The organism is Cyanobacterium sp., from assembly GCF_054166785.1.
This window is the reverse complement of the sequence record NZ_JBSZCP010000018.1, coordinates 57,672-115,342: the sequence shown is the minus strand read 5'-3', so window position 1 is coordinate 115,342 and position 57,671 is coordinate 57,672. Positions and strand designations below refer to the sequence as shown.

Here is a 57,671-nt window from a genome sequence, read left to right as displayed (position 1 = left end):
AAATTCGAGGTTGTATTTCTGAGCCTGTGGGAGTTATCGTTGAGGCTATCAAGAAAACTTTGGAAAGGACTCCCCCCGAGTTGGCTGGAGATATTATTGATAGAGGAATTATGCTAGCTGGTGGTGGTGCTTTGTTGCGCGGTATTGATAGTTTGATTACCAATGAAACGGGCATTATTACCCATATTGCTCCGAATCCTTTACAGTGTGTGGTTTATGGTACTGGGAAAGTTTTGGAAGATTATGATAGATTGGCTCGTGCTAGTCGCAAAAAGTCCTAATTAGTTTATTTAAAAACTATATTTATACATATCTTAAATAATTAGTTTATATTGAATACTTTTTGATTAAATATTCATTAATTTATTACTTTTTAAAAAAGGTTTTTGTTGGAATTTTAATTAGCTTTTTAGTTGTAGTTTTCTTATTAATAATTCAATGGTATCGTGAGAATAATTCGACGTTGGTGGTCAAAAAAAGGTAGTCAATTTATTTGGGGTTTGGTAGCCTTGGCGATCGCATTTACATTTTATCAAACCCAAGGAGCATTAATAAATGAAATTCTTTATGGTGCATCTTCTATATTCCGTTATGACATCGGTGCAGAACAAGAAAGGCTATATGGCGATCGCACTATTCAACAATTACAAAACGAAATCAACCAACTAGAAACCCAAAACCAACAACTACGGGAAATCGTAGATTATCAAAGTCAAAATCCTAGTAATCTTGTAACCGCCAGAATTATTGGTAGAAGTCCAGATTCTTGGTGGCAAATCGTCACCATTGATGCGGGGGCAAATCAGGGCATAGAAGAAGACAATCCCGTTATTGCCATTGGTGGCTTGGTGGGAAGAATTACCCAAGTTACCCCCAACACTAGCCGAGTATTGCTCATCAGTGATTATAATAGCCGTGTAGGGGCAACCCTCAACCGTACAGGGTATCAAGGATTTATCAAAGGACAGTCCACCCAAATGGGTATCATGGAATTTTACGAAAAAGTAACGGATGTGGAGGAAGGAGACTTTATCACCACTTCTAATCTAAGCACCCTTTTTCCCCCAGACATTCCCATCGGGAAAGTAGTTTCCATCAATCTTAACCGTAGTCCAGCCCCAGAGGCAGAGATTGAATTTACTGCCCCCATGGACTTTTTAAATTGGGTGATGGTAGCCGTTAACTAAGGGTTTGATTCCTTAATTTTTTATTATTCATCAAGACGCAATAACTTACGATAAAATTGTTGGGAAAAATCTGTTTTATGGGAAGAATTAAAATCTTTAATTAAAGTAATTAAATACTGAACAAATCCCGAATTAGGTAAATTAATTTCATAACTTAAATCCGCACTACCATCAAATTGCAAACGACATCTAGTCAACTCTGAAGGTAAACGGGAAACATACCAAGTTGCCACAAAAGGAATACTATTTCCACCATCAATAATTCTCTCCCCCTCTAAATATCCCTGTTGATATAATGCTAGGGCATAGGGTAAAATTTCGTGTTGTTCTTTGGGATAATAAGGTTGATACATTAAAGTATCGGCTTTGGTGGCAGGTTGTAACTTTTCAATGGTAGCCATACAATTTTTCTGGTAACAATACAATCATGGTAGTTATCAATCCCTAATTGTACCCTTTTCTTTAGCTCAAAATAGCTTATTATTTCACCTTTTCATCAAATTATGGTCATTTCCTCTCCCCCTCCTTATCTTGTAAGCATTGCTCCTATGATGGATTATAGCGATCGCCACTTTCGGTATATCATGCGCCAAATGACCAAAAAAAGCCTACTTTATACGGAAATGATTAATACTCAGGCCATTATACATGGCGATCGCCCGAAATTATTAGACTTTTCCCCCGAAGAAAAACCCGTCGCCCTACAACTAGGGGGAGATAATCCGGCTCAACTGGCAGAATGTGCCAAAATTGTGGAAGATTGGGGCTATGATGAAGTTAATCTTAATGTGGGTTGTCCTAGTTCGAGGGTGCAAAGTGGTAATTTTGGGGCTTGTTTGATGGCACAACCGCAAAAGGTTGCCGAGTGTATCGAAGCTATGCAAAAAGCAGTTAATATCCCTGTCACCGTAAAACATCGCATCGGGATTGATGAGCAAGACAGTTACGAACATATGGCAAACTTTGTTAAAGTGGTGGCGCAGGCTGGGTGTCAAAGATTTGTTGTCCATGCGCGCAAGGCTTGGTTACAGGGTTTAAGCCCCAAGGAAAACCGTAATATTCCTCCCCTACGCTATGGGGATGTATATCGTCTTAAACAGGATTTTCCCCACCTAATTATCGAAATCAATGGGGGTATTACTACCCTAGAACAAATTAAGGCTCAATTTCCCATGGTTGATGGGGTGATGATAGGGCGGGTGGCTTGTGATAATCCCTATGTTTTGGCGAGTATTGACCAAGAAATTTATGGGGATGATACTCCCATTAAAACTAGAGAGGAAGTTATTGAGAGTGTTTTGGATTATGTGGATTTTTGGGGCGATCGCCATGTAAAATTAAATACTATCATGCGTCATCTGTTGCAAATTTTTGCAGGGCAACCCGGAACAAAAATATGGAAACGTCACCTCACGGAAAATGGTTATAATCCCGATGCTAATTCTCAGTTAGTAAGGGAGGCATTGTCTTTGAGGGAATTAGTTAATAATTGATACCAAATTCTAATCCTATCTTAATTAGGACGGGGAACAGTTTTTGAGGGTTTCTAGTTGTAGATTGATGAGCTAACGAACAATGGGCTTAAGCCCATTGCCAAAAATGATCAATAAAACTAAAGTAATTTTTGACATTCTTGGGCGGCACGATGTAACAAAGAATGACGATAAACTAACTCATTAATATCTTTGCAGTAGCCCCCTCCAATGACACAAGCCACAGGATAACCTTGGGCTAGGCAGGTGCTTAATACTTGCATTTCCCGTCTATATATCCCCGTATCCGTAAGGCAAAGTTTACCGAGGCGATCGCCCCTATGGGTATCTACACCGCCATCATAGAGAACTATATCGGGTTTAATTTCTTGGAGTAAAGAGGATAAATGGGAAGCAAGAATTTGTAAATAACCATCATCATCCAAGCCCACGGGCAGGGGAATATCTAAATCGCTGATTTGTTTTCGGTAAGGAAAATTCGCCTCACAGTGCATGGAAAACGTAAACACCCTCGATTCATCATTGAAAGTATAGGCGGTGCCGTCTCCTTGGTGAACATCTAAATCAACGATCAAGATTTTTTTTACTAATTTATGGGCTAATAGATAACGAGAAGTAATAGCCAAATCATTAAAAATACAAAACCCTGAGCCGTAGTCTGGAAAGGCGTGGTGGGTGCCTCCTGCGGTGTTACAACAAATACCATACTTGAGGGCTAACTGAGCCGTTAAAATCGTTCCTGCTACCGCTGTACAGGTTCTTTGTACTACCCCTTCACTCCATGGTAAGCCGATGCGTCGTAGGGCTTTAGGCTCTAGGGTCCCATTACAATATTTTTCCACATAGTCTGGGTGATGGACTAATTGTAAAATCTCTGGGGTAGCAATGGTGGGGGTATAGGTGAGGGTTGGGGTGGTGATTTCATCTTTGAGTAACAATTCATAGAGCAACTTAAATTTGGGCATGGGAAAACGATGCTCTTGGGGAATGGGGGTTACATAATGGGGATGATAGACGACGGGTAAACTCATCTAGTAATTGATAATTGATAGGGGATAATTGATAATAGGGGTAGTTAAAATTTTAAAAATAGCTATAATGAGCGATCGCACTTCCTTGGAACAGTTATTACAGGCTATAGCCCAAGGGGAAATTTCTCCTCAACAGGGGTTAGAAAAATTACAATATTTGAGTTTTCAACCCTTAGAAGATTTTGCCAAAATTGATCATCATCGTCAATGGCGCACTGGTTTCCCCGAGGTGATTTGGAGTCAGGGCAAAACCCCTAGTCAAATTATTCAGATCATGAACGCTATGCGATCGCACGGTAGCCCATTGATTATGACCACTCGATTAGAGCCAGACGTTGCCGATACCATCTCCCTAGAAGTGCCAGATTTGAGATATTATCCCATGGCAAGGATAGGGGCGATCGGGCAACTAGAACAAAAATACCAAGGAAAAATTTCCATCCTCACCGCAGGCACAGCCGATTTACCCGTAGCCCAAGAAGCCGCCATCACCGCCGAATTATGTGGCTTTAAAGTAGAAAGACTTTGGGATGTGGGAGTAGCAGGCATTCACCGACTCCTAAGCCATCGTCATATCATTGATAACGCCGACGTTTTAATTGTGGTAGCAGGAATGGAAGGTGCATTACCTAGTGTGGTGGCAGGCATGGCAAATTGCCCTGTGATTGCCGTACCCACAAGCATCGGTTATGGTACGAGTTTTGGGGGAGTAGCCCCCCTATTAACCATGCTCAACTCCTGCGCCACGGGAATAGGAGTAGTAAACATCGATAACGGCTTTGGGGCTGCCATGTTGGCGGGGCAAATTTTACGATTAGCCCATAGATTAGGACAATAAAAAGGAAGGCAACAACTGCCTTCTTAGATAGTAGGGGATTTTGATATTAATCAATCATCCAAAACTTTCTCTACCCTTTCTAGTTGCCAAAGTATTTGATTTCCTTCCCGTCTAACCCTAGAAATAATCCAGTTACGCCAAGCCCATTCTTCACCCCGACTGGTGACGGCACTGGCATTTATATCCATTAAATCAGCTAACTCTGAGCTAGTTATCAAATAACCATTACGGGAAATTTGGTCAGCAATGTGCAAAGTATCGATGGTATTTTTAAGCTGTTTTACCCTTTCATCTCGATTGAGAGACTGTTCTTCTAGGGTGTTATTATAAGATTCATTCATAATTTTATAATAGTAAAAATTGCTACAATTTGCTGATTTGTTTAGATAACGTTAATGTCATGATAAAACATTCTATTCAAATTAGGACAATTTTATTCTTTGATTTTCTCTATATTCGTCCATTTATATCTTGGTTAATCTTGATCTTTTATGATTTCATGATTAATTTAAACTATTTTATTGATCAATTAATTATAGTTATAGGTTTAAAAAAACTTGTTTATTCTCCGCTCAAAAATCATTTCTTCGGGAATACCACTCAGATTATCCGATAAGTTCCACTAAAATTATTTCACTCCAAAAAAAAATCCCCCCTCACAAGAGAGAGGAAAAAAGAAAAAACTACGGCAATTATTTAAATTTTTGAAAAAAAAAGGGACTTCTTTATGAGGGAAGCCCCTAAATAAATTGAGGAAACAATTTAACACATTAAGAACAATTTTCACCTTCGCCATCGAGACTTGATGAGTGATCCATAAATCACCCATTAAGCCAAGCAAGTTTGTGGTAACTGTTAACAACCTTTTGGACTGCTTTACTTACTGCAAACTTATTTAAATAACTACTATAAAGTAGTATAGCTTAGTTGATATTTATTTGCAACTATTTTCAATAAAAAAATTATAGATAATGGATCTAGGAAGTCTTTTCCCTACTATTCAGGTAATCCCCAGTATTTGATTCGTTGTTGTAGCCATCCTTCTTGGGCTAGGGTTTTCATTACTTGGTTAACCTTGTTTCTTAGTTCCTGATGTTGTAAGCCTTTGGGAAGGGCGATCGCCAAGGGATAAGCCCCATATACTTGGGGTAATAAATGATATTGGGGATTTTCTTGTACCCATCCTGTTAGTAAGGTTATATCCCCGGCAAATGCGGTTACTTCCTTTTCTCCAACTAATGATAATCCTTCTTGATAAGAGTCAACTCCCTTTAGTCGTACGGAGGGTAAATTTTGCTTGAGAAGAACGATCGCCCCTGAACCCTTTAAAACCGCAATGGTATCATTAGTAGATATGGGAGAAGTTTGTAAACTAACCAACCCAGTACCAGAAAGATAGTAATGGTGGCTAAAATCCACAATTCGTAAACGGGAGCGAGTAACAGTAATAGAGGCGATCGCCAAATCCACATTCCTATCCGCCACCGCCCGAAGACGATGGACATTAGACAAAGGAACAAAATCCACCGCCGACTCATCCCCCAATAAATCCTGAGCAAGACGGCATACTATATCAACCTCCAACCCTTGCAAATTACCATCCCCATCACGAAAAGATAGGGGACGATGATCATATTCCGTCACCCCCACCAATAAACGACCTCGATTTTCGATGCCCTGCCAAGGAATGGTTAACCCCTGCCCTGCCAAAAATAGAGTTATCAAAAAAGAGATACAAGCAACACGCCAAAACCTAACCATCTAAAATACACGCCACCCTAAAACCAACAAAATTATAAGTAGAATCAGCACTATAACTACTGCGTTTTGCACTACGACAATAGTTACTAGGCAACGACCATGAGCCACCCCTTACCACCCGAGGAGTGGTACTAAGCTGAGAGCGAAAAGCCGAACCATCCTTAGACTTATTAACATAATTAGGGGTGTAATGATCCTCACACCATTCCCACACATTACCATGGCAGTCGTACAAACCAAAGCCATTGGGGAAAAAACTATCTACGGGGGTAGTTTTGCGATCAAATTTATCATCACCACTATTATTTGCCTTAGCATTTTTACGACTATCATAATTAGCAAATTGGGGATTAATAATATTACCAAAGGAAAAGATAGAACTACTGCCCCCCCGACAAGCATATTCCCACTCAGCCTCCGTGGGTAAACGATAAGCTCTTTTGGTATATTCTTTTAAGCGCAAACAAAATTCTTGGGCATCGTACCAGGAAATTTTTTCCACAGGAAGATTATCCCCCCGAAAAGCCGAAGGAGCATCCTTTAAAAAACGTTGTACCTTGGGAAGAGAGCTAACAAATCGCCATTGGGCTTGGGTAATGGGATATTTACTGATATAAAATGGGAAAATATTAACCCGATAGGGGGGAGTTTCATCCTTTTCTTTTTCCGAGTCGGTATTGGGAGAGCCCATCAAAAAAGTTCCTGCAGGTATAAAAATCATCTCGAGGTTTACCCCTTCCCCCAGATATTCTACAAAAAATTTATTTTTCTTGGTAACTATTTGTTTATCTATACCCCCCATCAATCCAAATATTTTTTTCTTTTCTTGGACAGTGACAGAATCAAACTCAAAAGTCTCGATATTTGGGCTATCGGATACCGTATTAGTTTGGACTAGGGGGTTTTGGGGCTTGAGGGGTACTACTTGATCATCTCCGATGATAAAATCTTCCTCTGGGGGTAGGGAAATGGAAATGCTTATCTCTGAATTGGTGGGGCTGGTAATAGGCTCTTGTTCTTGTTTTTGTGCCACTGATGGTGCGGAGGGGTTATTAGGGATGATTTTTTCTAGGGGAAAAAGGTCTAACCAATCTCTAATAAATTTGGGACGTTGTTCTGGATTTACACTCATTCCCCTTAATATCGCTTCATTGGTGCGATCGCTCAGATTAGGAGATAATTGTTGTGGTGGAATCAAATCCTTATATTGACGAAACTGTGAAGGAGTAGGCAACTGCCCCGTTACCAACACATAAAAAATACTGGCTAAAGAATATATATCTGTATAAACCCCCACCTTGGCATTATCTTGGCTCAACTCAGGAGGTGCAAAAGCATCCGTCATGGCATTTTTAATTTTATCCCCCCCAAAGGAAAATAACTTAATAGCCAAACCATAGTCCACAAAAATAGGCTCTTGGGAAACCTTATCCAAAATAATATTTTGAGGTTTAATGCGCTGATGTAAAACCCGATTTTGATGGAGTAAATTTACCCCAGAAGCAATCTTGGAAACTAACTTTAACGCCTCAGACTCCTCCAACTTACCATAACGATCTACAAAAGAGGCTAAATCTTCCCCCTCAATGTATTCCATCACCATACAAATAAAATCATCTTCGATGAACACTTCTGGATATACCCTCACCAAAGAAGGATGACTACAACGAGCTATTTTAATCGCCTGTTTAACTAACTGTTTTTCTAATGATGCCCCCTGCTCTAGGTTTTGCCATACCCTTTGCGTCGCTTTCAGGGCAACAATCTTGCCCCTCGCCATATCCATAGCCTTATAAGTAATCCCTAGCCCCCCTCTCAAGGACATGGACTCGATAATATATTGACCGTTATGTAATTTTTTTCCCTTCTTCCAACTAGCCATGGATATTTTATTTTGCACACTGTTAAGTAGATAATAGCTGAATTAGCACGAAAAAAGATCTACCACCAGGGTAAAAAAGGTTTTTAATTACCGTTAAATTTACGAAATGCCATTTTCATAACCTTCAGCAAAATTAGACAGAGTAATAGTAATGTGATGGCTAAACGCCATAAACCAACACCACAAGCCAAGCCAACCCCCGCCGAAATCCAAATTTCTGCAGCCCCCGTCAACCCCTTTGCATTATTACCCCCCTTAAGAATTAAGCCACCACCAATAAACCCTACCCCCTGAATAATTCCTGTGATTACCCTTGCTTTTTCTGTGGGGTCAACTTCTTCTACAATTAAAACAAAGGCACAGGAGGCTAAGGATACTAGACCATTAGTTTTTACTCCCCCCGGCTTTTGGCGCAACTCCCTTTCTAACCCCAAAAGCGCGCCCAATATCATGGCGGTGGATAATTTGATTAACATTAAACTATTCATTATGTTTGATAATTTGTGGTTGCTTTGGCATATTAAACAGGGCAAACACGATTAAAAAACCTAAGCCCATCAACCCTGCAATGGGATTTTGGTCTATGCCTGTAATCCATTGGGGTACAACGTCAGTATAGGTGAGCATTTCCCCTACGTTTAGTACATAATAACCCCACACAAATCCCCCATGGAAACCAATACAGATGCCTAATAGATTTTTATGTTTACGTTTTGCCCACACCAATGCACAACCTAATACCACTAAAGCTGGAAAGGTAACGATGCCACGAATGATTTGCTCTAGGGGTTTGATAAAGTGTAGCACAGCGAATATCAGTCCATTCATAGCGGTGGTGGTGGGAGCAGAAAAATCTCTTTCTAATTCTGATAATAACCACCCCCTAAAAAATAATTCTTCAGCAAAACTGATAAAAAGGGCGCTAATAAATCCTTCTATTAATAAGTAAATGATGTTGGTGGTGGGGGCATGAAAAGTAACCCAGCCAAATAGTGCTTGTAAACCAAATAATGACCATGTTATGGCAAAACTGATCAAAAAACCGATGATCAAGTGAATAAAATTTCTACGACTATTAACTAAACCATAGGAACGAAAAATATGATTATTTTTATAGACATATTTACCCCAAAATTTGACCAATATTAAGAAGGCAATAAATAACATTGCCATGGTGATGATGGTAGTTAGGTTTTCGTCTTGATTTTGTAGCGTAAGATAGACTGGGGTAGCAAAGGGAAGCCAAAGAAGGGCAAGGGCAAGGATAAAAATCCCCACCCTTGGTACGATAGGATAATTATGAATTTTACTTAATAACAAGTCGAAAATAGCCTTATTCTGCAATAATCTTTAAATTAGCTTAAATTATATCGCAGTTTATTTATTTTGCTGGGGGATGATTAATATTTTGCACCACCAATAGAAGTAGTTATTGCGCTGTAATACTCACGGTTAAACTAAATTATTCGGCGGGTTCGATGGTACTGGTTAAACCTTTACTTTTGAGACTTTCACAATAAAATTCTGCATGTTCTAAGGCACAGGTGGTAACTAAACCAACTCCAGTTTGATGGGTTTCCATCATTACACTAACGGCTTGAGGCTCACTAAGGGAGACTGTTTCCATTAATACTTGAACGACATATTCCATGGTGTTGTAACTATCGTTATGGAGTAGCACTTTATAACCGGGGTCATGTCTGCGTTTAGTGTTAGACTTGGTGTCTGGTTTATTGATAACCTGAGTGGACATTAAAAAACCTCCTAACTTTTTTATATAAATAATTTATTTTATGGGCGGTGGTCTTTTTTTCACAATTAGCCCTAATGATATATGTTATCAAAAAAATTAGGTATTCGGTGATGGCTGTTATGGATTCTGTATTTGGGCTTGGGTGTTAAAATAGAACGATTAACCTTAATATTTCTTTACAAGATTTGATGATGATTGCTCAACAAGAATATGCTCAACGTCGTGAACTTTTGATGTCGAAGATGGGCAAGGGAGTGGCGGTTTTTCGCAGCGCCCCCATGGCGGTAATGCACAATGATGTGGAATATGTGTATCGTCAGGATAGTGATTTTTTCTATTTGACGGGGTTTAATGAGCCTTCAGCGGTGGCTATTCTTGCTCCGAATCATGGTGAGCATCGTTTTATTTTATTTGTACAGCCGAAGGATTTGGCTCAGGAAATTTGGACGGGTTATCGTGCTGGGGTTGAGGGGGCTAAGGAAATGTTTGGGGCTGATGCGGTTTTTCCCATTGAGGAGTTGGATGCTAAGTTGCCTGAATATTTGATAACAGGCGATCGCATTTATTACCATTTAGGAAGGGATCAAGAGTTTAACCAAAAAATCCTCCACCATTGGCAACGGTTGGTGGGTAAATATCCTCGTAATGGTTATGGGCCGAAGGCTATGGAGGATTCTAACTATATTTTACACCCCCTACGGATGGTCAAGAGTGCCACGGAAATTGAAATGCTTCGCAAGGCGGCTTCCATCTCTGCAAAGGCTCACATCAAGGCGAAAGAATTTGCTGCCCCCGGCCGTTATGAGTACGAAGTTCAAGGGGAAATTGAGTATATTTTTCGTTCTTTTGGTTGTGAAGGCCCTGCCTATCCTTCCATCGTTGCCTCGGGCGCTAATGCCTGTGTCTTACATTACATCGAAAATAACCGCCGAATGGAGGAGGGAGATTTACTGCTCATTGATGCGGGGGCTAGTTTTGGCTACTACAATGGCGATATTACCCGTACTTTCCCCATTTCAGGTAATTTTACCCCCGAACAAAAAGCCATCTATGATTTGGTCTTAGAAGCCCAATTAAGTGCGATCGCACAGGTACAACCAGGAAACACCTATAACCAATACCATGATAAAGCCGTAGAAGTATTAGTAGAAGGACTAAAAGAGCTAAAACTACTCCAAGGAGACACCGAAGAAATTATTAAAGAGAACAAATATCAACCCTTTTATATGCACCGTACAGGACACTGGCTAGGGTTAGATGTCCATGACGTAGGGAACTATAAACAAGACCAAGAAAACTGGCAAATCCTGCAAGCAGGAAACGTTCTCACCGTCGAACCGGGGATTTATATCTCTCCCTACATCACCCCCGCCGAAGGACAACCCGAAATTCCCGACCATTGGAAAGGCATTGGCGTAAGAATAGAAGACGATGTACTTATTACCAAAACAGGGAACGAAGTTTTAACCTCCGCCGTAGGCAAATAATAGCGACTTCCCCAAAACTAAAAATATTGTATATCACAGGGGGTTTAACCCCCTTGCCCCCAGTAAATGTTGAACAATTCCTTATGCAAAAATAATTCAAATAGTTAAATACAAAAAAAATAGCAAAAGCCCCATAAATAAAGTCTTGAAAAAAATAAGAAAATAAATTATAGTTTAGAATCCCTAAATACATAAGGTATTCCTCCCTAAAATAAACTTTCACTAATATCTATTGCTTAAAAAAAAAATTGACATTTAAAGCAAATTATAATTTAGTTGGTATAAAAAGTTACAAAACGAAATCAAGAGAATACTTAGGATAATACCTTTGAGAAGGATATTTCATTAAAAACTATTAGGAGAATTTATTAATGGCTAAAACTCCCCAAGAAGTCTTACAAATGATCAAAGACAACGGGATTAAGATGATTGATCTCAAATTTATCGATCTACCCGGTACATGGCAACACTGTACATTTTACTATGATCAAATAGACGAAACCTCTTTTACCGAAGGTGTACCCTTTGACGGTTCTAGTATTCGTGGTTGGAAAGCCATTAATGACTCCGATATGGCAATGGTACCAGATCCCGACACCGCATGGATCGACCCTTTCTACAAAGAGCCTACCCTCAGCATGATTTGTCGTATCAAAGAACCTCGCACAGGGGAATGGTACTCCAGAGATCCCCGTAGCATTGCCTACAAAGCCTTAGACTACCTAGCTTCCACTGGTCTTGGTGATACTGCCTACTTTGGTCCTGAGGCGGAATTTTTCCTCTTTGATGATGTTAGATTCGACCAAACCGAAAACAAAGCATATTATTATGTAGATAGCGTTGAAGGGCGCTGGAACTCTGGTAGGGAAGAGGCAGGGGGTAACTTAGGTTATAAACCCGGTTACAAACAAGGATATTTTCCCGTATCTCCCACCGATACCATGCAAGACATTCGTACGGAAATGTTATTAACCATGGCAGAATGTGGTGTACCCATCGAAAAACATCACCATGAGGTAGCCACTGGGGGACAAAATGAACTAGGTTTCAAATTTGGTACTTTGGTAGAGGCGGCCGATGACTTGATGACTTACAAATATGTCATTAAAAACGTAGCTAAAAAATACGGTATGAGTGCCACTTTCATGCCCAAACCCTTGTTTAACGATAATGGCTCTGGGATGCACACCCACCAATCTATCTGGAATGAAGGTAAGCCTTTATTTGCTGGAGATAAATATGCAGGTTTGAGTGATATGGCTTTATACTACATCGGTGGTATTCTCAAACATGCCCCTGCCCTCCTTGCTTTTACCAACCCCAGCACCAACTCCTATAAGCGTCTTGTACCAGGTTTTGAAGCCCCTGTAAACTTGGCATACTCTCAAGGTAATCGCTCTGCTTCTGTGCGTATTCCTTTGTGTGGAGATAACCCCAAAGCCAAGCGTTTAGAATTCCGTTGTCCTGATGCTACCTGTAATCCTTACCTTGCTTTTGCTGCCATGCTTTGTGCTGGTATTGATGGTATCAAAAATAAAATTGAACCAGGAGAGCCTTTGGATGTGGATATTTATGATTTATCCCCTGAGGAGTTGAGCAAAATTCCTTCTACCCCTGCATCTTTAGAAGGTGCGCTCGAAGCGTTGGAAAAAGATCATGATTTCTTAATCGATAGTGGTGTATTTACCATGGAATTTATCGAAAATTGGATCGAGTATAAGTTAGACACGGAGGTTAACCCCTTACGTCTCCGTCCTCATCCCTATGAGTTCGCTTTATATTATGATGTGTAAAATTCTTTTGGAAATTTAGGTTTTAGGGGGCGTAATTTTAGGTTGCGTCCCTTTTTTTTGCGACTCCCCACCGTTTCACTTTTTCATCAAACCCTAGGAAATAAGCAGAATAAACTCTCTAATAGTGTTCAAAATCCGTTAAATTAGAAAAAAGAGCATAACAAAACTTAAAACTATGACATCATCTTCCATCGCTGTTAGAGAATTACCATTGTTTCCTCTGCCTGAAGTGGTTTTATTCCCGGGGCGCCCGTTACCTCTACATATTTTTGAATTTCGTTATCGTATGATGATGAATACCATTTTAGAGTACGATCGCCGTTTTGGAGTATTAATGATCGATCCGACTAATGGGGAAATTGCGAATATTGGTTGTTGTGCGGAGATTATCCATTTTGAACGTTTACCAGATGATCGCATGAAAGTTCTTACTTTAGGACAACAAAGGTTTAGGGTATTGGAATATGTGAGGGAAAAGCCCTACCGAGTGGGTTTGGTGGAATGGATAGAAGATAAACCAACCCAAGAAAGTTTGCAGGGGAAAGCCGATGAGGTGAAAACTTTACTAACGGATGTGGTTACCCTTTCTGCTAAATTAACGGATCAAAAAATTGAGTTGCCTGAAAATTTACCCACTACCCCCATGGAGTTATCTTACTGGGTGGCAAGTAATTTATATGGTGTGGCAGTAGAGCAACAGGTATTATTAGAAATGCAAGATACTGCGGAGCGTTTACAACGGGAGGCGGATATTTTGGTAACTACTAGGGGAAATTTAGCGGCTCGTACTGCTTTAAAGGATGCTTTTAATTAATGAGATATTTTAACTAAAAATGCTATTAATAAAATTTTGTGAATAGAAATAATTGACTTTGCAAGGTTTAAAAACTAGGATAAAGTTACAAGAATTTGTTTCCTTGTATTCTTCTGATAGTCTTAATTTCTTTGCAAAGTCAAGGTAAAAATATTCTATTATGCTTCGTTTTTTCCTGTTTGAATATATAAAATTAAGAGAAAAACAGTGGGCACAAGTACAAATAGTAGAGTGGCAACAAAACCTAAATCGTTAACTTGCATTTTTTTATTTTTCAGATTTTAAACTAACGGTAACTAGAATATCACAATTTAGCTTTTTAGATTCAATCAAGGGTTACTATCTATGGGTTGTGAATATTAAGAAATATTACGATTGGTGTAAAGAGGCGATCGCCCTTTGGTACTGTAAATCACTATCGGTACCTATTTCAAAATAGTTAATAGGCTCTTGGGATACCACCAAATCAGGGGCAATACCTAGTTTGTTGATGTCCTTATGTTTCGGGGTTTCATATTTAGCTACCGTCACCGCCAATCCAGCCCCATCGGGAAGCTCAAATAAAGATTGAATTAACCCTTTACCGTAGGTTTTTTCCCCCACTAAAACAGCCCTGCCATTATCCTGCAATGCCCCAGCCAAAATTTCACTGGCACTAGCGGTACCTTGGTTAACCAATACCACCAAAGGCGCTTTGGTAATAGGCTCTCCGAGGGCATCATAACTACCCATGGTACCCTGTCTGTTCACCGTATAAACAATGGTACTAGGCTCTAACCATAAACGGGCAATTTCTACCCCCGCTTGTAATAAACCCCCCGGATTGTTCCGTAAATCTAAAATATAACCCTTTACCCCCTGCTTTTCAAAAAGTGCGATCGCATGGGCTAAATCCTTCGTAGCACTGCCACTAAACTGATTCAACCGTAAATAACCCACAGGAAAATCAGGGTTAGAATCATCCAAACGACTCATTACAGAACTCAACGAAAGGCGATCGCGCCTTAAATGATATACATTAATAGTATCCTTATCTTGGGGCTTAATCTCCAAAGTAACCTCCGTACCCACCTTACCCCGAATGCGACTAGCCGCCTCATCCAAAGAAAGAGTATCAGCCCTCACCCCATCAATACTAATCACCTCATCCTTGGGGTGAATACCAGCATCTTCCGCAGGAGAATTAGGCAAAGGAGAAACCACTTCAATATGCTTAGTTTCAGGATTTATACTAATTTGTAAACCAACCCCCGATAGTTCCCCAGAAGTAGTGATTTGTAAATCATGATAGCGCTCAGGGGGCAACAAACGAGTATAAGGATCATCCAACGTTGCCAACATTTCCCGAATCGCCCCATAGGTTTCCTCACGATTCCCTAAAGGTTTTCTTAAAATTTTTTGGCGTAAATTCCACCAATTTTGACCATTAAAAGAATTATCCACATAGGCTTCATTCACCAACCGCCAACATTGAAGTACCAGTTTTTCCTCCTCACTAAACGCATAGGCATTGGGTACTCCCACAATTCCCGACAGTAAAATATAAAAAATAACTAAGCAACAAAGAACAAATTTTTTCATAGTAAATAGTAACAGTAAAAAAAGCTGAAAAATAAAATATTAATATTTTCCGAAAACATCCAAAATACCTTAAGGGTAATCCATCTATTTATTTACCGTCAAAATTTCGACCCCTTCCTTAGTTACCGCAATAGTATGCTCAAACTGAGCCGATAATTTACGATCTTTTGTTACCGCAGTCCAATTATCATCTAATATATCCGATTCCCATGTACCTTCATTAATCATAGGCTCAATGGTAAACACCATCCCCGGACGAATTTTTTTCCCCGTACCCTTTTTGCCATAGTGAGGCACTTGAGGGGCAGTATGAAAAACCCTACCAATACCATGGCCCACAAAATTACGCACCACCGAAAAACCACAACTTTCCGCATACTCTTGGATAGCCGCCCCAATATCCCCGATTCTGCCATTGGGTTTAACCGCATTAATACCACGATATAGACACTCTTCCGTCACCTCCACTAATTTTTTGGTGCTAGGGGAAGGATTACCCACAAAAAAAGTTTTAGAAGTATCCCCATGATAACCGTCTAATTTGGGAGTTACATCGATATTAATAATATCCCCATCTTTCAAGATATGGCTTTTACTAGGGATACCATGACAAATTACCTCATTAACACTGGTACAAATAGATGCAGGAAAAGGAGGATTACCATAGTTTAAAGGTGCGCTGACTGCCCCTTTGGCTTTTGTCCATCTTTCCGCCTCTTCATTAATTTCATAGGTGCTAACCCCCGGTTTAACCATTTTGCCCAAATGTTCTAATAGTTGTGCGGCTAATTTTCCCGCCTGACGCATCTTTTCAATTTCTCGGGAGGATAGAAGCACTATATTTTCGTTACCCATTTAATTTATCTCTTGCTAATTGTAAATAAAACTTAACTATATTCTTATTTTACAGAAGATATGGTAGTTTCAGGATGAGTGGGTTAATTTCAGTTAATTTCGAGGTGTAATATATAATGTCCTAGGTTAAGGTTATTAGTCCATAGCTCATAGTCAATTCTCAGGGATTCGGGAATATTACCCCCAATCATGGTTAAGTTGCGAGTATAGTTACGCATATATATCTTTTGATTGCAAAATTTTTCTTCTTTGGTGTTTAACCAATATCTACTCACTCCATAAACCCCTTTTTCCCAAAAGTGTCGATAGTTTAGTTGGCTTTGATGTTGTTGAGTCATGATAACTCGGTAGGGAGAAATTTCGAGCCAAATCAGGTTTTTTTGGTTGTTTTTGGAAGGAATTGATTGTTGATTATCCCCTGTATGTTTTTCTACCCCATGAAAATCAACGTTTTTGAGGACTAAGTGAAAGGTATCTTCTTGGCGCTGATAAATAGTTGCAATGGTGGTAAGTTGTGCTAATAAATTCAGATTAGTGGATAAATAGGAAATAGAAACGGGGCGATGTTGGGTTAACATGGGGGGCTTATGGTGGTTGATTATTATTATTAATTTTGGCTTTGCTAAATTCTGATGTAACTTTTTTTGCTGTGGCAGATGGTGCTACTGTTTTGACTGCTTAATGATTGTGGTAGTTCAATGATATTTTTGTCATCATCAAGTGATGCTTCTTCTGTCTTCATTATTTTACCTTCAAATCTCAAAGAAATATAAAGAAATAAACCCTTGAATGAAGGGATATTCTACACTAGAGTAGGTTAATATAATTAATTTCGTGAGTTGCCGAGGCAACTTTTTTTTAGTTTCTATGAGTAATAAATCTTTTCAAATATTAATCATTGGTGGGGGGGCAGCAGGAGTTACTGTGGCATCTCAATTGATGAGAAAAAATAGTAGCCTTAAGATTGCTATTGTTGAACCTTCGGAAAATCACTATTATCAACCTGCTTGGACTTTAGTCGGGGGAGGAGAGTATGAGTTTGAGGATACGGTAAAACACGAGGATAAGTTAATTCCCCGTGGGGTAACTTGGATTAAGGATTTTGCGGAAAATGTTGACGCTCAACAAAATCAAGTCACCACTAGAACAGGTCAAGTTTTTAGTTATGATTATTTGGTAGTATGCCCTGGAGTACAAATTAGGTGGGATAGTATTGCTGGTTTTCGGGATACCGTGGGCAAAAATCACGTTACGTCTAATTATGTTAAAGAAGTTGTTGACTATACTTGGGAAACTATTAATAGTTTTAAGGGTGGTACGGCTATTTTCACTTTTCCTGCGGGGGCGATTAAATGTCCGGGGGCCCCTCAAAAAATTATGTACATGGCGGAGGAGACTTTTGCTAAAAATGGGGTTAGGGATAAAACAAACATCATCTATGCCAATGCCACGGGGAAAATGTTTGGTGTGCCTGCCTACTGTAAGCCTTTAGAGGAAATTGTTGAGCGTAAAAATATTGATGTTAGGTATGGTCATAATTTAATTGAGTTAAAGCCAGAGACAAAAGAGGCTGTTTTTGCTGTTGATGGTGGCGAAAATGTGACTATTAAGTATGATATGATCCATGTATCTCCTGCTATGAAAGCTCCTGATTTTATTGGCTCCAGTGCGATCGGCAATGAAGGGGGATGGGTAGATGTCGATGCTTATACCTGTCAACATAACAAATATCCCAACATATTTGCCCTCGGAGATGCTTCTTCTATTCCTACCTCCAAAACCGCTGCTGCCATTCGGAAAGAAGCCCCTGTGGTGGTAAATAATTTACTATCATTAATGGCAAAACAAAACCCCGTTGATAAATATGCTGGTTATGCTTGTTGCCCCCTCATTACTGGGTACGGTAAAACTATCATGGCAGAATTTGACTACACCAAAGAGCCTACCCCTAGTTTTCCTCTCGATCCTACCAAAGAAAGAGCTAGTATGTGGATGGTGAAAAAATATGCTCTACCGTGGATTTATTGGAACAGAATGTTAAAAGGTAAGCCTTTTGAAGCGGATAGTTGGCGTTTCCTGCTCAAGTAATGGATAGTTTGAGCAACCAAGATAATAAATAATAATAAACAGTACCCCCGTCTTTAAGATAAAGATGAGGGTATTTTGAAAAGTCCTATATAACTTGTTCTACTTCAGCAATTTCGGGGATATATTCCCTTAAACGACGCTCGATGCCCATTCTTAAGGTCATGGCAGAACTAGGACAAGAGCCACAAGCTCCCTGTAGTCTTAGTTTTACCGTAGGGCCATCAATTTCCACCAACTCAACGTTACCACCATCAGCCATTAAATAAGGGCGTAAATCATCTAATACTTGTTCTACATTTTCATTGGTCAAAGCTAAAGCCATAAAAATCTCCTTTAATAAAAGTTTCGATCCAATATTCTTTTATGATAACTAATTTACCTGTCCTCTACTTTAAACACCTATTATTAAAGAGGACTATTATTTAGGTAAACGGAGAGGGGGGGATTCGAACCCCCGAAGGGTGTTACCCCTTAACAATTTTCGAGACTGTCGCATTCAACCACTCTGCCACCTCTCCATATCTCAACAAATAATTATAGCAAAAAGTGAAATTATTGGGAACTAAATCTTTAATTAATGGGTCTAAGTAGAAGTGTATATTGTATAATTTGATGGTTTTTTCACAACTATTTTAGTGTTATGCTATCCACTATTATTATGAATAATAATTAATAAAAAAATATGCTAAACAATAACCAAGGCAAAATATTACTGGCAACCATTTTACTATTAACGGCTAGTTTTGTGGCAACTAATCCTAATTTAGATAGAATTTTTACCACTAATAATGCGGTACATGCAGAAAGGGAAACCACTGAGATGAAAGAGTCTGACCATGATCAGTTAGATGAGAGAGTGGTTAATGCTAACCGTGATTTTGCTTTTAAGTTGTTTTCTACTATTAGGGAACAAGATGATAATGGAAATATTTTGATTTCTGCTCCTAGTGTTTCCATTGCTTTAAATTTGTTAAATAATGGTGCTGATGGTGAAACGAGGGAGGAAATTAAAAGGGTTTTAGAGTTACAAGAAATTAGTCTTCCTGAAATCAATCAACAATATAAACTTTTACAAAACTTATTACAGAATCAAGGGGAAAATACTCTTTCTATTAACAATTCCCTTTGGATTCGAGAGGGTTTCCCCATTAAACCAGATTTTTTGGCTCAAAATAGAGAATACTATCAAAGTGAGGTATCGGCATTAGATTTTGATAGCCCTGATGCGGTGGATACGATTAATAACTGGGTGAGTGATGCCACAGAGGAAAAGATTACGAGTATTATTGAATCAATTACCCCTGAAGATGTTCTGTTTTTGATTAATGCGATTTATTTTAATGGTGAATGGCAACAAGCGTTTGAGCCTGAGTTAACCGAAGATATGGACTTTACCCAGTCTAATGGAGAGGTTATCCAACATCCTTTAATGAGTCGGGAAGGAAATTTTGCCTATGGGGAAAATGATGATTTACAAATGATTCGCTTACCCTATGGGGAGTCGGAAGATTTGGCGATGTATGTGGTTTTACCCCAAGAGGACTCTAGCTTAGATGCTATTTTAGAACAGTTGGATGGACAGGTGTGGCAGGAATGGACTGCTAATTTAAGTCGTCAAGATGGGCTAATTCGTTTACCAAAATTTACCCTAGAATATGATATTTCTTTGAATGATGTTCTTCAAAAATTAGGGCTTTCTAAGGCTTTTACTGACCAAGCGAATTTTTCTAATTTAACCGATGAGTCTGTGTTGGTTAATGAGGTAAAACATAAGACTTTTATCGATGTAAATGAGGAGGGTACTGAGGCGGCTGCGGTAACTTCTATTGGGGTTAGGGTTACTTCTTTACCTGTAAATCCTCCTTTTGAAATGTCGGTAAATCGTCCTTTCTTTTATGCGATTCAGGATGAGGCAACGGATACTATTTTATTTATGGGTACTGTGGATAATTTATAAAGTGGGTAGTGGGCAGTGAGCAGTAAATTCCTATTACCCACTACTCATTACTCATTACCCATTACCCATTACTCATTACCCCTATCTCAACGACACCACTTTTTAAGCAACCTCTAAGTAATTTCTGGTTATTTTCAAGATGCGATCGCACGCTTTTCCATCACCAAAAGGATTGATTGCCCCTGCCATTTCTTCATAGCTACTTTTATTGACCAATAATTCTTGGGCAGATTTAAAAATAATATCTGCATCAGTACCGATTAATTTAGCAGTTCCTGCACTCACCGCTTCTGGTCTTTCCGTGGTTTCCCGTAAAACTAAAACAGGTTTTCCTAAACTAGGAGCTTCTTCTTGTAACCCTCCCGAATCAGTTAAAAGGAAAAAACAACGCTTAATTGCCCCTACTAATTCTTGATAATCTAACGGCTCAGTTAAAAATACCCTTTCATGGTCATCAAAAGCCTGTTTGATAGGATTTCTAACCGTAGGATTGCGGTGGAGAGGAAGCAGTATCGCCACATCAGGAAATTGATCTAAGATGAACTGCATACCCTTAATAATCTCCTGTAAAGGTTCGCCCCAATTTTCTCGGCGATGGACAGTGGTTAATAAAACCTTATATTTATCCCAATTTAACCCCTCCACATCACAGGGAGGATTTTTATCAGCCACAGATAATAGAGCATCAATAACCGTGTTGCCCGTATGATGAATTTCTCCCGTTACCCCTGAATTTTTTAAGTTTTCCACCGCTAAGGTAGTGGGAGCAAAATGGAGTTGGGTAATTTGGGAAATCAGACGGCGGTTAGCTTCTTCGGGGAAAGGATTATAAATATTATTGGTGCGTAATCCAGCTTCCACATGACCTACGGGAATTTGTTGATAAAATGAAGCGAGGGCGGCGGCAAAGGCGGTGGTGGTGTCTCCTTGGGCGATTACTAACTGAGGTTGTATTTTCTGAAATATTTTTTCTAACCCTTGTAAACTGCGGTGGGTGATGTCACTGAGGGTTTGCTTGGGTTGCATGATGTCTAAATCTTCATCGGCGGTTAAACCAAAAATGTCCATTACCTGGGCGACCATTTCCCGATGTTGTCCTGTCAAAATCACTTTGGTGTCAAAGTCTGAGGCTTGTTGAAAGGTTTGAATAACGGGAGCAAGTTTGATGGCTTCAGGGCGTGTACCAAGGGTAATGCAGATGGTTTTTTGGGCGGACATTTTAATATCTTCTTCAAATAAAGTCATATTATAAACAAATAGGGCAAGGGGTTTAAACCCCTTGGGGAGAGGAGCAAGAGTTGATAAGGGTAGAATAACCCTTACGTCTTTCCTCTATTGATGTTTCAACCCTTGTTAAGAGAAATAACAATTATACTGGTTGGGCTTGGGGTTGGGCTTGGGGTTGGAATTGGAAGAGAGAATAAACCACGTTACGGCGAATATCAATCATCATTTCCAAGAACATTTCGTACCCTTCTTGTTTGTATTCAATGAGGGGATCTTTTTGTCCGTAACCCCTTAAGCCTACGGCTTCCCTTAATCCATCCATATTTTGTAAATGTTCACGCCAGAGGGTGTCAATTTGTTGGAGGATAAAGAATCTTTCGGCTTGACGCATTAACCCGGGTTGGAGTTGCTCAATTTGATTTTCTTTGAGATCATAGGCTTTGTGGACTTCTTCCCTTAAAAAGGTCTTCATTTCCGTGGGTGTCATGTCTTCTAAGTCCTTGACGGTGACATCTTGAAGCAGATAAATAAATTCTTTGGCTTTATCCACTAAGGCTTCTAAGTTCCACTCATCGGGGGGTAACTCTGGATTGACGTAGGCATCTACGATTTCATCCATGGTTTTTTCGGCGTATTGAATAACTTGATCTTTTAAGTCTTCCCCTTGTAAGACTCGACGACGTTCGGCATAAATAGCCCGTCTTTGGTTGTTCATCACTTCGTCGTATTCAAAGACGCTCTTACGGGCATCATAGTAGAAGGTTTCCACCTTTTTCTGGGCGCCTTCAAGGGAGCGGGTGAGCATTCCAGACTCGATGGGCATATCTTCTTCTACCCTAAAAGCATTCATGAGTCCTGCCACACGATCGCCCCCAAAAATCCGTAATAAATTGTCTTCTAGGCTCAAAAAGAAGCGGGTGGAACCGGGATCGCCCTGTCTTCCTGCTCTACCTCTCAATTGGTTGTCAATACGGCGAGATTCATGTCTTTCTGTACCGATTACGTGTAAACCCCCTGATTGAATTACGTCATCGTGTTCTTTGCCCGTGAGATTTTCGTATTCACCACGAATGAGATTATAGGCTTCCCTGAGTTTGATTAAAACAGGATCTTCGATGGGTGCTTTTTCCGCTGCGATCGCAATTTTTTCCTCAGCATCTAACTCTGATAAAGTCTGAAAACCATAGGTATCCACCGCTAACTTAACAGTTTCTTTCAACTGAGCTTCGGTGTCACTGGATAACTCACAGGGGAAAATATCGGAAGTAGCTTTCCAAGTTTTTGGCTTTTTACCGTTACCATTACCATTAAATCCTTGTCCTTTGGCTTTCTTGCCCGTATCGATACCAGCTACACTAAATTTTAACTGATCATCCTCTGGACGCACCACTTGGGGCATGAAATATTCCCGAATTTTTAACCTTGCCATGTAGTCGGAGTTACCCCCAAGGATAATATCTGTACCACGCCCTGCCATGTTGGTGGCAATGGTAACAGCGCCTTTTCTTCCTGCCTGAGCCACAATTTCCGATTCCCTTTCTACGTTTTCAGGGCGAGCATTGAGCAGGTTATGGGGAATTTTCTTCTCTGCCAACAAAGCGGATAATAGTTCTGATTTCTCTACACTGGTAGTACCTACCAATACGGGGCGCCCCGTTTCGTGCATTTCCGCACACTCTTCCGCCACGGCCTTCCATTTAGCGATTTCATTTTTATAGACTACATCGGCTAAATCATTACGGGAGTTGGGGCGATTGGTGGGTACAATGGTTACTTCCAAATTGTAAACCTTCTCAAATTCTGTTTCCTCGGTTTTAGCAGTACCCGTCATCCCCGATAACTTCTCGTATAACAAGAAGAAATTTTGATAGGTAATACTAGCTAGGGTTTGGGTTTCCCGTTGAATTTCTACCCCTTCCTTGGCTTCCATGGCTTGGTGTAAACCATCGCTCCATCTTCTTCCTGCTAATACCCTTCCTGTAAATTCATCGACAATTACCACCTCATCATTACGTACCATGTAGTTAACGTCACGGGTAAATAATTCTTTAGCTTTGATGGCATTGAAAACGTAGTGCGCCCAAGGATTTTCCTGATCATATAAATCAGCAACTCCCAATAATTCCTCTGCTTTGGCAAAACCTTCATCGGTTAAAAGAACATTTTTGGCTTTTTCGTCCACTTCATAATGTCCGCCATCTCCTTCTTCCTCTTGCTTGATGAGCATTTGGGCAATTTGAGCCGCTTGTTGATATTTTTCTATGGGGCGATCTACTTGTCCCGAAATAATTAGCGGTGTACGGGCTTCATCCACTAAAATAGAATCTACTTCGTCAATGATAGAATAATGGGGCGATCGTTGTACCACCTCCTCAATAGAAGTCGCCATATTATCTCGCAAATAATCAAAGCCCAACTCACTGTTGGTTGCATAGGTGATGTCTGCCAAATAGTTTTTGCGACGCTCCACCGAAGTCATACCACTTTGAATTAAGCCCACCTCTAAACCTAAAAAGCGGTGAATTTGCCCCATCCACTCCGCATCACGACGAGCCAAATAATCGTTAACCGTCACCACATGAACCCCTTTACCCGTCAACCCATTAAGATAAGCTGGTAAAGTTGCCACAAGGGTTTTTCCCTCCCCTGTTTTCATCTCCGCAATTTGCCCTGTGTGCAAGACAATGCCCCCTAAAAGTTGGACATCATAATGACGCATCCCTAAAACCCTTATCCCCGCTTCCCTCACCAAAGCGAAAGCCTCTACCAAAATTTCGTCTAATAAATCGTCTCTTTCTTCCTTGGTTTTGGTTTTGGCAAACATCTCCTTAAAAGAAGCAGTTTTTGCCCTCATTTCATCGTCAGATAAATTTTTAAAATCTTCCTCTAACAGGTTAATCTCGGCAATTAGAGGTTGTAACTTCTTTAATTTCCTTGTGTTAGGATCACCAAATAACTTTTTAAACATACTCTATTTTTATAATTCTTTCCACTCATTCATATATTTCTTAATCATATCATTTTGAGGAAAATACCCCATGTAGGTTAACTACTATCTAGGGTTGACTCAAGGAGTGGGAAAATTTAACAAAGGGGAATCAATTACACGCTAAATTGATGATGGTTTAATAAAACTTTCAACTATTTTTAGCGATGAAAATATATTTTGTTCGTCATGGCATTGCCCAAGAAAGAATCGCAGGGGTAGATAACCCCCAAAGGGCATTAACCCCTAAAGGTATCGTTAAAACTAATCAGGTTGCCCAAAAGTTTAAAAATATAGAAAACCCTTGTAATCTTATTCTGACTAGCCCTTATGTTCGAGCGAAGGAAACGGCCCAAATTTTATTAAACAATAATCTTGCGCCCAAGATGGCAGAAAATAATGCTTTGCTTCCTGATGGTGATATTGAAGTATGGCTTCATTGGTTACAACAGTCGGGCTATACTCAAGGAGATAAACTAATTTTAGTGGGTCATCAACCTGATTTGGGAAACTGGGCAGAAATATTACTATGGGGTAATAGTGAGGGAAAAATTGCCCTAAAAAAAGCAGGAGTAATCGGTATTGAGATTTTAACTATGGATAACCCCGTGGGAAATAGTGAAATATTTTTACTTACCTCTCCAAAGTGGTTGTTATCACCAATTGACAGTTGACGGGTGAAGGTTAACAATGGAATTTAACAAAAGTCCTAGATATTTTAACAGCCGTTTAGTATCTCCTATGACTTATGAGAAACTTAGAATCAGTTATTTTCACTTAATATATTTATTTGTATAAGGTATAAAAATGGCACAACCAGCTTGTGAGTTCAAACCAGGTTTAGAAGGAGTCCCCGTCGCTAAGTCTAGTATTAGCTTTGTGGATGGGAAGGAAGGTATTTTAAAATATAGGGGTATCAATATTGAGGAGTTAGCCGCTAAGAGTACCTTTTTAGAAACTGCTTTTTTATTGATTTGGGGTAGATTACCCAGTAAGGAGGAGTTAGATAGTTTTCAGGTAGATATAAATAACCATAGAAGGATTAAGTATCATATTCGGGATATGATGAAGTGTTTTCCTGAAAGTGGTCATCCCATGGATGCTTTACAAACTTCTGCGGCAGCCCTTGGGTTGTTTTATTCTCGCAGGGCGTTGGATAAGGAGGAGTATATTCGAGATGCGGTGGTGAGAATTTTGGCTAAAATTCCTACCATGGTAGCTGCTTTTTCTCAGATGCGTGAGGGAAATGATTCTGTTAAGCCTAATGATGATCTTAATTATTCGGCTAATTTTTTGTATATGCTCACGGAAAAAGAGCCAGAGCCTTTGGAAGCTCGTATTTTCGATGTGTGTTTGATGCTCCATGCTGAGCATACGATGAATGCTTCTACTTTTTCGGCGATGGTAACATCTTCTACTTTAACTGATCCTTATGCGGTGGTGGCTTCTGCGGTGGGTACTTTAGCAGGACCTCTTCACGGGGGAGCTAATGAGGAGGTTTTAACCATGTTAGAGGAAATTGGCTCGGTGGAAAATGTTCGTCCTTATATTGAGGATTGTATTGAGCATAAGAAAAAAATTATGGGTTTTGGGCATCGGGTATATAAGGTTAAAGATCCTCGTGCTAAGATCTTGCAACAACTTGCGGAGCGTTTATTTGAGCTTACGGGTCATGATGAATATTATGATATTGCGTTGGAGGTGGAAAATGTTGTAGCGGAAAAACTAGGGCATAAGGGAATTTATGCTAATGTGGATTTTTATTCTGGTTTGGTTTACCGTAAGTTGGGTATTAAGCCAGATTTATTTACTCCGATGTTTGCGATTTCCCGGGTGGCTGGTTGGTTAGCCCACTGGAGGGAGCAATTAGCGGTTAATCGTATTTTTAGACCTACTCAGATTTATGTGGGTGAGAAGGATGGGGTTTATACTCCGATGGAAGATCGTTAAATAATCAAGCAACAAGAAGCCCTCGGAATATCCAAGGGCTTTTTATTGTTAAGGATTCCCTAACAGGTTTGGGTGTAACTGCTGGATGAAACTTTTTTATCACTCTCGTGAACGCACCAATGACCAAATTAGAATTACGTTTTAAAGAATTGCTCCAGAACTCAGTTCACTTTCTCCAGATAGGGAACCCAAAGTTTTACTACTCTCAACCATGGGCATCACCTCCTTTCTTCCTGAACGGTTAAACGTTAATGTTTAATTAGTAATAATTTAACATAGCTATTTTAAAAGTGTCAACTTTTTTGAAAAAAATTAGGTTTAAGGGCGATCGCACCTCCTAAACAGAAAAAATGCTAAGCAAAACGAAGACTGAGCACTAACACCTCTTAATTAAGAGAAAATCATGATAAATTAAACATTTTTTTGACTTCACTTAAAGGAATTGAAGGACTGTTTTTTTCCTCTTTTTTTGCTTTTCTTAAATCTTGTAAGTCTTCTAAATCTTCTAATAATTCTTGAATTTTAGTAAATTCCTCATAAGGTAAAACGGCAAACTCTTTATTTCCATTTTTCGTAATAAATTCAGGATGTAATTGGATCATTGCTAAACTCCATTATTAAAAATAAGCCTTACTTCTGTGTTTTATTCTGTAAATTATTATTGTTTGATTTTCTATTTCAAATAATACTCTATAATCTCCAACTCTCAAACGATATTCAGGGGTGAAATTAGTCATTTTTTTAATATCTCCATGCAAATTATTTTTCATAATTTCAACTTTATCAATAATTCTACGTTGAATATTATTTGATAATTTTCCTAAATCTTTAAGAGCTTTTGGTTTAAATTCTACTTCATATTTCACTTTATTTTAATGAACAATATTTTATTCCTCTACAGGCTGTTCTAAATTGAATAAAATCTAAAAAACATCAAAGAAAAATTATATTTTCTAAAAAATTGCCATAAATAGCATCCTTTTTTGAAACACATCTGATAGTTTCTTATAGTCTTGGGCAATTTTAACATTGTTTTTTAAAGATTTACCATTGTCATCTTTTGATAAATTATCTTTAGTTTGCTCCAATATTATTTTTTCTAAATTTGACCATAGTTTTCCATCTACGAATGAAAAAGTATTAGTTTTAGGATTAAAAATATATTGAAGTTCTTTATTAAAATTCTGATTAACTTTTTCTAAGTTGGATGAATATATAGATAAATAATCCAATTCAACATTATAAAAATATTTTTCTACATATTCTTTTGATTTCGTTTCGGTTCCTTGAAATAATACTTTTAAACATTGATAAATATTGGTTGAAGGAAAAGGATCAGTTTCTCCGTCAAATTCAGAAAGAAATCTATCAGAGAATAGATCAGTAGTGTAAAATTGAATTTCTTGTGACATTTTTTATCCTTTCCATACTTGTTCAATATAATTAACAAGTGATTGCATATCACTTAATTTTGATAGATTTTGAATTAACTTTTGTACTTGACCCCTATCATAGTAATTAATATCAACCTCACCTTGGTAAGATCGCTTAAATCTTTCTAGCTCTTGTCTAGTAACATTGGTTATTAAATTTACAGGGAAAACATAATAATAGCCACTCGGTTTTCCTTCTCTTTCCCATCTTTTTTCAACACTTTTAATTGCTGATTTTAAATAAGTTTCATCAATTTCACCACTAGGATCATGAGAAGACTTACACTCCCAGACATAATTTCCTTGTTTGAAAACTTTAGATTCCATATTTCAGTTTTTGTCAAGACAAATTTGTTATGCAACTTTTCTATAATGAGCTTTAACAGTGTAGGTGTTACCTATTTTACTTATTCTTGTATGTTCTTTAACAACTGTAATTCTCCCATCTAATAAATCTTTCATTAAGTTGTTAGCTTTTTGAGAAAGAATCACAAAGTCTGCACCAGGTTCATTACCGCGCAAATTATCCTCATAATCTTCTCCTGGAATCATGCCAAAATCTTTCATCAAATCTTTTACTAAAGATTTAAAATTAGCATCTATGACTTTTCCTTTTTCAAAAGCATCTAGTTTAAGAAATTCAGGAATAGATTGTAATGCTTGAGAAAAGGCATTTTTTACTGATTCAATAGACTGTTTTAAGTAAAACATTGATAACCTTATTTTTTATAAATTACTATTTCAATGATACCCAAAATCAATCGCCTCTTAATCAACTCGATACATTAAATACAAAATCAAAGTTCCTGACCTTGATATGCTTAAAATAGAAAATTATAGAAAAAATAAGCATAAATACTATGACTTGGTTAGAAACATACCATCAACACGTAGAAGAAAGAGCAAAACAGGGCATTCCACCCTTACCCCTCACAGCCGAACAAACATCGCACCTATGCGAAATGTTACAGAATCCCCCAGAGGAATTAAAAGAAGAATTAATGATGCTACTGCGCGATCGCATTCCCCCCGGAGTTGACGAAGCATCGTACGTTAAAGCAGGGTTTTTAACGGCCGTTGCCAAGGGTGAACTAACCTCCCCAATCATCTCCAAACAAGGAGCCGTAAGCCTATTAGGTACTATGATGGGCGGTTATAACGTGCAATCCCTTGTTAGTTTACTTAAATCCCCTGACAGTGACATCGCCTCCGAAGCTGCGATCGCCCTCAGTAAAACCCTGTTGGTATTCGATGCCTTTAACGACGTATTGGAATTGTCAGAAACCAACCCCTACGCCAAACAAGTAATTGACGCATGGGCAGAAGCATCATGGTTTATCAGTAAACCCAAAGTACCCGAAACCATGACCGTCACAGTCTTTAAAGTAGAAGGGGAAACCAACACCGACGACCTATCCCCCGCCCCCCATGCCACCACTCGCCCCGATATTCCCCTCCACGCCCTAGCGATGTTGGAATCAAGGATGCCAGAGGGATTAGAAACCATTGCCAAACTCAAAGAAAAAGGGCATCCCGTCGCCTATGTCGGTGACGTAGTCGGTACAGGTTCATCCCGTAAATCCGCCATCAACTCCGTATTGTGGCACCTAGGGGACGAAATACCCTTCGTACCCAACAAAAAAGCAGGGGGTTATATCCTTGGAGGTAAAATCGCCCCTATTTTCTTCAACACCGCCGAAGACTCTGGGGCATTGCCCATCGAATGTGACGTTAACCAATTCAACACAGGGGATGTCATCACCATTTACCCCTACGAAGGAAAAATCACCAATGAAAACGGTGAAACCCTAACCACCTTCACCATGAAGCCCGAAACCATTTTAGACGAAGTGAGAGCAGGGGGACGTATTCCCTTACTCATTGGTAGGGCTTTGACCGATAAAACCCGTCAGGCATTAGGATTAGAACCTAGTACCCTGTTTGTACGTCCTACCCCCCCCGAAGATAGTGGTAAAGGGTTCACCCTCGCGCAGAAAATGGTCGGTAAAGCCTGTGGCGTAGAAGGCATCCGCCCTGGTACTTCCTGTGAACCCATTATGACTACCGTAGGTTCTCAGGATACCACTGGCCCCATGACAAGGGATGAGTTAAAAGAATTGGCTTGTTTAGGCTTCAACGCCGATTTAACCCTACAAACCTTCTGCCATACCGCCGCCTATCCTAAACCTGTGGACATCAAAACCCATAAGGATTTACCCGACTTTTTCGCTACCCGTGGCGGTGTTGCTCTCAAACCGGGAGATGGCATCATTCACTCTTGGTTAAACCGTATGTTATTACCCGATACCGTGGGTACTGGGGGCGATTCTCATACTCGTTTCCCCTTGGGCATTTCTTTCCCCGCAGGTTCTGGTTTAGTCGCTTTTGCGGCGGCTTTGGGTGCTATGCCTTTGGATATGCCTGAGTCGGTATTGGTTAAGTTTACGGGAGAATTACAACCAGGTGTTACTTTAAGGGACATCGTTAATGCCATTCCTTGGGTAGCTATGCAAGAAGGTAAGTTAACCGCTGGTAAAGGTGATAAAATCAATGTCTTCAATGGTCGTATCATGGAGATGGAAGGTTTACCCGATTTAAAAGTAGAACAGGCTTTCGAGTTAACCGACGCCACCGCCGAGCGTTCTTGTTCTGGTAGTACAATTAAACTAAGTGAGGAGACTGTGGCGGAATATCTGCGCTCTAATGTTAGTTTATTAAAAAATATGATTGCCCGTGGTTATCAAGATCCACGTACTATGTTACGCCGTATTGCCAAGATGGAGGAATGGTTGGCAAATCCTTCTTTGATGTCGGGAGATCCTGATGCGGAATATGCTGATACTATCGTTGTTAATCTTGATGAAATCAAAGAGCCTATTGTAGCCGCCCCCAATGATCCTGATAATGTTAAGCTCATGAGTGAGTGTGCTGGGGATAAGGTAGATGAGGTGTTTATCGGCTCTTGTATGACGAATATAGGACATTACCGAGCGGCTGCGAAAATCCTTGAGGGTGCAGGTACTGTGAAAGGACGTTTATGGATATGTCCTCCGACTCGTATGGATGAACAACAGTTGCGCAATGAGGGAGTTTACGGTGTGTTTGCGGCAGCAGGCGCTCGTACGGAAATGCCAGGTTGTTCTCTTTGTATGGGTAATCAAGCCCGTGTGGAAGATAATGCGACGGTGTTTTCTACTTCTACTCGTAATTTTAATAATCGTATGGGTAAGGGCGCTCGGGTTTATCTCGGTAGTGCGGAGTTGGCTGCGGTATGTGCTTTACTCGGCAAGATTCCCACTGTGGAGGAGTACAGTGCGATCGTTTCTGAGAAAATTGATCCTTTTAAGGATGATTTATACCGTTATTTGAACTTCAATGAAATTGATGGTTTTGAAGACGAAGGGCGCGTTATTGCTTTAGAAGATATGCCGAAAATCGAGGACATTTTAGGTATGCCTGTATAGTCTGTAGGGTGGGCATTGCCCACCTTTTTATAAAAACAATTAACAAAAAATGCCCGCAAAAGATATTTACCATGATGCTATTAAAAATGCTTTAATAAAAGATGGATGGACAATAACAGCTGATCCTTATCCCATTAAATATGAAGAAGTTAAACTACAGGCTGATTTAGCAGGAGAGAAGACTGTTTCAGCATCAAAACAAGGGACTCAAGTAGTAATTGAGATTAAAAGTTTTTTGAGTCGTTCACCAATGCGTGAATTTGAAACTGCATTGGGTCAATATCTAATTTATCGAACTTTTCTTTCTTTAACCCATCCTGACTCTAAAGTTTATTTAGCTGTTGGTGATAGAATTTATGAAAAATTTTTTACACGAATTGCAATTAAATTAATTTTAGAAAAGTATCAAGTTTTATTATTAGTTGTTGATATTAGTAGAGAGGAAATAACTCAATGGAAAAGATAATTCGCTATCAGAATGCTATCAAAAATATTTTAACTCAATATAAAAGGATTTCCGCTCAAGTAGCAGATCCTGATATAGATGAGGTGTTAATGTTCGATGATCAAAGAAGTCAATATCTCTGGTTTAATATCGGCTGGAAAAATGAAAGAAGAGTTAAGGCTATTTCTGTTTATGTTCGTATTAAAAATGAGAAAATTTATATTGAGGAAGATTGGACTGAAGAAGGTATCGCAACAGACTTATTAAGAGAAGGTGTACCAAAAGAGGATATAGTTTTGGCTTTTCATGATCCTGAAAGTCGTAAATATACGGACTTTGCTGTGACTTAAATTATGAATTACATAAACTATAATTTAATATTAATAAGTTAATTATGACAATAAAATCAACACTTAATTCTTTAAAAGTGGATCAATTAAAGTGTATTTATGAGCAAGTTTGTGATTATAATACTACTGATAAATCTTCTTATGAATTTAATCAAATTATATATAATAACTTGAAAGATTATTCTCAAAACTCCTTACAACAAAAAACAGTAAAAGATCAAGAAATATTGTCTCTTTGGAAAGGGGATGTATTAAATATTATCCAGAAGAAGAAAGTAGGGGAAATATTACAAGAAGATAAAGAGAAAATACTAACTTCTCTTACAAGTCTTTCTGTACATGAAAAAGAAGTAGATATTCAATTAGAAGAAATTTGTAGAAATATACTAATTTTGCTTTATAAAAGCTTCTCAGATCAAGAAAGAAAAAGATTTGTAGATACTTTAAAACAAGAGCTTGAACCTTTAAAAGTAGATTTATCAAAAAAAGAGTTTGAAAAAATACTATTTAGCAATACTTCCTTGGGTGCAGTTGGATTGCCATTACTCATAATACCAATTATTGCTAATACAATGCTTAAAAGATTGACTCAAGGTTTTATGGGATGGTTGTTAGTCGAGATTTTAGGACAACAAGCTGCCAAAAAAGCGGTATTAGCCTTTTTAGCAGGACCTATTGGTTGGGGAATTAATATTATTTTAATTATAGGTACCGCTGGATTTGCATTTTTTAAGTACCAGGCTGAAAAAAAGAAGTTAAGATTTATACAAACAATTTTTTCAATTTATAGTTATAGCTATTTTAATCATAGATTCAATAAATAATAAAAAAGAGGCTTGTTACTATGGATTATACATTTCTTGTTAGATTACCCAAACATTTAGAAACTGCCTATAAAGCAGGAAAAATCATTATTACAGATGGAGTAGCAAGAGATATAAGCACAAAAAAAATTGTTGCTCATCTTGAACAAGTAGCACCATTAATTAATAATACAACTTCTGGTTTATCATCAGGAAATCCCTATATTATGGTATCTGGAATGGGAATAGATGCAGCTAAATTGATACAAGGATCAATAACAAATCAAAAATTAGATAAAGTTATTGCTATGGTTCAAAATTTACAAATGTTATCTTATGTCAATATTGCCATAACGGGAATTAACATTGGTGTAAGTATTGTTGGTTTTGCTATTGTTATATCGAAGTTAAATCAAATTGATCATCAATTAATGAATATTACTCATAAATTAGAAGGAATAATTAGAGGTGATATAAAAATTATGATTCGAGAAGTTAGCAACTCGATTAAAGATTCTATTAGTTTGGTTGATAAATTAAGTTATATTCCTTTATCTGAATATTTTGAACATGCAGTAGAAAAACAACTTAATAAAATGGAATCCTTGTTAAATGATCTTATTTCTCGTTTACATGATGATGATATAGTAAATGTTCCTCTACCTTTAATTCAAGCATTATATAATAATTATGCAAATTTATTAAAAGTGTATCTGACAAGTATTTATTTATCGCAGAAAAATATAAAATTTAATGGTATCTCTCAAAGATTAAACTTTTTAAAAGAAACCCAAGAAAAATTAGTTACAGAAAAAATGTTAGAGTATATATATGAAGATATTTTAATTAGTGGACAGCAAAAACTAAGCGAATCAGAAATTGATATAATTCAATATTTATATGAATATGGTTGTCAACAAATACCTAAAAATATTCAAAATCACCATAAAATATTAATTGAAACTCCTATAAATAAATTTCAAGAATGGAAACAGCTAAAAATTGATAATAAAAAATCATTAATATGGATTTCTCATTAAATAAGGGTGATCCCTTTGTTGAGAGTATAGAGTGCGATCTGGTTAAGATGCGATTTTGTTTCAATAAAAGTTCAAATTAAGTCAGAATCAGTTAAATTTGCTTGTTTCATAACAGTTTTTAATAAGCCAATTTTTAAATCTTGATTACCATGAATAGGGATAGAAATACTTTGATTATCTTTTTGATACCGATAATGACTACCTTTAACCCGAACTAAACGCCATCCCTTTTTCTCCAAGATTTTTGCTAATTTTTTCCCTGAGATTGATTTCATACAGTTAATTCTACAACTTTATCTGAGGGGCTAAGATTTTCTGGTTCATCCTCTGCATATAAACTGATAACTTCTTGAAGATTTTCTAAAACTTCCTCAATAGTTTCACCTTGTGTATAGCATCCGTGAAAAATTGGAACTTCTGCCCAATATCCGCCTTCTTGTGCTGTATGAATGATTGCTTTAACTTTCATCTTATTTTATTTGAATGATTGATTATTTTTAGGAATCTGACATTCATTATAGTAAATAACTATTTTTTTAGATCTACTTGTAAAATAGCGATCGCACCTTTGTTGAGGGTATAGAGTGCGATCGCTTCATTATTATTCAGCAAACCCTAATTAACTCATTTTATTGTCTTTTTAAGCTAATTTTTGTTAGCTTACTTATTCTCCCGCAATATTTTATTAGTCTAAACTACAGTTATTTAAACTCTCAAATGTTTAAGCTCCTTTATACGTCACTTTTCAAACAGATTTTTAAGTCCATGGCCAAAAACAATCAATAAAAAATTTTGATTAACCGTAAATTTTAGCTAACTCTTTTCTCACATCTAAAAAAATATCTCGTCTAATGTAAGGATATTCCCCCACCCAAAGTTTATGACGAGGAATATAAACATCCGTAATCTTACCAATGCGCATAAAATCAGGGTCATTAGACAATAATAACCCTTCCACCGCTTGACCACGATTAATAACCTTATGAATTCTTTGTAAAGGACTAGATATAGTCGTCCTAAAACCGCTTTTATCCCCTATTTCCACGTTAATTTTTTTCTGTAAGTTTTCGACAATTATCACCTTACCCAGTTTATTGAGTGCAGAGGCTTCGTTAACTACTTCTTCGCTAACATACACATCCAATACCCTGCCACGCCAAAAACCAACGTACTGATAGCGTCTATATTTACTATTACGCACACTAGCCCAATATACTGGACTCCATAACCAATATAGTCCAGCCGCTACGGTCAAAATTAAAGATATTCCCTGCGCCCCCTTCCCGAAGATTGCTCCTAATAGCCAAAAAATTAATACTCCAATCAGGGATATAAATAAATTTTTTAGTAATGTGGAAAAATTTGCCCAATAATATCGATATTGCGTTCCCGTGGCGATCGCAGGTACCATATCATCAAGAGCTTCTTTTTTTAGGGGAATTAACATAGGTAAATAATGGACAATTGAGAATGAATAATTGACAGTAAAAATTTTAGACTACAAGTATTGTTCTAATGCCTAAACCGAGTGAAGTATTTTTTCATTAACCCCAATAAATCAAGCCAAGAAAAAACCTCTTTTTCTTCCCAATTTCGATTATACTCGACTTTTTTTCCTTTAAAAGCATCAAAAATTTGACCATGGGCAGATAGGGAAAATTCATCGTTGCGATGGGGATAATCTTTTATCCATGTAATGAGCATTTCTAAATTAGTATTCTGAGCCTCTAAACTTTCATATTTATGGCTTTCCCAAGGACGTTGACGGCAATTTTGCACACAGGTATCGATGTCAGGATTAGGAAATATCAATTGATTACCATAGTCACCCACAAAAGAAATTAAATCACCATAGCAACCCTCTATTATCCAATGGTTTTTACCTTGAATAAAATTCAAAATATCTCCATAACTATCCTCTAAACTTCGTCTTTGGGGGTTTAATCCAGACTCCCAAGCAATGGTATCTAAATCGAGAAAAGGAATATGGTAGGTTGCTACAATTTTTTTTGCTAAAGTAGATTTTCCTGAACTAGAATTGCCGAGAATTATAATTTTATTTGCCATAAAAAAAGGGAGACAATGTGCCTCCCCTAATTCATCAATTAGACAGCTTCAAAATCTAAAGCGTCAATAATGGTTTTGTTATAAATAATGCGTCCGGGGGTAGTGTGGACATACTGGGCAATGATTTCACCCTCGGCAGTTTCGCGCACTTTGCGATCGCCATAATACTTCCAACAACTACCATCACCCAATTCCTCAACCTTTTCAGGAGTATCATCAGGGCGACTACCATCAACCACCCCATCAAAACGTACCCATACATAGGCGTGTAAATCAATTAACCCTTGCTCATAGGCTCTAAAAGCATCCTCAAGGTTAGCATAATAACTATCAGCGCCCTTAGTTGCCGCAGGATTTTCCGCCGTGAGGTAATAACAACCCAATACCATATCCTGAGAAGGAGCGATAATTGGTTTACCCGTAGCAGGGGAAAGGATATTATGACAAGCCATCATCAACAAACGAGCTTCCGCTTGGGCTTCAATGGAAAGGGGTACGTGTACCGCCATTTGGTCCCCGTCAAAGTCAGCGTTGAAAGGAGGACACACAAGGGGATGGAGTTGAATCGCTCTACCCTCTACCAATACAGGCTCAAAGGCTTGGATACCCAAACGGTGGAGAGTCGGCGCACGGTTTAGTAAAACAGGGTGTCCCGTGATAACTTCTTCTAATACTTTCCAGATGCTAGGATCACCTTTGATAATCATTTTCTTAGCCGCCTTGATATTACTAACAATACCAATACGGATGAGACGGTTAATTACAAAGGGTTGGAAAAGTTCGATCGCCATTTCCCTAGGCAAACCGCACTGATAAATCTGTAAACTAGGACCTACTACAATTACCGAACGTCCAGAGTAGTCAACCCGTTTACCCAAGAGGTTTTGACGGAAACGACCTTGTTTTCCTTCGATAATATCAGAAAGGGATTTGAGGGGGCGATTATTCCCACCTACCACCGTACGCCCTCTACGTCCATTATCAATGAGAGCATCCACTGCCTCTTGTAACATCCGTTTTTCGTTACGGATAATAATTTCAGGGGCAAGGATTTCTTGAAGACGTTTCAAACGATTATTACGGTTAATTACACGACGGTATAAATCGTTAAGGTCAGAGGTAGCAAAACGACCACCATCCAACTGCACCATGGGGCGCAAATCAGGGGGAATGACGGGAATTACACTTAAAACCATCCATTCAGGTTTTGAGCCTGTGGCAATAAAGTTATCAATTAAGCGTAATCTTTTAATCAACTTCGCTCTTTTTTGACCCTTACTGTTGCTTATATCTTCCCTTAATTTATCCGCTTCTTCTTCTAGTTGAATTTCTTGTAATAAACGCTCTACCGCCTCAGCGCCAATACCGACTTCAATATCTTCTAATTCTGAATCCTCGGCATAAATTTGCTCCTCAATTTCCATCCATTGATCTTCACTGAGCAATTGACGGTTACTCAAGTTACTGGCATTACCGGGGTTTAGCACCACATAGGAGTTAAAATATACTACCTGTTCCACGTCCCGCAGGGGCATATCAAGGAGAATACTTAGATAACTAGGAATCCCTTTTAAGTACCATACATGGGTAACGGGGGCTGCTAATTTGAGGTAGCCCATACGATGACGGCGCACCCTAGACTCTGTAACTTCAACCCCACAACGTTCGCAAACAATGCCTCTATGACGTACTCTTTTATATTTGCCACAATGACATTCCCAATCTTTGGAAGGACCAAAAATTTTCTCACAAAATAAGCCGTCCATTTCGGGCTTAAGGGTACGATAGTTAATGGTTTCTGGGGTTGTTACTTCACCGACTACAATACCATTGGGTAAGGTGCGCTCGCCCCATTCTCTAATTCTTTCGGGGGAGGCGATGCCGATTTTAACGTAGTCAAACTGTCTTGTTTGTTGCTTTGTCATGCTATTGTAATGAGCTAAACCTTTTCTATATAATCAATCAATAATGTATCCGCAATTATCCGAGGGCTTGTTATTTTTTTACATTGGGCGATAATTGGTCAGAGGATATATTATACTATAATATTTAGCAAATATTTTCGGTAGTATTACCCTAGGGTATTTTAAACGGAACGATTCCAATGGGAATTAGCTAATACAGTGTAAACGATCGCAAACATTCCCAACACTGCAAGGGCAACAGAAAAGCCAATCATCTGGCTATCAAGAATATTAGTAGCTTGTTGAGTAAGCAAATCATAGTTAATGCTAAATTTAGCGGCAGCCATCCCCGTGTAGTGCATTGATAGCACAGCAACCCCCATGACTAAAGAAGCACTGGTTTTTTTGATGTTATATAAAGCATCTTTTTTCCCCGTCCTTAATCCAATTACGATTTTTATAGCCGCAAAGGAAGCTACGATCGCAATTAGCACTGATAAGATAAATAAAGTAGGATCATAACTCACATCCGCCGCCACCCTCATAGCTGCCATACCAATATAGTGCATTCCCGCAATGGCTGCCCCCATAGTAATAGCCCCTGCCCCAATGGTTTTATTTGTTACCAAAGGCTGAGTGATAATATACAAACCCTGAATACAGCCCAACACCGCCGCAAACAAAGAAACTAGCACAATCAGAAAATCATAACTAATTTTCGCTTCAATGGAAAAAGCAGTCATAGCGATAAAGTGCATTCCCCAAATACCCATGCCCATAGTAACAGCACTAATGAGCAACCAACTCCAACGCTCCAAACCCTTGTTAAAAGTCACTTCTTGAGACATTTCTATGGTGAAATATCCAGCCCCTACCGCAATGATAGCCGAGAGAATAACGAGGGGAATATCGTAAGTTACATTCATGATTATTTGCTAAATTTTTATTAAAGAATTAAATATTTTAAAATTTACTGATTTACCTCAGAATACTGAGTTTGTAGATGTTTATTGACAATTTTTAATAACTCTACTTGAGAAAAAGGCTTAGGTAAAAAATCCCTTGCCCCAATACTCTTCATTTTGTCAGAGTCCAACATTTTATGGTTGCCACTCACAATAATAATAGGAACATTTTGAAACATGGAACTACTCTTGAGAATTTGAGAAAGACGATTACCATTAATCTTTGGCATAGATAAATCCATCAAGATTAAATCAGGTTTACTTTCAAAAAGATAAGAAAGAGACTCCATGGGATTTTCCACCGTAACCACCTCAAAATAATCCCCCTGTAGATAGCCCTTAATAGTGTCTAACATCGTCACACTATCATCAATACAAATAATTTTATATTTACCCTCCTTGGATGAAGAATCAACAGGGGAAGAAAATTCATTATTGGCAATAACTTCTTTTTTTTGTGATGGTGTCGCCTCCTGCGTTACTTTTTCTTTTGTAGAAGACACACTAGGCAAATTATCATAGGGGTAAATCGCTGGTTGTAAACGGACAATGCCACCCTGAATATAAGGGGCTAATAAACTGATAACTTTTAACTCATCCTGCTTTAAAACAGTAGCAATATCTCTGATGGTAGTATTACTTTTCACTATTTTTGATAGCTGTGTTAATACCCTTGCAGATAATTTTCCTTGGGGTACTCTTTTCTGAGCATCATTGACATTGATAAAAACAGGACGTTGATAAGGGGAGGATACCACCCTAGAAACCTTTTGCCATAATTGATGACGGAGACGCACAGATTTAACCATAGCTGATATGTCCATAGCACTGTCGCCTATGACATTTTTGAGGTTAGATAGTTCTGTTTTTTCTAATTTTTGCCGACGATATTCCCCTTCTTTCAACCAGAGAAAAGACTCTAGGGCATCCTGAGTTAATTCTTTGATAAGACTATTTTTATCTTCATTATTAATTAATTGTTTTTGGAATAGTAAGTGTACTACCTGTATCAGTTTTGAGTTATTAATGCTTTGTTTTGTTTTGAGAGCATTAACAATTTTTGTGGCAACTTGAGGATTCGTACGACTTAAATAATATTCTAAGGTCTTTAGTGATTGTAAGGAATGATCCGCATATTGCAATGTGCCATCAATGTAATAAAGATTCCATGTTACAAAATTTGAGACTATCTCTACATGGGCAGTTAGCCTATTTTTATAAAAATATTGAAGAATATTAAAAGGATTAAATATTAGTTTTTTGTTACTATCTTGGTTATTCATTTTATATTTTAACTTAGATAATTGGTGAGTGATTAATGTGTTTATTTTGTATTACATTAACTTACTTTTATCGGTGGATGTAACAATGTTAAATTATTTGTAAAGAAATAGTTTGTTTTTAATGTAAAGTTTTTATAAAGTATTAGAAATAAGGTTGATGAAATAAATATTTAAAATGTTTAAACTTGTTCATGTTTATTAATATTCATAATAGTCCACTAAAGATAATTTACATTTACTACTCTTTCGATAGTTTTAAGTAATTCCTCCTCATTGTAGGGTTTAGAAAAATAGCCATCAGCACCTAAGTTAAAAGCTAATTTTTTATGTTTTTCATTACTTCGAGAAGTAAGCATGATGATGGGCAAAGACTTAAATTGAGATTTGCCTTTGATTTCTTCTAATACTCCATAACCATCAAGACGGGGCATTTCGATGTCACAGATAACAGCCTGAACAGAAATTTCTCCGAGTAGTTTATCCACCGCCTCTTGTCCATCTTTTGCTTGTTCTACTTGATAACCTGCTTTTTCGAGGGTAGCCCCAAGATAACGGCGCACGTTAATAGAATCATCGACAATGAGGATAGTATTTTCCCGATCGCCCTTAAAATCTTTATAGTAATTATGGGAAAACATTAGAGGGCGTGGTTCAATGATGGACTGTTGTTCTAGGGCATCTTGAAGCATCACCACAGGATCGATTAAAGGTAGTACCCGCCCATCCCCCAAAATGAGGGAACTAATGAAACCAAGGGGCAACCGTAAATGGGTTTCAATGGGGCGAATAGTCACCTCCTGCTCACCCCAATAACGCTCGAGGTGGATAGCCCCACAGTTATTATTTTCCCCCACAATCAATAATGTGGGCTGATCAATTACAGGATAACCCCCCATTTCAAAAGGTTTGGAAGGACGATTAAAAACTAAAGAATCTTCAAGGTGAACCACGGGAATATCTTTATTTTGCCATGTCACTTGTTTTTGCCCATGGGATGCCGTTTTAATAATTTCCCTGACGCTGTTTACGGGTACCGCAAACACCATTTGACTGGTTTCCACCAACATTACCCGAAGAATGGAAAGATTAAAAGGTAAAGAAAGGGTAAAAGTAGTGCCTTGCCCCACGGTGCTATCAGCATGGATTTCTCCCTGTAACTCCTCCACATTAGATCGTACTATATCCATTCCTACCCCTCTTCCTGATAAATCAGTCACTTCCGAGGCAGTAGAAAAACCCGGTTTAAAAATATAATCGATAATTTGAGAAGGTTTCATCTTGGCAATCTCTGCCCGACTAATGCCCATTTTTAAAAGTCGTTGGCTAATCTTGTCTAAAGAAATTCCTGCCCCATCATCTTGGATAGTAATAATAATTTTTGTACCACGGTTAAAGGCGCTCAGGGTAATGGTGCCTTGGGGTGGTTTTCCTGATGAGATGCGGGTTTGAGAATCTTCGATACCATGATCAAAGGCATTGCGTAAAAGGTGCATCAGGGGAGCGTTGAGGGCTTCAATAAAAGTGCGATCGAGTAAAGTAGTTTCCCCCTCAATCTTAAGATTAACTTTTTTGCCAAACTGCATTCCCAAATCTCGGATATAGCGAGGGAAACCCCTCACCAAATCAGCAAAGGGACGCATCTGGATGCGAGTGGCATTTTTTTGCAAAGATTCCATGGTGTGGTTTAATTCTTGCAAAGATTGGTTAAGATCCCCAATACTAAAGTTAATATCGGTGCTAACCTCCTTTAGCTGTACGATGGTTTCGATTTGTTCTTGGGAAATAACGTGTAAGTCGCTATAACGATCCATTTCGAGGGTGTCAAAGTCTTCTAGGGTAGCTTTAGTCAGTAAAGAATTTTCATCGAAAGATTTGATTACCGTGGAGTCTTGCTGATTAATCCACCCCTCCGAAGAGGCTCGATCATACCAATCCCTCAATTCCTTGTTAGAGCGCTCTAGTTGAGTCATGCGCCGTTGCATCAACTCCCCAAAATTTTGGATTTGTTCGAGGCGTAAATTGAGGCGGTTTCGCTCGAGGATTAGTTTACCAAAAAGACTATTAAATTTTGACAACTGATCAACTGGCACTTTCACCATTTTCCCTGTTTGGGGAGCAGTCTTGATAATTTGAGGCTCAGGACTAGGAATAAATTCTTCTTCGGTGTCGGAGGAAATTTCGGCAAAGGTATTTTCGATGGCTTCTTCGATTTCTTGCCCAAGGTCTTCTAAGGTTTGTAAGTCGGGGGAAAGTTCTTTTAGGGATGATAAAATCTCGTCTTCTGGCGCTAAATCAAAATCTATGGTTTCATCAAGGGCGTTACTGATAGAGGATAGGAGATCATCATCATTTTCGAGGGATAAATCAAAGTTGATCGTTTCATCGAGGGCATTACCCAGAGAAAGTAAATCTTCTTCTTCTAAATCTAGGTCAAAGTTTTCTAAATTTAGTTCCTCGGTGATGGAATTATTTTGTGTGGGTGAACTTTCCAAATCCCACGGTAGTTTATCCAGATTCCCCCGCATTACTAGCCCGTGCGATCGCCTCCAAACCGTTAACGCTTCCTGAGCCAGATTTACAATACCATCCTCCCCCATGGGGTGCTGGGAAGCAGATCCTGCTAAGATCGCCCTTTGTTTGATAGATTCTGATAAATTGATCACTGGCTCTAAATCCGCCATCCGAGCAAACATCAAAATTTTTTCCGCCGTCATCACCACTTCAGAGGACAACTTTTCAGGGGATGAATTATTGATCTGATGTTCCAAATCATCGAGGATACCATCAACCCCCTCCTCAAACATCTGTAACTCCCCACTGCTTTCCTCATCCTGCTGTTTAAGTAATAAATCCTCATCCCCATCCTGTAATTCCCCTAAATGTTTCTTTAAACCCTCAAAAATGGGGGAAACTTCCTTTTCTAGCCACCCTTGAGAAACTTCTACTCCCTCTAAATAATTATTTTTAATCACCACCATGGCATCCACTGCCCTTAAGAGCAAATTTTCCACATCCAAGGAAATCTGCCTAGAGTGATGATGCACCCGCAACACCTTCAAAAAATCCTCTAGGCGGTGGGCTACCTGACTTAATGCCATAAACCCCATCATTCCAGCCCCCCCTTTTACTGAGTGAACCTCCCGCAAAATCAAATCTAGTTTTTCCGCTTCGGCAATGGCTGCACTAATATCTAATACATTACTTTCAACGGTGTTAAAACAGTCTTGGGCTTCGTCTAAAAAATTGAGTTTAATTTGATCTTGATTCATGGTTTTGGGGGATAGGCAATGGGCAATGGGCAACAGGCAATGGGCAATCAATTATTGGTTACTCATTAACCTTGAATTGTTCTACCGCTGACTCTAGTTGTTTGGCGATGGTGGCGGTATCTTTGATAGATTGAGCGATTTTTTCGGAGGAAAATGATCTTTGTTCCGATTGCTGGGCGATTTGTTCCATCAATTCGGTAACAAGACGGGAGGTTTGAGCTTGAGATACGGTAGATTGGGAAATATTTTGCATTAATTCATTGATTCGTTGCGATCGCTCTAATACCCTTTCTAACCGTTGCTTGGTGGATTCCACTAGGCGAGTAGTATTGACCACCTGAGAAGTTCCCGATTCCATGGCGATGGTGACATCTTGGGTTTCCCGCTGAATTTCCGACACCAGTTGCGTAATTTGTTTGGTGGCCGCCGCCGATTGCTCCGCCAAAGCCCCTACCTGCTCCGCTACCACGGTAAAACCCTGTCCTTGTTCCCCTGCCCGACTGGCTTCCACACTGGCGTTAATGGCTAAAAGATTGGTCTTGAGGGCAATTTCTTCGATTAAGGATACTACCTGAGAAATATTCTGGGATGATTCCCCCAACCGTTTCATTTTCTTGGCGGTTTCTCCCACGTTGGTACGAAGGCTGACAATACTTTCTACGGTTTTATCCATGGCATCAGATCCTTTTTTGGTTACTTCGTAGGCATCATCGGCAAGGGTTGCCGCCTGACTAGCATTGGCTGCCACTTCTTCGATGGAATAGGACATTTTCTGTACCGATGCGAGGGTTTTGTTGGTTTGCTCTACTTCTTTTAGACTTTCGACGGTTAATTCTTGAATGGAGTGTTCATTTTCCCCTAGGGAGGTTACTACTTTTGTACTGGATTGTTTTACCTGTAGGGCAATGTCTTGTAAGCTATCGAGAATACCGTTACATAAATCCGCCACGGTACTCATTTCCATGGAATCTAAACTAGCTCTTACGGTTAAATCCCCATCCATGGCGTATTGTAATTCGTTTAAGAGGTTAAAGATTCCCATTTCTAGCTTTTCTTTTTCCTGTCTTTGTTCCAGTGCGATCGCCTCTTGCTCTTTAATCAAATCTTTTACCCTACTTACCAAGGCATTGAAGTTGTCGGCGAGGGTACGACTTTCCAATGTACCTTCAGGAATTGCTCTAGTGTCTAAATCCCCTTGGGCTACTTGTTGAGCTTTTTGGGTTAGGTTGGTTAACGGCTCGGAAAAAGTTTGGGCTAATAAAATAATATTACCCACCGCCAAAGCACCCAAGAAAAGAGCAATGGTAAGGAAAACAATAATTACCTGTCCTCCCAATTGACTAACATCTGCATTATCCACCGATGCGATCGCCAAGAAGTTACTATCAGGAATCAACGTAAAATTAAAATATCGATTTTGATATTCCAAAGTCAAAATACTAGCATTTCCCCCCTCAGGACTCACCAAATTAGTCTTACTAAGCCCATCCACCACTCGAACAGAAGATAAAATACTTTGTACATCATCATTTAATATCCCCTGTGCAAAAATTCTTCCCACATCCGCAACGGTATTGCCCCCCACCACCTGCTCAAGATTTACTCCTTCATTACCACCCACGCCGTTAACTACTTCCCCCGTACTACTATCGATAATTTGCACTACCTGAGAGCCAGTTACTTGAAACCGCAAAGAAGTTTCTAAAGCATTATCAATGGCATCTAAGACTGTGTCTTGATTCTCAGCTATGTCGGAATTTTCCAAAAAAACCTGACTTGTTTCCCTCGTTACCACCGCAATTTGTTCTACTTGCCCTTGCTGTTTCTGCTGCTCTTGATAACGGGTGAAGTTAATCCCAATGGCACTTACCACTATCAAGGGAATTAGGGTTGTAGGCACAATGGTAAGGAGTAAACGCTCTCGTAGGGTTCCTCCCCCTTGTTTTTCGGGGCTTTTGGGTTCAGGTTTAGGTTGTGTCCCTACCACCTCAGGAGAAGAGGATAGTAATTCAGGAGAAACATTAAGGGAAGGTTGTTGGGAGGTCATGACAATAAAAGATAATGGACAATAAATAATAAAATCTTAAAAGAAAAAAATAAAATTCTTTATTCAAATAATACTTTAATTTCTTATTATAATTAAATATTTAATCAAACATAGTCACGGAAAGTTATATTTTGACTGTTATGTTTATTTTATTTTGGAGGTATTTTTATGTAAAAAAAATTAAAAAGTAGCTTTTACAATGGCATCAAGATTTAATAGTGCAAGGGGTTTTTCGTTTTCTTTTTCTATCCATCCCTGTAAGTAAGGAGTGAGGCTAAACCAATGACCTATCCTTTCTCTGTCTAATCGGTTTTGTATCTCCCCTAAACTGTAAATATTCTCCGTATCCATTCTGGTAATTCCCTCAATTTGATTTACCGCTAATCCCAAAAATATATCCCTGTCAACGGAGTATTGGGGCAAAAAAGGAGCTACAGAAATTACGATCACATGATATTGTCTCGAGTAGGTAGGTAAAGGGGAAAAACCCATGATTTGAGGTAAATCCACCACAGAAAAAACCTTTTCCCTAGAAGTCATTAAACCCATCACAAAAGCAGACATCTGAGGAAGAGGAGTAATATGATTTCCCTCTAAGAGTAAAGATTCTCTCACATATTCCATGGGAATCAAAAAAGTGTCACTTATACCCAAACGACAACGTAGATATAGATTACCCGTTACAGCACTGCGTTGAAATAATTGGGGTAATAATTCCTGTAGTTTGGTAAATGAAGAAGTGTTTAAAGACATGGTTTTAAATAAGTGCGTTTTTTACTGCATCCACGATTTGCTCTTTGGTACAAGGCTTAACTACATAGGCTTTTACCCCTTGTTTCTCTGCCCACATACGATCTACTGCAGCATTTTTAGCGGTACAGGCAACCACGGGAATATTTGCAGTATCAGGGTTTTTTCTGAGTTGACGACACAAATCTAATCCTCCCATATTAGGCATCATCCAATCGGTGACAATGGCATCGGGTTTTACTTCTATGACTCTGGAGAGGGCTTCTTTTCCATCATTGGCTGTGGTTACTACATAACCAGCGGATGTTAGGTAGTCATTGAGTAAATCTAGTTCCGATTTGAGGTCATCTACTAATAAAATGCTTGGCATAGTATATCTTTGTTTATGAGTTAGTATAATTTATTACTCATTGTAGTAATTTTTATTCAAAATAGGGTAATTTTTATAATAAAAATTTAATAAAGAACAAAAATACGTAAGTATTAATTAGCACTAAAAATTTATTTTCTTGGATAAAAAACTGTCAAATCTACGCAAAAAAAAACAGTGAATGTTTAACCTACTTAGGTAAAAATATTAAGATTAATAAATGGTGTTATTCTATGTTCCGTGGTTCAAAATAAATTCGGCAATGGTTAAATCCATGGGAGTGGTAACTTTTAAATTAGTTTCTTCCCCTTCCACTATTTGCACGGAATAACCACATCTTTCGAGGAGGGCGGCATCGTCTGTCACTTCCCATCCCAATGCTAATCCTTGATTGTGGCATTGTTTTAATAGTTGAACATCGAATCCTTGGGGAGTTTGAGCGGCCCATAAATAGTCACGGTGGGGGCTATCTATGACTGTTTTATTTTCATCCACTACTTTAATGGTATCTTTTACGGGAATAGCGGCAATTAATCCTTGGCAATTATCCAATGCTTTGGCACAACGGTTAAATAATTCTGGGGTAGCTAAACACCTTGCCCCATCGTGGATTAATACTTTTTGGGCATGGTTTGGTAAGGCTTGTAAACCGTTATAGACTGATTGTTGTCTAGTGTCTCCCCCTTTTATGAGGGTAACGGGTTTGGTGAGGGATAGTTGTTCGATAATTTGGGTAAATTCTTCAAAGTCGTAGGGTTGCCCCATTATGCCTATCCACTCGATTGCTGAGGATTTTTCAGCGTTGATTAATGTCCATGCCAACAGGGGCTTATTTTGTAGTTTTAATAGTAGTTTGTTACCTTTTGCACCCATTCTTTTGCCTACACCTGCGGCGGGAATTAATAAAAACATGGTCAGAGTTTTGATAAAATTACTTGTTGATTGAGGAGTAATACTAAATCTGATTGATAAACTGTGCTTTGTTTATGGGCAATGGGCTTAAGCCGATTGTTCGTTTTATTAGTATACTTTTCTTTACGGATTCAGTATAAAAACTGATTTTTCACTTCATTTATTGTCGATTGTCCATGATCAATTGTCAATTTACCTTTATTTTCTATGGTTTTTTATGAATGATTCTTTGGGGCAACATTTACAAAAATCTCTTAACACCATTAAAAAGGCTCAGTGGTATCGTCAGGAACAACGGATAACTGATTTACGGGGTTATACTATCACCATTGATGGTCAAGAGTTGATTAATTTTGCTAGTAATGATTATTTAGGATTAGCCACAGATATTCGCCTTAAACAAGCGGTAATGGACGCTATGGAGCGTTATGGAATGGGTAGCACTGGATCTAGGTTATTAAGTGGTCATAGGAGCCTTCATGATGATTTAGAAAGGGCGATCGCCTCTTTGAAACAAACCCCAAAAGCCCTTGTGTTTAGTTCGGGATATTTGGCAAATTTAGGTACTATTGCCGCCCTTGTGGGAAAAAAAGATCTCATTTTAGGGGATGAGTATAACCATTCTAGTCTTAAAAATGGAGCTAAATTAAGTCAAGCCCATACCATGGAATATCAGCATCTGCATTGTGATGATTTAATAGATAAGTTGTCTAAAGTGCGATCGCACCATCGCCATTGTTTAATTATCACCGATAGTGTTTTTAGTATGGATGGAGACATTGCCCCCCTACCCCTACTGTTAGATATTGCCGAAAAATTTGACTGTTGGTTAATGGTGGATGAAGCCCACGGCACAGGAGTAATGGGCAAAAATGGAGCTGGATGTTTAGAACATTTTGAGCTTAAAAGTGAGCGTATTATTCAAATTGGTACCCTTAGTAAAGCCATCGGTAGCTTGGGGGGGTATGTGGCAGGGAGTGAAGTATTAATCGATTTTTTACGTAACCGTTGCCCCACTTGGATTTATACCACCGCCCTTTCCGTAGCGGACACCGCCGCTGCCCTAACAGGCATTAACATCATTGCCACCGAAGCCCATCGTCGTCATAACCTGTGGACTAATATTAATTTATTCAAAAAATTATGTAACCAAGCTCATTTACCTCTTTTGCCCTCAGATTCCGCCATTTTATGTTTGCCCCTCAAGGATGCTTCCCAAGCCCTCAAAATGTCATCCAAAATGAAAGATTCAGGTTTTTATATTCCAGCGATTCGCCCCCCCACTGTACCCACTAGCCGATTACGTCTTTCTTTGATGGCAACCCATGAAATAAAACATTTGCAAAAATTAGTAAAAATAATAACCCGAGAATAAGTTAAACAATCCATAACTCATGGTTCATAATTTACAATTCTTTATGGTATGATGCTTAAAAGGTTGTTGAGAAAAGTTAAACCCTAGACTCAATGAGCATTTTAAAAAATACAAACATCTAACTCTAGCCACACGGGCATGGTTTGGTTGCAAAAATTATTCACAAAAACAAACAACGACGATAACTCTAGCCCTAACAATGATAATAGGGACTGGGTAACGCTAAATCCTGATAAATTTGGTAATAGCCAAATATACTTTAGCACCCATGAGGAAATTGATTTATATGAATTAGAAGAACTATGCGACTCTGTGGGTTGGGCTAGGCGCCCCCTTCGTAAGGTAAAAAAAGCCCTCGAACACAGTTATCTAGTAGTTTCGGCTTGGGAAATTCGAGGCAACAAAAAAGCCATGATTGGTTTTGCCCGAGCAACTTCTGACCACGCTTTTAATGCAACTATTTGGGATGTGGTAATTCACCCTCGCTTTCAAAACAAGGGATTGGGTAAGGTTTTAATGCAATATATGATTCGTAAGTTGCGTAGTGATGACATTAGCAATGTTACTTTATTTGCAGACCCTCAAGTGGTAGAATTTTACCGCCGTTTAGGTTTTATTTTAGATCCTGAAGGCATCAAGGGGATGTTTTGGTACCCTGATTAATGTCTTCTTATTTTTTCATGTCTTTTAATTCTTGATCAACTTCCCATTGACGAAACTTTTCTTCGAGGGGGTCTAGGTTGTCGGTGTAGCTAGAATATGGGGGAGAAGATGAATTATAGTAGTTAGGGGTATTGTAAGGATTTTGAACCTCTTTCATTTTGTCTTGAATTTCTTTTTGCTTCTGTTCAATGGAGGTAAGAATTTCTTTCGATTCAGCTATTTTTCTTTTGGTATCTTCCATTTTTTCCCAAGCTATTTTTCCTTGTTGAAGAAGGCTTATTTCTCTCATTTCAGCTTGTTGGGCTAAATCATAACGTCCTGATTGTCTTGCTTTTTCGATGCGAGGATGCCATTTTTGAATTTCTTTGCCTAAATCGGTAATTTCCTGTTCTAGTTTTTGCAGTTCTGCTTTTAGTTTTAAAATGAGTCGAATGGTTTCTTTTTCTTGGGCTATTAACTCTTCTGATAAAACTTCTAGTTTAAGTTTAGGATTGCTATTTAAAAATTCTTCTAATCGAGACTCTAAAAAGTTGCTAAAATCTTCAAAAATTCCCATGGCTTTACCTTAATTAATGGTTAGATTACCAATTACGATAACACATGGAGAGAGGGCTATTCCTTCTGTTTTCTGTAGTATATTATCTAATGTTCCTCGCCATATCTGTTGATTATTTCTTCCTGCATTTTTTATAATTGTGATGGGAAAATCTTGAGTGCGATCGCGCAGCGCCATTTCATGACGATACTTTAGCAAATTATTAATAATAATAGGTAGATTTTTAGCTCCCATCAAAATAACGAGGGTATCTATTTGAGCAAGGACTTTCCAATTAAGGGAGTCGGGATTATGTCCACTGATAACGGCAAAATGCTGACTATTATTTTTTTCCGTCAAACTCAATCCGGCTAATAAAGGAGCGGCTAAAATGGATGATACTCCCGGTACTAACTCATAGGGAATATTATAAGGGGCGATCGCCTCTAGCTCTGGATTAAGACGACCAAAAATGCCTGGATCTCCACTTTTTAGACGAATTACAATATCATATACTTGACCATAATCAACCAACATTTGGTTAATAGTATCTTGGGGTGTACTAATCATTCCCCCTCTTTTGCCCACATCAACTTGTACACAATAGGGCGGTATAATTTTCAAAATTTCATCATCCGCTAAAGCATCATAAATAACCACATCTGCCCGACAAATTAAACCATGGGCTTTGACTGTCAAATAATCAATGCCCCCTACCCCAGCCCCTACAAAATAGATAGTCATATTATTATTAGCTTTCTTTAGTTATGTAGAAAAAAGATCTTAATTTACTTTACAATTAATCCATTAGTAACGGGAAAAAATTGAGATAAAATAAAACAACTATAACCACTCCCCCTAACAAGAAAAAAAATTATGACTCATCCCATAACTATATTTATAGTAGAAGACGAGGCGATCGCCGCAGAAAGCCTAAAACTAGACCTAGAAAATTTGGGATACAAAGTAGTAGGATTAGCAAATAATAGAAAAGATGCCCTTTTAGGGATTTATAATTATCGACCGAACCTAGTCCTCATGGACATTAAAATAAAAAATGACGATGGCATTGTCCTTGCAGAAGAAATAGCAAAAAAAACCTCTAACTCTATCCCCATTATCTACCTTACGGCTTATACAGATAAAGACACCGTCAAAAGAGCCATAAAAAGTTCTCCCTACGGATTTATAACCAAACCATACAAAATAGAAGTTTTAGAAACAAATATTAGTATTGCCCTCAATAAATATCAAGAAATTGTTGAGAGAGAGTCAAAACTATTAAAACAACAAGAACAATTAGAAGAATCTAGTAAATATGATGGTTTAACTCAATTACCCAATCAGTTATCCCTAGTAGAAAACTTTAACGCTATTTTAGAGGTTTTTTATCAACAAATAAATGCTAGTACAGATAGTGACGAGGAAACCATACCATCTTTAATTCCTATTTTTTATCTTGATTTTAGCCGTTTTAACTTAATTCGAGATGAATTAGGTATTGATGTATCTAATTCTTTATTTAAAGCAGTTGTCAGAAGATTAAAAGCAAACTTAGGAGACGATGTTATTCTTGCAAAATTAGAACATTATGAATTTTGTTTAATTACTGAACCCATAAGAAATCGTCAAACCGCCATTGATTTAGCAGAAGAATTATTAGAAAAAATTACCCCTCCTCTAATCTATAAAAAACAAAAAATCTATATCGATTTTAATATTGGTATCAGTTTTTATCCTATTCAAGGGGATACCATTAACGAGTTATTAAATAATGCTAGGGCGGTAGTTACAGAAAATAAAATTTTAGGGTTAAATCAATATGAAGTTTATTCCCCCGCTTTTCATATAAAAAATAATCAAGAGGTATCCATCGAAACAAGATTACATGATGCTTTAGAGCAAGAAGAATTTGAAATTTTTTATCAACCAAAAGTAAATCTTAAAACTAACAAAATAATTGGTGTTGAAGCCCTTTTACGTTGGAATGATCCTCAACATAGCAACATTTCCCCTGCTGTTTTTATCCCTATTGCTGAACAAATAGGCTTAATTGATAGCATTGGGCAATGGGTATTAAGTAAAGCCTGTGAAGATTTCAAAGTTCTTGAAACTAAATGTAGTCAACAATTAGAGGTTTCGGTGAATTTTTCTCCCCGTCAGTTTAATGATAATTTGTTAGAGCAAAAAATATTTAAAACATTAGCTGATCATTACTTTAATCCCCATTTTTTAGAGATCGAACTAACAGAAAGTTTATTAATTAAAAATCCTTCTTTGGCGGTAAAAAAATTAAATAAACTTAAATCCGCTGGTTTAAAAATTGCCATTGATGACTTTGGAAAAGGTTATTCTTCCCTTGGCTATTTACAACATTTTAATTTTGATACTTTAAAAATTGATAGGGATTTTATTAAAAATATTGATGCTAATTATAAAAATGCTAGTATAGTCAAATGTTTGATTCAAATGGCACACCAACTAAATTTAAAAGTGGTAGCCGAAGGGGTAGAAACCCCCGGGGAGTTAAACTTTTTAGCTAATAATGATTGTGATATTTTTCAGGGTTATTTATTCAGTCGTCCCGTTGCTTTTGATCAATTAATTGATTTAATTACCCTTAGAAATAGTTAAATTTCCGTGGAAGGACGATATTTTTGCCACTGTTTAATTTGCTCTAGTTGATACGCTAATTGTAAAATAGTGACTTCATCTCTTGGTTTGCCAACAATTTGGATGCCGATGGGTAAGCCTGAATCTGTAAATCCTGTGGGCAGTGCGATCGCCGGTTGCCCTGTAGCATTAAAGGGTGGACAAGGAGCGATCCAATGGATGATATTATTTAACGTAACCTCCGGTGACAAACCAGCCCATTCCCCTACCTTAATGGGAGGTTGCAGATAAGTAGGCAAAATTAGAGCATCATAATCAGCAAAAAAAGCCACTATTTGACGGGAAATAACTTGCACCTGATGGACAGCATCCAAATATTGAGCTAGGGTAGGCGCCGTCTCCCTTAACCAACGATTCATCGGGCTAAGAATAGCATCGGGAAAACTACCCTGTGCCATACTCGCTTGCCAAATAATTTTAAAAGGTTCAACAATGGTAGAAAAATCTGGACAACCTTCCGTTAACTCATGGCCCATGTCCGTAAAAATATTTACCGCATCCTTTACCTGCTCTTGTAAACAATCATCCGCCCTGCCGAAAGAAGATATTTCCATCCCAAAAGCAATTTTAAGAGACGAAGGACTTTGTTTTACCAAATTAGCAAAACCCTCTGGGGGGCTATCTAACCAATAAGGATCTCCTGTGATATTACCCGATAAAATATCCAATAACATAGCCGAATCCATGACACTACGACTCAGACAACCATGGGTTGCCATTCCTGCCAAATAATCCCCCACTGGGGCATTAGAGATTCTACCCCGAGAGGGCTTTAAGCCCACCAAACCGCAACAAAAAGCAGGTCCTCGCACGGAACCACCACCGTCTGACCCATGTACTACAGGGATTAAGCCTCCTGCCACGGCTGCCGCCGCCCCTCCACTAGAGCCTCCTGCGGTATATTCAGGGTTATAGGGGTTACGACAGGGCGGAAGACTAGGGGATTCGGTATAGGGTAATGAGCCTAATTCTGAGGTGGCTGTTTTACCTAAAATAATCATTCCTGCCTCTTTGATTTTATTGACAATACCACTATCAAAATCAGCGATATTATCTTTGATAAACCCGTTACCGTAAGCGGTGGGCATTCCCTTGACGGAGTATAAGTCTTTGATGGCGGTGGGAATACCGAAAAAAGTGGGTAACTCTTGGGTGTCTTTGGTATTGCCTAAAATTTCCGTTTTTAGATGGGCATCTTTAATGGCGTTATCGTGGGCAACATAGGCAAAGCTACCAAGTTGAGAGTCTATATTGTCGATGCGTTGTAAATATAATTCCGTTAACTCTAGGGGAGATATTTCTTTTTTACGGATTAGGGTTTCTAGGTGGTGGGCGGTGGTGAAAGGAAAGTTTTTATTATCGTCCATCATAAATCATTAGTTTAATTTGCTCTAAGTTAACATTGTCTTTGCCATGGTAAAAGATTTACAAAACATTAAGCTATGATTTTCCGTTGGAATTGGGATCTACAATATAAATATAGATTAAAGATATAGAGGTTTGAGTTTATGACTATTTGGGTAAATGAACAAATTGACGGTTGTGGAATTGTTCAAGCCTGTATTGCTGGAATGGATAAGGACGCAGCGGATGATTGTCATCGTGATTGGCAAGAAAAGTTAACGGATGATCAACAAAAGCAGGGCTGGAAAGCGGTTTTGCGTACTGTTAACAGTTGGGATGATGTTCCTGTTAATGCTCTTAAGTTGAGTTAGTGTTACGGTTTGGGGTACTATTTTTTCCCCATTCTTTTTTTTAGGATAGGGCTTATGGGGGATTCAAAAATAAGTCGGTTAGGTTTGCAGATACTATTATGCAATTTTTACATATTTTATCGGTGGATTAATTAACCATTTACTATTAGTAATAAGTAGTATATTTAGGAATTTTTGTGCCTAAAAATAGGTTAAAATAAATAATTAGTAAGTATATATTAAAGAAAAAAATGTCTGATAAAATTACTCCTAAATTAATTATCCATGGTGGGGCTGGTAGTTCTTTAAAAGGAAAAGGAGGCTTACAAGCGGTAAGGGAATCACTCCATGAAATTGTTAAGGAAGTATATCAATTACTTTTGGCGGGTAAAAGTGCCAATGAAGCGGTAATTTTGGGTTGTCAATTGTTAGAAAATAATTCTCGTTTTAATGCGGGTACGGGTTCGGTATTGCAATCCGATGGACAAATTCGCATGAGTGCTTCTTTGATGGATGGAGAAGCGCAGCGTTTTAGTGGGGTAATTAATGTTTCTCGGGTAAAAAATCCCATCGATTTAGCCAAAACTCTACAACACAAGGAAGATAGGGTGCTATCAGATTACGGTAGTGCGCAGTTATTGCGGGAGTTGGGTTTTCCTATCTATGACCCCCTGACGGATTTAAGATTGCAGGAATGGATTGAGGAAAGAAAGGGGAATTTTAGCAGTAAGATGGCTGGGGTTGTGGCAGAAAGTGAAAATGCGAGACGTGGTACCATTGGGGTGGTTGCCCTTGATAGTATGGGTAGGGTAAGCGCTGGTACTTCCACGGGGGGTAAGGGTTTGGAGTATGTGGGCAGGGTGAGTGATTCGGCTATGCCTGCGGGAAATTATGCCAATGGGGTGGCTGGGGTTAGTTGCACTGGCATTGGGGAAGATATTATTGATGAGTGTTTGGCTGCGAAGGTGGTCATTCGTACGACCGATGGTTTATCTTTGTATGATGCCATGACTAAGTCCATGGTGGAGGCGAAGGAAAATAAACGGGATTTAGGGGCGATCGCCCTTAGCTGTGATGGTAAAATAGTATGGGGTAAAACCAGCGAAATATTATTGGCCGCCTACCATGATGGTAATAATATTAACGATAGCTTGGAATGGAACGATGATAGCCTAACCAATACCATCTAAAAATCATTATTGCGACCAAACCAACGCTCATAAATTTGATCATAAGTACCATTTTCCCGTAAAGCTAGGATAGCCCGATTAATTTCGTTGCGATAACTGCTACCCCTAGGTAATACGATGGCGTAACTTTGAACATCAAAGGTATTGCCCACAATTTTGGTACTATGGTCATTATCCATTTCATTAATAAGATAAAGTAACACAGGCTCATCATAAACCACCGCCTCAATATCTTGGTTTTTTAATCCCTCGTATGCCTCATCAATGGTTTCAAAAGGTACGACATTCGCCGACAAATTTTCTAAAAATCTGACTGATGTACTACCTTGTACCGTACCCACAGAACGCCCCCTCAAATCATGGTATCCTCTAATTTTAGTATCGAGACGATCTACGGTCATAGAAGAGCTAATAGAAGCAGTAAAATAAGAAATTAATAGTATCCCTGAAAACATCCAAATCGTCGCTACAATTCTTCCTCCAGCAGTGGTAGGGGTTTTGTCACCGTAACCCACCGTCACTAAAGTTACCACAGACCACCAAAAAGATTCCCAAATGCCCTGCCAATATTTACGAGGAAACATTTGATGATTTTCTTTTCTTTCAAATATCCACATCATATGGGCCGCTAAAATCGTGAATAAACATAAAATCCCAATGGTAATCCAAATAGTTGGTACAAAAATATAGCTCACAGCCATTCTGAGGGGAGAAATAGGCTCTCCTGACACCATAATATTTAATCCAGAATCAAAAAAGGGGTGGGAAAAGTCGATAATTTGTTCCCTTTCCGATGTCATGGAAATTCCTGCTACGGATACATCTGCCCTACCTTCCACCACGGAATTTAATAACTCCTGCACATTATCTTCTGAGTGTAGTTCGTATTCTAGCCCTATTTTTTGTGCAATTTCATCCCATAATTCAATACTAAATCCAGAATATTCTCCATTTTCTTCTTCAAATACAAAAGGAGGAAAGGGGCGAGTAGATACCCTGACAGGATTACTATTTTCTTGGGCTAATAGAGGTTTTACGGAGACGACGGTAACGCCAAGGACAAAAATTTTAACCCAAAAAACTTTAGTAAGTAGTTTTTTAATATCAACAAAATTATATTTTAAGGGAATGGGAACTTTTAATATTTTCATGGTGTCAAATGGGGAAAGTTATTTTTTAAAATTAGCAAAAAGTAACTTTATATTACGAAAAATACAAAGCAAAAAAAATGCTGTTAGACTATTACTTAAGTATTTTAACTTAAACTTAATTCAGAATAATTTACTGACCGATACTAACATAAGCTCTGTTTTAAATAGGTTGAAATTAATAGTGTTGAAAATATCAGAATCATCATTTGTTTTGTTAATTCATCTTATGCAAGAAATAAAGAGGTAACATGAACGAAGAAAAAAAAATTGACCAATATCAACAGATTTCCCAAGAAAAAGAACAGAAACAAAATTTAACAAAAACCGCCCTAAAATTTGCCACTGTTTTAACTGCGGTAGGTCTTAGTGGAACCGCTTGGAGTGCGATCGCCCATGCGAACCCATCCCAAAATACCATCAAAGCCGATACAACCCTCAATGCTCAATTAAATCAACCTGTGTTACAACGGGGACAAATCAGGGAAGTTAATGGCACCATTGGCACTGACAGAAACCTGCTGATGAATCAATCCTCCATGCGCCTAACTCGAGAGCAATGGGCCACAGGAAAGCTGATGGAAGAAGCCATTAAAACAGGAAATATG

The 57,671-nt window shown here is 38.5% G+C and carries 58 protein-coding genes and 1 tRNA gene (2 of these 59 cut by a window edge); 22 read left to right on the top strand and 37 right to left on the bottom strand.

Annotated elements, in window-relative coordinates:
* Positions 1-281, top strand: the 3' end of a protein-coding gene (locus ACXITR_RS03030) for a rod shape-determining protein (RefSeq protein WP_457995753.1). Its footprint begins 760 nt before the window's first position; the window shows 281 of its 1,041 coding nt (coding positions 761-1,041); its start codon lies beyond the left edge, outside the window; its stop codon occupies positions 279-281.
* A 165-nt stretch (positions 282-446) separates the two neighbouring features.
* Complete coding sequence (mreC, locus tag ACXITR_RS03025) at positions 447-1,187, top strand: rod shape-determining protein MreC (RefSeq protein WP_457995752.1); 741 nt, start codon at positions 447-449, stop codon at positions 1,185-1,187.
* A 23-nt stretch (positions 1,188-1,210) separates the two neighbouring features.
* On the opposite strand, the gene ebsA is transcribed toward mreC, so the two are convergent.
* The gene (gene ebsA / locus ACXITR_RS03020; RefSeq protein WP_457995751.1) at positions 1,211-1,588 is read right to left on the bottom strand and encodes a type IV pilus biogenesis protein EbsA; all 378 of its coding nucleotides are present in this window, start codon (positions 1,586-1,588) and stop codon (positions 1,211-1,213) included.
* A gap of 102 nt (positions 1,589-1,690) precedes the next feature.
* On the opposite strand from ebsA, the gene dusA reads away from it, so the two are divergent.
* Positions 1,691-2,680, top strand: a complete 990-nt coding sequence (dusA, locus tag ACXITR_RS03015) for a tRNA dihydrouridine(20/20a) synthase DusA (protein ID WP_457995750.1) — start codon at positions 1,691-1,693, stop codon at positions 2,678-2,680.
* Between the two features lie 119 nt (positions 2,681-2,799).
* Here the strand turns inward: dusA and ACXITR_RS03010 are convergent, their stop codons facing one another.
* The gene (locus ACXITR_RS03010; RefSeq protein ID WP_457995749.1) at positions 2,800-3,711 is read right to left on the bottom strand and encodes a histone deacetylase family protein; all 912 of its coding nucleotides are present in this window, start codon (positions 3,709-3,711) and stop codon (positions 2,800-2,802) included.
* A gap of 67 nt (positions 3,712-3,778) precedes the next feature.
* Between ACXITR_RS03010 and larB the strand changes: the two genes are divergently transcribed.
* Complete coding sequence (gene larB, locus ACXITR_RS03005; RefSeq protein ID WP_457995748.1) at positions 3,779-4,549, top strand: nickel pincer cofactor biosynthesis protein LarB; 771 nt, start codon at positions 3,779-3,781, stop codon at positions 4,547-4,549.
* A gap of 50 nt (positions 4,550-4,599) precedes the next feature.
* On the opposite strand, the gene ACXITR_RS03000 is transcribed toward larB, so the two are convergent.
* The 6 genes from ACXITR_RS03000 to clpS form a co-directional block, all read right to left on the bottom strand.
* Positions 4,600-4,890, bottom strand: a complete 291-nt coding sequence (locus tag ACXITR_RS03000) for a hypothetical protein (protein WP_457995747.1) — start codon at positions 4,888-4,890, stop codon at positions 4,600-4,602.
* A gap of 655 nt (positions 4,891-5,545) precedes the next feature.
* Positions 5,546-6,310 (bottom strand): transporter substrate-binding domain-containing protein, encoded by a 765-nt coding sequence (locus tag ACXITR_RS02995; RefSeq protein ID WP_457995746.1) that lies wholly within the window; start codon positions 6,308-6,310, stop codon positions 5,546-5,548.
* Positions 6,303-8,192 carry a bifunctional serine/threonine-protein kinase/formylglycine-generating enzyme family protein gene (locus ACXITR_RS02990; RefSeq protein ID WP_457995745.1) on the bottom strand — a complete coding sequence of 630 codons (1,890 nt, stop codon included), beginning with the start codon at positions 8,190-8,192 and terminating at the stop codon, positions 6,303-6,305. The genes ACXITR_RS02995 and ACXITR_RS02990 overlap by 8 nt, the downstream gene beginning before the upstream one ends.
* 83 nt (positions 8,193-8,275) lie before the next feature.
* Positions 8,276-8,680, bottom strand: coding sequence for an MgtC/SapB family protein (locus tag ACXITR_RS02985; RefSeq protein WP_457995744.1), 405 nt, complete (start codon positions 8,678-8,680; stop codon positions 8,276-8,278).
* The gene (locus ACXITR_RS02980) at positions 8,673-9,536 is read right to left on the bottom strand and encodes a CPBP family intramembrane glutamic endopeptidase (RefSeq protein WP_457995743.1); all 864 of its coding nucleotides are present in this window, start codon (positions 9,534-9,536) and stop codon (positions 8,673-8,675) included. The genes ACXITR_RS02985 and ACXITR_RS02980 overlap by 8 nt, the downstream gene beginning before the upstream one ends.
* 118 nt (positions 9,537-9,654) lie before the next feature.
* Entirely contained in the window at positions 9,655-9,945 is a 291-nt protein-coding gene (gene clpS / locus ACXITR_RS02975) for an ATP-dependent Clp protease adapter ClpS (protein WP_457995742.1), read from the bottom strand.
* Positions 9,946-10,133: 188 nt separating this feature from the next.
* Between clpS and ACXITR_RS02970 the strand changes: the two genes are divergently transcribed.
* The 3 genes from ACXITR_RS02970 to ACXITR_RS02960 all read left to right on the top strand — a co-directional run bounded on the left by ACXITR_RS02970 (position 10,134) and on the right by ACXITR_RS02960 (position 14,039).
* Positions 10,134-11,432: an aminopeptidase P N-terminal domain-containing protein gene (locus tag ACXITR_RS02970; RefSeq protein ID WP_457995741.1), complete on the top strand. Its 1,299-nt coding sequence runs from the start codon at positions 10,134-10,136 to the stop codon at positions 11,430-11,432.
* A 371-nt stretch (positions 11,433-11,803) separates the two neighbouring features.
* A complete protein-coding gene (gene glnA, locus ACXITR_RS02965; protein ID WP_457995740.1) occupies positions 11,804-13,225 on the top strand; it encodes a type I glutamate--ammonia ligase in 1,422 nt (473 codons plus the stop codon).
* A 175-nt stretch (positions 13,226-13,400) separates the two neighbouring features.
* Positions 13,401-14,039 carry an LON peptidase substrate-binding domain-containing protein gene (locus ACXITR_RS02960; RefSeq protein ID WP_457995739.1) on the top strand — a complete coding sequence of 213 codons (639 nt, stop codon included), beginning with the start codon at positions 13,401-13,403 and terminating at the stop codon, positions 14,037-14,039.
* Positions 14,040-14,197: 158 nt separating this feature from the next.
* Here the strand turns inward: ACXITR_RS02960 and psbM are convergent, their stop codons facing one another.
* The 4 genes from psbM to ACXITR_RS02940 all read right to left on the bottom strand — a co-directional run bounded on the left by psbM (position 14,198) and on the right by ACXITR_RS02940 (position 17,053).
* Positions 14,198-14,302 carry a photosystem II reaction center protein PsbM gene (psbM, locus tag ACXITR_RS02955; RefSeq protein ID WP_015221999.1) on the bottom strand — a complete coding sequence of 35 codons (105 nt, stop codon included), beginning with the start codon at positions 14,300-14,302 and terminating at the stop codon, positions 14,198-14,200.
* Positions 14,303-14,408: 106 nt separating this feature from the next.
* On the bottom strand, positions 14,409-15,620 hold the full coding sequence (gene ctpA, locus ACXITR_RS02950; RefSeq protein WP_457995738.1) for a carboxyl-terminal processing protease CtpA: 1,212 nt from the start codon (positions 15,618-15,620) through the stop codon (positions 14,409-14,411).
* Positions 15,621-15,704: 84 nt separating this feature from the next.
* Positions 15,705-16,475 (bottom strand): type I methionyl aminopeptidase, encoded by a 771-nt coding sequence (map, locus tag ACXITR_RS02945; protein ID WP_457995737.1) that lies wholly within the window; start codon positions 16,473-16,475, stop codon positions 15,705-15,707.
* Positions 16,476-16,564: 89 nt separating this feature from the next.
* Positions 16,565-17,053: a hypothetical protein gene (locus tag ACXITR_RS02940; RefSeq protein ID WP_457995736.1), complete on the bottom strand. Its 489-nt coding sequence runs from the start codon at positions 17,051-17,053 to the stop codon at positions 16,565-16,567.
* 289 nt (positions 17,054-17,342) lie between these two features.
* Between ACXITR_RS02940 and ACXITR_RS02935 the strand changes: the two genes are divergently transcribed.
* Positions 17,343-18,563 (top strand): FAD-dependent oxidoreductase, encoded by a 1,221-nt coding sequence (locus tag ACXITR_RS02935; protein ID WP_457995735.1) that lies wholly within the window; start codon positions 17,343-17,345, stop codon positions 18,561-18,563.
* 85 nt (positions 18,564-18,648) lie between these two features.
* On the opposite strand, the gene ACXITR_RS02930 is transcribed toward ACXITR_RS02935, so the two are convergent.
* Both ACXITR_RS02930 and ACXITR_RS02925 read right to left on the bottom strand, forming a co-directional pair.
* Entirely contained in the window at positions 18,649-18,885 is a 237-nt protein-coding gene (locus ACXITR_RS02930) for a NifU family protein (protein WP_457995734.1), read from the bottom strand.
* 109 nt (positions 18,886-18,994) lie between these two features.
* Positions 18,995-19,081, bottom strand: a tRNA-Ser gene (locus ACXITR_RS02925).
* Between the two features lie 164 nt (positions 19,082-19,245).
* Between ACXITR_RS02925 and ACXITR_RS02920 the strand changes: the two genes are divergently transcribed.
* A complete protein-coding gene (locus ACXITR_RS02920) occupies positions 19,246-20,520 on the top strand; it encodes a serpin family protein (RefSeq protein WP_457995733.1) in 1,275 nt (424 codons plus the stop codon).
* Between the two features lie 102 nt (positions 20,521-20,622).
* Here the strand turns inward: ACXITR_RS02920 and wecB are convergent, their stop codons facing one another.
* Positions 20,623-21,765: a non-hydrolyzing UDP-N-acetylglucosamine 2-epimerase gene (gene wecB, locus ACXITR_RS02915; protein WP_457995732.1), complete on the bottom strand. Its 1,143-nt coding sequence runs from the start codon at positions 21,763-21,765 to the stop codon at positions 20,623-20,625.
* A 124-nt stretch (positions 21,766-21,889) separates the two neighbouring features.
* A complete protein-coding gene (gene secA / locus ACXITR_RS02910; protein ID WP_457995731.1) occupies positions 21,890-24,715 on the bottom strand; it encodes a preprotein translocase subunit SecA in 2,826 nt (941 codons plus the stop codon).
* Positions 24,716-24,900: 185 nt separating this feature from the next.
* On the opposite strand from secA, the gene sixA reads away from it, so the two are divergent.
* A complete protein-coding gene (gene sixA, locus ACXITR_RS02905) occupies positions 24,901-25,407 on the top strand; it encodes a phosphohistidine phosphatase SixA (protein WP_457995730.1) in 507 nt (168 codons plus the stop codon).
* A 133-nt stretch (positions 25,408-25,540) separates the two neighbouring features.
* Positions 25,541-26,683 (top strand): citrate synthase, encoded by a 1,143-nt coding sequence (locus ACXITR_RS02900; protein WP_457995729.1) that lies wholly within the window; start codon positions 25,541-25,543, stop codon positions 26,681-26,683.
* Between the two features lie 401 nt (positions 26,684-27,084).
* On the opposite strand, the gene ACXITR_RS02895 is transcribed toward ACXITR_RS02900, so the two are convergent.
* The 5 genes from ACXITR_RS02895 to ACXITR_RS02875 form a co-directional block, all read right to left on the bottom strand.
* The gene (locus ACXITR_RS02895) at positions 27,085-27,285 is read right to left on the bottom strand and encodes a type II toxin-antitoxin system Phd/YefM family antitoxin (protein WP_457995728.1); all 201 of its coding nucleotides are present in this window, start codon (positions 27,283-27,285) and stop codon (positions 27,085-27,087) included.
* 15 nt (positions 27,286-27,300) lie between these two features.
* A complete protein-coding gene (locus tag ACXITR_RS02890; protein WP_457995727.1) occupies positions 27,301-27,549 on the bottom strand; it encodes a type II toxin-antitoxin system RelE family toxin in 249 nt (82 codons plus the stop codon).
* 87 nt (positions 27,550-27,636) lie between these two features.
* A complete protein-coding gene (locus tag ACXITR_RS02885; protein WP_457995726.1) occupies positions 27,637-28,095 on the bottom strand; it encodes a hypothetical protein in 459 nt (152 codons plus the stop codon).
* Positions 28,096-28,098: 3 nt separating this feature from the next.
* Positions 28,099-28,443 carry a hypothetical protein gene (locus ACXITR_RS02880; protein ID WP_457995725.1) on the bottom strand — a complete coding sequence of 115 codons (345 nt, stop codon included), beginning with the start codon at positions 28,441-28,443 and terminating at the stop codon, positions 28,099-28,101.
* A gap of 27 nt (positions 28,444-28,470) precedes the next feature.
* On the bottom strand, positions 28,471-28,827 hold the full coding sequence (locus ACXITR_RS02875; protein WP_457995724.1) for a hypothetical protein: 357 nt from the start codon (positions 28,825-28,827) through the stop codon (positions 28,471-28,473).
* A gap of 149 nt (positions 28,828-28,976) precedes the next feature.
* Between ACXITR_RS02875 and acnB the strand changes: the two genes are divergently transcribed.
* From acnB to ACXITR_RS02850, 5 genes are read left to right on the top strand one after another with little or no spacing between them, the layout of a single operon-like run.
* Positions 28,977-31,580: a bifunctional aconitate hydratase 2/2-methylisocitrate dehydratase gene (acnB, locus tag ACXITR_RS02870; RefSeq protein WP_457995723.1), complete on the top strand. Its 2,604-nt coding sequence runs from the start codon at positions 28,977-28,979 to the stop codon at positions 31,578-31,580.
* A gap of 49 nt (positions 31,581-31,629) precedes the next feature.
* Positions 31,630-32,046: a XisH family protein gene (locus ACXITR_RS02865; protein ID WP_457995722.1), complete on the top strand. Its 417-nt coding sequence runs from the start codon at positions 31,630-31,632 to the stop codon at positions 32,044-32,046.
* Entirely contained in the window at positions 32,034-32,375 is a 342-nt protein-coding gene (locus ACXITR_RS02860) for an element excision factor XisI family protein (RefSeq protein WP_457995721.1), read from the top strand. The genes ACXITR_RS02865 and ACXITR_RS02860 overlap by 13 nt, the downstream gene beginning before the upstream one ends.
* A gap of 44 nt (positions 32,376-32,419) precedes the next feature.
* Complete coding sequence (locus tag ACXITR_RS02855; protein WP_457995720.1) at positions 32,420-33,199, top strand: hypothetical protein; 780 nt, start codon at positions 32,420-32,422, stop codon at positions 33,197-33,199.
* A gap of 20 nt (positions 33,200-33,219) precedes the next feature.
* Positions 33,220-34,218 carry a hypothetical protein gene (locus ACXITR_RS02850; RefSeq protein ID WP_457995719.1) on the top strand — a complete coding sequence of 333 codons (999 nt, stop codon included), beginning with the start codon at positions 33,220-33,222 and terminating at the stop codon, positions 34,216-34,218.
* Between the two features lie 71 nt (positions 34,219-34,289).
* On the opposite strand, the gene ACXITR_RS02845 is transcribed toward ACXITR_RS02850, so the two are convergent.
* The 12 genes from ACXITR_RS02845 to ispD form a co-directional block, all read right to left on the bottom strand.
* Complete coding sequence (locus ACXITR_RS02845; protein WP_446683352.1) at positions 34,290-34,493, bottom strand: type II toxin-antitoxin system HicA family toxin; 204 nt, start codon at positions 34,491-34,493, stop codon at positions 34,290-34,292.
* A complete protein-coding gene (locus ACXITR_RS02840; RefSeq protein WP_446683351.1) occupies positions 34,490-34,687 on the bottom strand; it encodes a type II toxin-antitoxin system HicB family antitoxin in 198 nt (65 codons plus the stop codon). The genes ACXITR_RS02845 and ACXITR_RS02840 overlap by 4 nt, the downstream gene beginning before the upstream one ends.
* A 327-nt stretch (positions 34,688-35,014) precedes the next feature.
* Entirely contained in the window at positions 35,015-35,665 is a 651-nt protein-coding gene (locus ACXITR_RS02835; protein ID WP_457995718.1) for a phosphate ABC transporter permease, read from the bottom strand.
* A 65-nt stretch (positions 35,666-35,730) separates the two neighbouring features.
* Complete coding sequence (locus ACXITR_RS02830) at positions 35,731-36,285, bottom strand: shikimate kinase (protein WP_457995717.1); 555 nt, start codon at positions 36,283-36,285, stop codon at positions 35,731-35,733.
* Positions 36,286-36,323: 38 nt separating this feature from the next.
* Positions 36,324-38,210, bottom strand: coding sequence for a DNA-directed RNA polymerase subunit gamma (locus ACXITR_RS02825; protein WP_457995716.1), 1,887 nt, complete (start codon positions 38,208-38,210; stop codon positions 36,324-36,326).
* A 161-nt stretch (positions 38,211-38,371) separates the two neighbouring features.
* Positions 38,372-39,115 carry an MHYT domain-containing protein gene (locus ACXITR_RS02820; protein ID WP_457995715.1) on the bottom strand — a complete coding sequence of 248 codons (744 nt, stop codon included), beginning with the start codon at positions 39,113-39,115 and terminating at the stop codon, positions 38,372-38,374.
* Positions 39,116-39,159: 44 nt separating this feature from the next.
* Positions 39,160-40,437, bottom strand: coding sequence for a response regulator (locus ACXITR_RS02815; RefSeq protein WP_457995714.1), 1,278 nt, complete (start codon positions 40,435-40,437; stop codon positions 39,160-39,162).
* A gap of 218 nt (positions 40,438-40,655) precedes the next feature.
* Positions 40,656-43,706, bottom strand: a complete 3,051-nt coding sequence (locus tag ACXITR_RS02810) for a response regulator (protein WP_457995713.1) — start codon at positions 43,704-43,706, stop codon at positions 40,656-40,658.
* Between the two features lie 58 nt (positions 43,707-43,764).
* Complete coding sequence (locus ACXITR_RS02805; RefSeq protein ID WP_457995712.1) at positions 43,765-45,753, bottom strand: methyl-accepting chemotaxis protein; 1,989 nt, start codon at positions 45,751-45,753, stop codon at positions 43,765-43,767.
* Between the two features lie 180 nt (positions 45,754-45,933).
* On the bottom strand, positions 45,934-46,506 hold the full coding sequence (locus ACXITR_RS02800) for a chemotaxis protein CheW (RefSeq protein WP_457995711.1): 573 nt from the start codon (positions 46,504-46,506) through the stop codon (positions 45,934-45,936).
* Between the two features lie 4 nt (positions 46,507-46,510).
* Complete coding sequence (locus tag ACXITR_RS02795) at positions 46,511-46,873, bottom strand: response regulator (RefSeq protein ID WP_457995710.1); 363 nt, start codon at positions 46,871-46,873, stop codon at positions 46,511-46,513.
* A 231-nt stretch (positions 46,874-47,104) separates the two neighbouring features.
* A complete protein-coding gene (ispD, locus tag ACXITR_RS02790; protein WP_457995709.1) occupies positions 47,105-47,785 on the bottom strand; it encodes a 2-C-methyl-D-erythritol 4-phosphate cytidylyltransferase in 681 nt (226 codons plus the stop codon).
* Positions 47,786-48,002: 217 nt separating this feature from the next.
* Between ispD and bioF the strand changes: the two genes are divergently transcribed.
* A complete protein-coding gene (gene bioF / locus ACXITR_RS02785) occupies positions 48,003-49,160 on the top strand; it encodes an 8-amino-7-oxononanoate synthase (protein WP_457995708.1) in 1,158 nt (385 codons plus the stop codon).
* A gap of 138 nt (positions 49,161-49,298) precedes the next feature.
* Positions 49,299-49,823: a GNAT family N-acetyltransferase gene (locus tag ACXITR_RS02780; protein WP_457995707.1), complete on the top strand. Its 525-nt coding sequence runs from the start codon at positions 49,299-49,301 to the stop codon at positions 49,821-49,823.
* A 7-nt stretch (positions 49,824-49,830) separates the two neighbouring features.
* Here ACXITR_RS02780 and ACXITR_RS02775 read toward each other — a convergent pair whose 3' ends face one another.
* A complete protein-coding gene (locus tag ACXITR_RS02775; RefSeq protein WP_457995706.1) occupies positions 49,831-50,379 on the bottom strand; it encodes a TIGR04376 family protein in 549 nt (182 codons plus the stop codon).
* A 9-nt stretch (positions 50,380-50,388) separates the two neighbouring features.
* Complete coding sequence (gene cobA, locus ACXITR_RS02770; RefSeq protein ID WP_457995705.1) at positions 50,389-51,102, bottom strand: uroporphyrinogen-III C-methyltransferase; 714 nt, start codon at positions 51,100-51,102, stop codon at positions 50,389-50,391.
* Positions 51,103-51,234: 132 nt separating this feature from the next.
* Here cobA and ACXITR_RS02765 point away from each other — a divergent pair, with 132 nt between their 5' ends.
* Positions 51,235-52,992, top strand: coding sequence for a two-component system response regulator (locus ACXITR_RS02765; protein WP_457995704.1), 1,758 nt, complete (start codon positions 51,235-51,237; stop codon positions 52,990-52,992).
* Here ACXITR_RS02765 and ACXITR_RS02760 read toward each other — a convergent pair.
* Complete coding sequence (locus ACXITR_RS02760) at positions 52,989-54,398, bottom strand: amidase (protein WP_457995804.1); 1,410 nt, start codon at positions 54,396-54,398, stop codon at positions 52,989-52,991. The two genes, ACXITR_RS02765 and ACXITR_RS02760, sit on opposite strands and share 4 nt — an antisense overlap.
* 141 nt (positions 54,399-54,539) lie before the next feature.
* Here ACXITR_RS02760 and ACXITR_RS02755 point away from each other — a divergent pair, with 141 nt between their 5' ends.
* Positions 54,540-54,746: a glycogen debranching protein gene (locus tag ACXITR_RS02755; RefSeq protein ID WP_457995703.1), complete on the top strand. Its 207-nt coding sequence runs from the start codon at positions 54,540-54,542 to the stop codon at positions 54,744-54,746.
* A 230-nt stretch (positions 54,747-54,976) separates the two neighbouring features.
* Positions 54,977-55,915 carry an isoaspartyl peptidase/L-asparaginase gene (locus tag ACXITR_RS02750; RefSeq protein WP_457995702.1) on the top strand — a complete coding sequence of 313 codons (939 nt, stop codon included), beginning with the start codon at positions 54,977-54,979 and terminating at the stop codon, positions 55,913-55,915.
* Here the strand turns inward: ACXITR_RS02750 and ACXITR_RS02745 are convergent.
* Positions 55,912-57,066 carry a transporter substrate-binding domain-containing protein gene (locus tag ACXITR_RS02745; RefSeq protein WP_457995701.1) on the bottom strand — a complete coding sequence of 385 codons (1,155 nt, stop codon included), beginning with the start codon at positions 57,064-57,066 and terminating at the stop codon, positions 55,912-55,914. The genes ACXITR_RS02750 and ACXITR_RS02745 overlap by 4 nt on opposite strands.
* A gap of 248 nt (positions 57,067-57,314) precedes the next feature.
* Between ACXITR_RS02745 and ACXITR_RS02740 the strand changes: the two genes are divergently transcribed.
* Positions 57,315-57,671, top strand: partial view of a hypothetical protein gene (locus ACXITR_RS02740; RefSeq protein ID WP_457995700.1) — the 5' portion only. Its footprint extends 165 nt past the window's final position; only the first 357 of its 522 coding nucleotides appear in the window; its start codon is at positions 57,315-57,317; the stop codon falls past the right edge of the window.

Excerpts from the sequence above, each read along its gene's own strand:
- sixA (WP_457995730.1), top strand. The coding sequence starts at position 24,901 with ATGAAAATATATTTTGTTCGTCATGGCATTGCCCAAGAAAGAATCGCA.
- ACXITR_RS02825 (WP_457995716.1), bottom strand. The coding sequence starts at position 38,210 with ATGACAAAGCAACAAACAAGACAGTTTGACTACGTTAAAATCGGCATC.
- ACXITR_RS02935 (WP_457995735.1), top strand. The coding sequence starts at position 17,343 with ATGAGTAATAAATCTTTTCAAATATTAATCATTGGTGGGGGGGCAGCA.
- ACXITR_RS02875 (WP_457995724.1), bottom strand. The coding sequence starts at position 28,827 with ATGTTTTACTTAAAACAGTCTATTGAATCAGTAAAAAATGCCTTTTCT.
- ACXITR_RS02900 (WP_457995729.1), top strand. The coding sequence starts at position 25,541 with ATGGCACAACCAGCTTGTGAGTTCAAACCAGGTTTAGAAGGAGTCCCC.
- ACXITR_RS02995 (WP_457995746.1), bottom strand. The coding sequence starts at position 6,310 with ATGGTTAGGTTTTGGCGTGTTGCTTGTATCTCTTTTTTGATAACTCTA.
- psbM (WP_015221999.1), bottom strand. The coding sequence starts at position 14,302 with ATGCAAGTTAACGATTTAGGTTTTGTTGCCACTCTACTATTTGTACTT.
- acnB (WP_457995723.1), top strand. The coding sequence starts at position 28,977 with ATGACTTGGTTAGAAACATACCATCAACACGTAGAAGAAAGAGCAAAA.
- cobA (WP_457995705.1), bottom strand. The coding sequence starts at position 51,102 with ATGACTATCTATTTTGTAGGGGCTGGGGTAGGGGGCATTGATTATTTG.
- larB (WP_457995748.1), top strand. The coding sequence starts at position 3,779 with ATGAGCGATCGCACTTCCTTGGAACAGTTATTACAGGCTATAGCCCAA.
- ACXITR_RS02960 (WP_457995739.1), top strand. The coding sequence starts at position 13,401 with ATGACATCATCTTCCATCGCTGTTAGAGAATTACCATTGTTTCCTCTG.
- bioF (WP_457995708.1), top strand. The coding sequence starts at position 48,003 with ATGAATGATTCTTTGGGGCAACATTTACAAAAATCTCTTAACACCATT.
- ACXITR_RS02985 (WP_457995744.1), bottom strand. The coding sequence starts at position 8,680 with ATGAATAGTTTAATGTTAATCAAATTATCCACCGCCATGATATTGGGC.
- ACXITR_RS02835 (WP_457995718.1), bottom strand. The coding sequence starts at position 35,665 with ATGTTAATTCCCCTAAAAAAAGAAGCTCTTGATGATATGGTACCTGCG.
- ACXITR_RS02990 (WP_457995745.1), bottom strand. The coding sequence starts at position 8,192 with ATGGCTAGTTGGAAGAAGGGAAAAAAATTACATAACGGTCAATATATT.
- ispD (WP_457995709.1), bottom strand. The coding sequence starts at position 47,785 with ATGTTTTTATTAATTCCCGCCGCAGGTGTAGGCAAAAGAATGGGTGCA.
- ACXITR_RS02760 (WP_457995804.1), bottom strand. The coding sequence starts at position 54,398 with ATGGACGATAATAAAAACTTTCCTTTCACCACCGCCCACCACCTAGAA.
- ACXITR_RS02885 (WP_457995726.1), bottom strand. The coding sequence starts at position 28,095 with ATGTCACAAGAAATTCAATTTTACACTACTGATCTATTCTCTGATAGA.
- ACXITR_RS02830 (WP_457995717.1), bottom strand. The coding sequence starts at position 36,285 with ATGGCAAATAAAATTATAATTCTCGGCAATTCTAGTTCAGGAAAATCT.
- secA (WP_457995731.1), bottom strand. The coding sequence starts at position 24,715 with ATGTTTAAAAAGTTATTTGGTGATCCTAACACAAGGAAATTAAAGAAG.
- ACXITR_RS02780 (WP_457995707.1), top strand. The coding sequence starts at position 49,299 with ATGGTTTGGTTGCAAAAATTATTCACAAAAACAAACAACGACGATAAC.
- dusA (WP_457995750.1), top strand. The coding sequence starts at position 1,691 with ATGGTCATTTCCTCTCCCCCTCCTTATCTTGTAAGCATTGCTCCTATG.
- ACXITR_RS02855 (WP_457995720.1), top strand. The coding sequence starts at position 32,420 with ATGACAATAAAATCAACACTTAATTCTTTAAAAGTGGATCAATTAAAG.
- glnA (WP_457995740.1), top strand. The coding sequence starts at position 11,804 with ATGGCTAAAACTCCCCAAGAAGTCTTACAAATGATCAAAGACAACGGG.
- wecB (WP_457995732.1), bottom strand. The coding sequence starts at position 21,765 with ATGACTTTATTTGAAGAAGATATTAAAATGTCCGCCCAAAAAACCATC.
- ACXITR_RS02795 (WP_457995710.1), bottom strand. The coding sequence starts at position 46,873 with ATGCCAAGCATTTTATTAGTAGATGACCTCAAATCGGAACTAGATTTA.
- ACXITR_RS02800 (WP_457995711.1), bottom strand. The coding sequence starts at position 46,506 with ATGTCTTTAAACACTTCTTCATTTACCAAACTACAGGAATTATTACCC.
- ACXITR_RS02930 (WP_457995734.1), bottom strand. The coding sequence starts at position 18,885 with ATGGCTTTAGCTTTGACCAATGAAAATGTAGAACAAGTATTAGATGAT.
- ACXITR_RS02755 (WP_457995703.1), top strand. The coding sequence starts at position 54,540 with ATGACTATTTGGGTAAATGAACAAATTGACGGTTGTGGAATTGTTCAA.
- ACXITR_RS02805 (WP_457995712.1), bottom strand. The coding sequence starts at position 45,753 with ATGACCTCCCAACAACCTTCCCTTAATGTTTCTCCTGAATTACTATCC.
- ACXITR_RS02810 (WP_457995713.1), bottom strand. The coding sequence starts at position 43,706 with ATGAATCAAGATCAAATTAAACTCAATTTTTTAGACGAAGCCCAAGAC.
- ACXITR_RS03010 (WP_457995749.1), bottom strand. The coding sequence starts at position 3,711 with ATGAGTTTACCCGTCGTCTATCATCCCCATTATGTAACCCCCATTCCC.
- ACXITR_RS02920 (WP_457995733.1), top strand. The coding sequence starts at position 19,246 with ATGCTAAACAATAACCAAGGCAAAATATTACTGGCAACCATTTTACTA.
- ACXITR_RS02745 (WP_457995701.1), bottom strand. The coding sequence starts at position 57,066 with ATGAAAATATTAAAAGTTCCCATTCCCTTAAAATATAATTTTGTTGAT.
- ACXITR_RS02860 (WP_457995721.1), top strand. The coding sequence starts at position 32,034 with ATGGAAAAGATAATTCGCTATCAGAATGCTATCAAAAATATTTTAACT.
- map (WP_457995737.1), bottom strand. The coding sequence starts at position 16,475 with ATGGGTAACGAAAATATAGTGCTTCTATCCTCCCGAGAAATTGAAAAG.
- ACXITR_RS02840 (WP_446683351.1), bottom strand. The coding sequence starts at position 34,687 with ATGAAAGTTAAAGCAATCATTCATACAGCACAAGAAGGCGGATATTGG.
- ACXITR_RS02895 (WP_457995728.1), bottom strand. The coding sequence starts at position 27,285 with ATGATCCAATTACATCCTGAATTTATTACGAAAAATGGAAATAAAGAG.
- ctpA (WP_457995738.1), bottom strand. The coding sequence starts at position 15,620 with ATGAAAAAATTTGTTCTTTGTTGCTTAGTTATTTTTTATATTTTACTG.
- ACXITR_RS02970 (WP_457995741.1), top strand. The coding sequence starts at position 10,134 with ATGATGATTGCTCAACAAGAATATGCTCAACGTCGTGAACTTTTGATG.
- ACXITR_RS02845 (WP_446683352.1), bottom strand. The coding sequence starts at position 34,493 with ATGAAATCAATCTCAGGGAAAAAATTAGCAAAAATCTTGGAGAAAAAG.
- ACXITR_RS02750 (WP_457995702.1), top strand. The coding sequence starts at position 54,977 with ATGTCTGATAAAATTACTCCTAAATTAATTATCCATGGTGGGGCTGGT.
- ACXITR_RS02815 (WP_457995714.1), bottom strand. The coding sequence starts at position 40,437 with ATGAATAACCAAGATAGTAACAAAAAACTAATATTTAATCCTTTTAAT.
- clpS (WP_457995742.1), bottom strand. The coding sequence starts at position 9,945 with ATGTCCACTCAGGTTATCAATAAACCAGACACCAAGTCTAACACTAAA.
- ACXITR_RS03000 (WP_457995747.1), bottom strand. The coding sequence starts at position 4,890 with ATGAATGAATCTTATAATAACACCCTAGAAGAACAGTCTCTCAATCGA.
- ebsA (WP_457995751.1), bottom strand. The coding sequence starts at position 1,588 with ATGGCTACCATTGAAAAGTTACAACCTGCCACCAAAGCCGATACTTTA.
- ACXITR_RS02850 (WP_457995719.1), top strand. The coding sequence starts at position 33,220 with ATGGATTATACATTTCTTGTTAGATTACCCAAACATTTAGAAACTGCC.
- ACXITR_RS02880 (WP_457995725.1), bottom strand. The coding sequence starts at position 28,443 with ATGGAATCTAAAGTTTTCAAACAAGGAAATTATGTCTGGGAGTGTAAG.
- ACXITR_RS02820 (WP_457995715.1), bottom strand. The coding sequence starts at position 39,115 with ATGAATGTAACTTACGATATTCCCCTCGTTATTCTCTCGGCTATCATT.
- ACXITR_RS02775 (WP_457995706.1), bottom strand. The coding sequence starts at position 50,379 with ATGGGAATTTTTGAAGATTTTAGCAACTTTTTAGAGTCTCGATTAGAA.
- ACXITR_RS02940 (WP_457995736.1), bottom strand. The coding sequence starts at position 17,053 with ATGTTAACCCAACATCGCCCCGTTTCTATTTCCTATTTATCCACTAAT.
- ACXITR_RS02765 (WP_457995704.1), top strand. The coding sequence starts at position 51,235 with ATGACTCATCCCATAACTATATTTATAGTAGAAGACGAGGCGATCGCC.
- ACXITR_RS02865 (WP_457995722.1), top strand. The coding sequence starts at position 31,630 with ATGCCCGCAAAAGATATTTACCATGATGCTATTAAAAATGCTTTAATA.